This window comes from Paenibacillus sp. Z3-2 (genome assembly GCF_054161325.1).
The window spans coordinates 2,997,869-3,055,539 of sequence record NZ_CP096397.1 but is presented as its reverse complement, the minus strand read 5'-3'; the positions used below and the strand labels follow the sequence as shown (position 1 = coordinate 3,055,539).

Sequence of the window (57,671 nt, the reverse complement as noted above, 5' to 3'; positions counted from 1 at the left end):
GAATATTCGTCTGCTTGGCCAGATCGCTTAACAACGTTGTATAGTTCTGTGCCAATAACCGCTCTGAAGAGTAGTACGAATTGATTGTCATTACAAATACCGGAAGGATAATCACCGTCATACAGATCACCATAATTTTGTGTTTGATTTGGAAGGGCTGGACAAGCTTCATATGCTGCACCTCTATTCACCGATTACACTCATGCCTGCTGTAGTTCTCGATATTCCTCCGGAGTGACGCCTACCGATTTTTTGAAAATCTTACTGAAGTACGTGTAATTATGGTAGCCCACCTTTTCTGCAATTTCATACACTCTCAGTCCTTTGCTCAATAGATAAGACTTCGCATGTTCAATCCGAACACGAGTCAAGTACGTGATAAAGTTCTCTCCTTTTTCCTGCTTAAACAATCGGCTGAGATAAGAAGGGTTGACATTGATTTGGCTAGCGATACTTTGCAGTGAGATATCTTCCGCATAATACTTGTCGATCAACTCGATGGCGAGGTCGGCGTAGGTACTTTCCTGGTTCATTTCGGAATCGGTTTGGAAGTAATGCGCAATATGAGCAAGCATATCCTGATGGATGTCATCCCAATACTCTCCCTTCAGAACGGTTTCATAGGGCGATTTCTTTGTAAAAGAAGGCGTACCTCTTTCCGCAGCTCGTGACAGATGGGAGTGTATCGTTTCCATTACCATGATATATTGCTTACGAATGCTATTCTCATCCGCCCGCTTGGCTTCCAGATCCGAGCGAATTCCTTCAAGGAACTCCTCCGCCTTTTGGTTGTCTTTGCTTACCCACAACTTCATAAAATCTCGTTCTTGTTGTGGACTCAGAACGCCCTTAACTTCATTTCGATCTGGGGATTGAATCATGTCCTCGTAATACAATACCTGGTTGCTGCCTTTGAAAAAACCTTGTTGCAGAGCCATTTCTGCCTCTTGGCAAGCCTTTCTAATGTAAGAGAAATTGGGAACGATTGTACTCACACCAGCCGTGAGCGATAGATTCATAAAATCCTTGATGGAAGAGAGCAATTTGTTACACAGTTTGTTCAAGTCGGCGTGTACAGATTGGCTCTCAGGAAGTACATTGACGATAACCCAGTATTCAGAAGAACTTTCAACAAAGATCTCTTTCTCCCATTTCGAAGGAATAATCTCTTCCATAATATTAAGAATCGAAAATCGGAGCAGCTTTTCCCCCTTCTCTACATATTTCCGCTTCGCATCCTCGTAATAGTTCACGATGAACTTGATGACGACCAACTGGTCTGATCGTATACGGAAATGCAGTTCCTCCGCTTTGGCAACGATATCCTTCTCACCAATGAATCCGCTTACAATATCTTGGAAGAAGCTATCCTTTAGATGTCTTAGGGTCTTGGAATAATCCTGTGCCATAGAGGGTGTGTTGGTCGGGCGAATATGTTCGCTTTGCAGTTTCTGTCCCACGGTGCTCAGGAGCTCGATAAGGGCGGTTTCTGTAATCTCGCTTTTAATCAAGTAGTCTGAAGCGCCAAGTTTCAGTGCCTCTTTCACATAATGAAATTCGTCAAAATTACTCAGGATGACATACTTACAGGTGTTCAGTACGCACGAGGCCTCCTGTATCAGTTGTAGCCCATTCATAATTGGCATCTTGATATCCGTAATAATTAGATCAGGCATCACTTCAAGCGCAAGACTCAATGCCTCTTTTCCATTTCCCGCTTCACCAACAACATAGAAATTGTACTCTTCCCAATTCAGCATCGAACGAATTCCAACCCGCATGAGTAATTCATCATCTACGATCATCAGTTTATACATGCGCATCCCCCAACATGAACCATTTTAGATATTTTACCATTAAACGAACCATTGCAAAGATGTCTAGCGAACCTTCTTGAATTGCAGGTCTCATAAATATCACTTTTATAGAACGTATGTTCCTGTTATAATCAGATTTGATCGGACACTCAGGAAAAAGCCGCTTGCCAAGAAAAATAAAGCGTCTGAATCAATAGTGATCGCTTAGACTCAATTCCAATCACATTATGATTAATGAGATGTTCCCTTTTTATGGTACCTTCACAAGTATAAAAGATTAAAATTTTCATCAGACAGGCTAACTGGGTAGCGTACATTTCAGTTTGCATCTTTACCGTTCTACCAAACAGTTTAGCGACTCTCTATACTCTTATCCTTCAATACAAAAGATAAAAGCTTGCTCCACATAGGAACAAGCTTTTATCCATGTCAGTTGTAATTTATTGCAAGAAAGATTTTAATCACCGTTTAGTATCTCTCTGATTCCTTAAATATCATATAACGATGGACGCCTCTGACGGCACGCATTGCTTCTTGAGCTTGCTGAATCGCAATTTCGCGGTGACCCGATTTTAGTTCGATCGCTGCAAGAAGCATGGATCTCATCCAAAGCTTACTAATGGATTTCAGGTGCTCCCTCGCCTGATCACTTCTTCCTTCTTCCATAAGCAAATACGTTTCATAATATGTACGATAATCCGATCTACGCATATTCTGCACCGCAGTACGAACCCGCTACCAAGTCATTGCGATAGATGCCGTAAGCTGCATTGTAGACTGCTTGTGTCCTTTTATTCGTGTCTTCTTTTCTGATGCGCTCTATTGTGCGTTCCAATTCATCATCAAGTCTGTTTGCGAGAACGTAATAGATATAAAGCCTTGGATTATTTTCCTGTCTGCGTAAAAAAGCCTCGACGCGGTCCATGCGTGTTTCCCAACCCAGAGGATAGAAAATACGAATGGTAAACATAATCAGAGTAGCGGAGAGGACGACCCCAAGTATCAAAAACAGAGATTGGTCATTCATCTTCATGTACACAACAAACAAAAATACGGCCAAATAAAAAACAATATCCCACTTATATTTTCCCATCATCCATCTCCTTTATAGACATAAAAATACTATTATATCAAAAACAAACCCCAAGGAGCATATGTAGCGCATCCTTTGGGGTTTATGAGATTAGATTGACAGGGTTTTGATTCAGTAAGCTAGATTCTCACACCCCGACGTCTCCAATCATTTGTCGTTCTATTTGCTTCATTTCATAAAAATAACCTTTTTGCTCCATTAACTCGGAGAAGGAACCCGATTCTATGATCTTGCCTTGGTCCATGACAACAATCCGATCCATCTCTTCCAATCCGGTCAGCCGGTGACAGATCAGGAGAACTGTATCTTCGGCCGCTTGTGCAAGAAGATGCTGGAGCACATGTTTCTCTGTGACGTAATCCAGTGAAGAAGTCGGTTCGTCCAGAAGCCATAACCGTCCTTTGCGCAGCATGGCCCGTGCGAGAGCCAGCCGCTGCTTCTCGCCATCCGACAGGTTCTCCCCTTTTTCATATACCATATCAGTCAATGATTTATTGGGCAGTTGTACTTTATCCAGCACAGCCGACAATTGTTCCTCCGAATGATCTTCTCCGTTCAGCAGCAGATTATCTCGGATGGTTCCCCGGAAGAAATGACTTTGTTGTAACACCACATTCGCGTTTTGCCAAATACTCTCTTCATGTAGTTCCTTCACCGGAACATCGTTTAAGCGTATATCGCCAGACGTTGGTACACACAACTTGAGTAGCAAATCGATTATCGTTGACTTGCCTGAACCGCTTGGCCCGACTATTGCTGTTTTGGTGCCTGCTGCAAGTTGCAGGGATAATTCCCTCAGCGCGGGTCTCCATTCCCCTTCATATTGAAAGCTAACACCGGATAGTTCAATCGAAACCGCCTGGTCGGCAGACATTTCACCACTTGGCTGCACAGATTGTACATCGGAGGCGGGCACCGTTTCCGTCAGTCGCTTGGCTGCATGTTCGCTATCCTGTTTATAAAAGGGTAACGTAGCCATTGCCGCAGCTTCTTCGAACACGGTCTGCGTTGCCAGGATCAGCATGGCGAGGAATACACCGGCAAACGCTCCATTCACAATTAAGAAGGCGCTCAGTGCCAGCACACCCCATGTAACGAGATACGTTACAAAAACGTGCATGGATTGCCCGCGCAGCAAGTGCGAAGCGGCTTGCTTCTGTTCCGTTGCCAATGCAGCTGAAGCCTGCTGAAGCTGCTGCTCGCGCTGTTCCAATTGACCGTATACTTTCAAATCCCTGAAACCATACAACACTTCAGTTACTTCCGTGGACAGCATGGCCCGTTGCTGACGAACACGTCCATGTATTTTTCGCTGGCCGAGCAAGACAATTCCAGGTACACCAAATGCCGTAATGAGCATCCCTAATACTAGCAAGCCCGCAATCCAGATTGAAAAGGCCGACGTGAACAGCATGGTAGCCAAAAACACCATCACGACAATGATCGGTGGGTATGCGACGCGCAAAAAGTAATTTTGTAAGCTTTCCACATCACCCACGATCCGCGCAAGCAGATCCCCGCTTCGGTTTTTGTTCAAGATACCCGGCGTTACCGGAATCAGTTTGGCAAAAAAGGATGTCCGCAAACGGCTCAACATGGAGAACGTTGCCCTGTGGGAATACAAACGTTCTCCGTAGCGGCTCGCCGCTCGAAGGAAACCCAGCAGTTTGACCATGGAAGTGAGTACAATTAAGGTGTACAGCGGTGGTGCAAATACCGTTTGCGATATCATGTAGCCACTCGCGGAAAAGAGAGCTACACCTGCTATGCCGGCGATAAATCCGCCCAATATCGAAAGCAAAATATCTTTGCGCTCTTGAATCATCGCCTTTGACAGAATCGTCAGCTCATTCATGCTATTCCTCCTTTCCGCTCTACATCCACCATCTCCGCATACTGAGGCAGGCGCGCCAGAAGCGCTTCATGATCTCCCGACTCCACCAATACCCCATCCTCCATGAACAAAATGTTGTCCGCATGTTGAATCGTGTATAATCGGTGAGCTACCGTAATCATCGTCGCCGTTTTGCCCAACGCTGCAATGGATCGTTGCAGTACCCGCTCGGTGTGCAGATCCAGCCCAACCGTGGGTTCGTCGAACAGAATGACGGCCGGTCGCTTCAGAAAAGCACGTGCCAAAGCAAGCCTTTGCTTTTCCCCACCAGATAGCCCTCTGCCACCTTCACCAACAAACGTGTCTAATCCCTGCTGCAATTGAGCGACAACGCCAGCAAGACCTGCTTCCTCTGCCGCCTGTTCAATTTCAACTCTGGAGACGTTTCGACCCGCGCCTATCGCAATATTTTCAGCAAATGTACCTGCAAAAATATACGGATGCTGTGTAATGTAGCTAACACGCTCGAACCATGCAGCCTCATCGTATGACGAAAGCTGGCTTCCGTTAACCAAAACCGCTCCCGAATCAGGTTTCAGCAAACCGGCAATGAGATGAAGCAGCGTTGTTTTACCTGAACCACTTTTGCCTACAATAGCGATCTGTTCTCCCGGTCCAAGCGAGATCTGGCCTGTCTCAAGTCCAAAGGAATCAGGTGCATACTGGAACCGGACATGATCCAGTTCAATGGTTGGTGGCATTGGAATCAACTCCGTACGAGGGGCATGTACCCCAGTCTGCTGCACCATTAGATCATTAGTATCACGGGTATGTGTAGCCTTCTCAGCGTTCTCATGTTCAGTTGGCATACTTGTGACACTTGTGTCCGCAAGCATCTGTTCCACCTTGCGAATCGCTCCCATACTGGTACGACCGCTGTGAAAAGCCGTTCCCGTATTCTTTAACAGACTGTAGAACTCGGGGACAAGCAACAACACGAGAAAGGCCGTGTGGAAGGTCATCGATTTGAAAACAAGTAACTGGATGGCAAGTTCGAGCGCAACAATACCGATACTTAACATCACGATCGATTCCAGCATAAACGTATTTGTAAATGCAATCTTCAAAATGCCCATCGTGGCATCACGATAACCCAGACTACTGCGTTCAATCTCCTGTTGCTGACGTTTAGCCCGTCCGAATATTTTTAACGTAACCAGCCCTTGAAGTGAATCCAAGAATGTACCGGAAAACTCGGCCAGCTGCGCGTATTTCTCTTCTGATTTGTTCTTCGTCTGGAGTCCCACCAAAATCATGAACAGTGGGATAAACGGTGCCGTAAACAGCATAATGTATCCTGTGTTGGCGTGCTGCGTAAACGTAACAACCAGTATCAGTATCGGGATCATCGCGGCTTCCATCATTCGAGGCATATATTGACTGAAATAACTGTCAGCCTCATCTACAGCATCGAGAGCAATGCTGACCTTTCCTCCCGTCTGTCCACTCAGGGTTGAAGGCATGGAAGCGCGGGTTAGGTTCTGCAACACAGATGCTCGCATATTCGTCTTGGCCCGGGCGGCCATATGCAAGCCCACTTTCCCGTTACCATACGACAACAGTACACGTACAGCCATGACAGCCAGCAATAGGCCCAGTAAGAGAAACACGGATGAAAAGGAAGCTTTCTCTACAAAGATTCGCTGGACTGCTTCAGCCACCAATGTGGCCTGGCTTACAATAGCTACACCAAGGGCCAGCGAAATCATCGCAAGGAAAAGCCTGTTTTTTCGTTGTAAAGACATTTGCTGAGAGATCAGATTGGATTTAGCTTTCCTTTTCACAGAACGCTCCTCCTTTATTTTTTCCCTTTCACATAATCCGCATCAAACAGGAACAGTTTGAAGACCAGAATAAGAGAAGGAATTAACAGGCACAGACCACCGATAAACACAACGACGAGTGCGAAGCCCATTGCAGGTGATGTGGCGCTACTCTGAATGGTGATGTATGGATCAAGAATGTAAGGATATTGCCCAATCCCGTAAGCGAAAAAGGCTGTGAAAAATTGCAGCATGATGCATATAAAAGCTAAACCGTAACGGCGTCCGTTATATAACAGCCACATGGCAACCATGAAAAATGCGACAGAGAGCGCCAGCAGCCACCATAAATCCATCATGTTTTGAAAATGACGCTCATTGTGTTGACCCAAATATATAAATGCAGTAAGCGCGAGAATAATGGTCGGTGTGCTCCAGAACAAAGCATAGTTCCGCATCAGCTTCAATGCCGAATGATCCTCTGCCCGAGAAGCGTAAAATGTTAGAAATGACCCGCTAATGAACAATACGGATACGATGGCCAGTCCAACGATGCTCCATGATAACGGGTTGGTAAATAACGCCCAGTAATCCAGGGAAACGGTATCTCCCTGCTTCAAAATAAAGCCACCTTCAGACAATGTCAGTGCCACAGACAACGACGCTGGAATAAGCAACCCGGTAGCACCGTATAAAAACAGATATACGATGTTATTTTTGGAACCATAGTTCTCAAAGGCGTAGAATGAACCACGAATGGCAAGTAAAATGACAGCAATACTTCCCGGAACCAGCAGCGCGGAGCCATAATAATAAGCGGTATCCGGGAAAAACCCGACGATGCCAATATAGAAAAAGACAAAAAATACATTGGTGATCTCCCAGACTGGTGATAAATAACGGGAGATCAGACGATTAATCAGGTGATCCTGCTTCGTCAGGCGTGCATAAAAGGCGAAGAAACCTGCTCCAAAATCAATGGAAGCTACAATAAGATAGCCGTACAAGAACAGCCAGAGTACCGATATACCAATCAATTCATAACTCATCAGGCCTGATCCCCTTTCTTGGCTGATTGATCATGCTTCTCTTTCAACCATTTCTCCATCTCAAGGTCAGCAGGATTGTTATTGAACAAACGTCTCAATACGAGAACACAGATGACGCCGAGCACGATGTATAGAAGCAAGAAGACGAAAAATAAAATTCTTACACTCGGTGAAGAAGTAGCGGCCTCTTCTACTCGCATATAACCTCGGATGATCCATGGCTGCCGCCCGATCTCTGCATAGAACCAGCCCATCTCAACGGCCAGAAAAGCAAGCGGTGCACTCAGTGCAATGATACGCAGCATCCACTTGTTCAGTTGGTTGCGCTTCTTCCAGAACACAAAGAGGAAATACAGGGATGAGATCGCGAGCAGAGCGAAACCAATTCCAGCCATTAGATCGAACAAATAATGCACAAGTAAGGGTGGATGCTCATCTGGTGGAAATTCGTTCAGTCCGGTTACCTCGGCGTTAAAATCTCCAAAGGCGAGGAAGCTAAGCACCTTCGGCAAATGTAGTGCGCCTATAATTTCATGTTCAGCATTCAGCCATCCCAATAAAATCAAATCCGCGCCGCTTTCCGTCTCGAAATGCCACTCGGCAGCTGCGAGTTTCTCTGGCTGGTGCTCAGCCAAAAACTTGGCAGATACATCTCCAGCTAAGGAATTTAATAAACTGAATACCAGCACAACGGCCATCATGAGGTTCAGGCCTTTCTTGTGATAGGCCGACACCCCTTTTCTCAGCATCGCAAAGGCTGCTACTCCTGCTAACAGAGCAGCTCCTGTCAGATAAGCCGAGCTTAAGACATGGAATACTTTGGAGAATGTCGCCGTATTCAACATCGCTTGCACGGGGTTCACTGCCATGAATTGGCCTGCTTCCATGACAAAGCCCTCAGGCTGGTTCATGAATCCGTTCACTGTAGTAATAAAAACAGCAGACATACCTGCCCCGGCGACAATCGGAATGGTCAGCAACCAGTGGATATAAGGATTTTTGAACCGATCCCACGTATACAGGTAAATGCCCAGGAAGATGGCTTCAAAAAAGAACGCGAATACTTCCATAAATAGTGGCAGTGCAATGACATTCCCGGCCAGCTTCATAAAATTCGGCCATACCAGGGCCAATTGCAGCGATATCGCTGTGCCTGTCACGACACCAACCGCGACAGAAATAACAAACCCTCGTGACCACCTCTTCGCCATAAGTATGTAATGGTGATCTTTCTTCCGAATACCGATGAACTCTGCAATAGCGATCATCAAGGGTACACCGACACCCAGCGTTGCAAAAATAACGTGGAACCCGAGCGTCAAACCGGTCACCAGCCTGCTCCATAACACCGTATCAATAGCCATTTCGTTATACTGCCTCCCTTCAAACTCTGTTCAAATTTTGTAACATTCAATATCAGCTTCGTCCAATCTCAATGCAAAGTTGCGAAAAATTTCACAAAGTTAGGTATGACGATATCTTGCCACACCTTTAATGCGTTTACTCCTGTTGGTCTCCCGATTATAGCAAGAGTTGGATGCCTATTAAAATCTGATATTGATGCACTCAAAGTACTAATCAAGCCTATTAATCAAAATTATTATATCTTTATTTTTTGCTAATTCAATCCATGACACGTGTTCTACCCTAAACGTTCAAGAAAGGATCAACTCTTTCTGACAACTTGGTGAAAAACAAAAAATACACCCAATGGAGCTATTGATTCATTGGGTGTAAACGTGCTATTGCACTTCACTTTTCCCCTTCGCAATTACAGCAGTTTTCTGTATATTTTTATGTCTACTCCAGACTCCGTTGGATAACCTTCTCCAACAAGTGTCTCACGGTTCAAAAAGGATAAGGCTTTGCTGTCCGTAATCATTTTGGGGGACGTGCGAAATAAGGCCGTTTTGAGATTTTTATCAATATTTCCGTTATTTTCGATATAGATTTTGCAGGAATGCCCTGTGTTGTCGGTTCCTTGGAGCATATATCTTGCCGATAGCGTATGCGGTTCCCCATTCTTCCCAATGATCTGAGTATCCACTCCTCCACCCAGCACGATTCCTTCAAAGTACTTTCCGGTTACGCTGCCTGAAAAAGTAATCATCACCACCGAATGTTCTTCGCTATTCTGTAATTCAAATGTGTTCTCGATATCTACATGTACCGTGAACAATTCTTCTAAATTCACCCTTTCCCACCTCCATATGAAGTCAATTATAACTCCATTCATTAGACTGCTTCACTAAAAAAACATTTACAGATCTCCTTCGAACCCATTAAAATGGGTTACATATTGTAAAGGTTAACATGATGTAAATGAAGGGGATTATGACGTACTATGAGTACATTACCAAAATCAGTTCGCTTTCCACTGTTCATTCTGATGTTAAATCTGTTTATCGCTTTATTGGGGCAAGGGATGCTCATCCCCATATTACCGGAATATTTGAAGCTTTTTCATGCGGGAGGCACAGTAGCAGGATTTTTAGTTGCAGCCTTCGGTGCCGCTCAATTCTTCTTTTCACCTCTGGGGGGACAATTGTCTGATCGATTTGGACGCAAAAAGTTGATCATGGCCGGAATGTTTCTGTCTGTCATTTCAGATATCATATTTGCGCTGTCGACGTCATTGCCGTTCCTCTATGTCGCACGGTTTATCGGTGGAATCAGTCTCGGTTTAATGGTTCCTGCCAACCTCGCATATGTCGCGGATATTACAACGCCAGAGACACGTGCGAAAGGCATGGGCTATTTCGGCGCAGCTATGAACTTGGGGATGGTTCTCGGACCTGGTCTGGGCGGTCTCATTGCCGAGATGGGCATTCGCATGCCCTATTTCTTCGCAGCGGGTCTGGGATTGATTGCGGCACTAATGACGCTGCTATTGCCTGAGACACTTCCCCCCGAGAAAAGAACTGTCTCCATCCGTCTTCAAAAAGGAGATCACTTGGGCAAGAAGATCTGGAGTTCTTTTAAAGTCCCCTATTTCAAATACTTGATTGTGTTGCTCGTCATGACCTTTGGCCTCATGAGTTATGAGACGGTATTCGCTCTTTTTGCAGAGCAAAAATACGGATTCAACGCTGCGACGATCTCCATCATTATTACCTTGGGTGCGATTATCGGTATCGTTGTGCAAATCTGGCTTTTGGATTGGTTCGTACAGAGAATCGGTGAAGTTAAGCTGATCCGTCTCTCCTTAATAATCACACCTATAGCTTTATTGTTAATGTTAATTAAGGTCAACCTTGTGTTTCTGTTGTTCGCTTCTGCGTTATTCTTTGCCTTTAATTCGTTTTTGCGGCCTTCGGTCAGCACGTTAATATCCAAGAATGCAGGAGATCGGCAAGGTTATGCATCGGGTCTGAACACCACATTCTCCAGTCTCGGAACGGTAATTGGTCCGCTGATCGCAGGGCTATTGTTTGACAAAAACATAAACTTCCCGTATATTTTTGGTGCAATTATGCTGCTCGCTTCTCTCGGACTGACCTTGAACGCATTTCGTTCGAAGAAAGGACAACGGTATACAAGTGAATGAAAACTGGCATCAACAATTGAGAAATAAACATCGTGATGATTTGATTGAAGCAGGTAAGGAACTTTTTTTGAAATATGGATTGCTCCAGGTGAAGATTAAGGATGTGTGCACTAAAGCTGAACTTAGCAGAGTGACCTTCTACAAACATTTTCAGTCTATGGATGAGCTTCTTCTAGCCATTCAGATGCAACTGATTGAACATTTAACAGATGAGGTTAGTCGTATATCAACGAAGGACATGAACGGGCGAGAACAACTCACGGTCATGTTGAATGCATGGGTTGTGTTTGCCCAGGATCATCCAGACTACATCCGATTTATTCAATTATTTGATATCAACTATGAGATGTATGATTTTAGTCCTGAATTAAGAGAACAGTACGAACGATTCAACCAGCAAGGGAAAGAAGACCATTTTCTCTTGCATGCTTTAACTACAGGCGTTGCTGACGGCAGTATCAAGAATCCGTCCCCTCCACTCGAGCTTGCTCAATTCATCTTCACAACAATGATGGGTATGCTACAGAGGATCGTTAAGATCGATCCGTCGAAATCCAATGCAATGGATACGCGGATCAGGGAGCAGTTTGTGAAGATGCTGCTTCATTTTGTCTGTAGCGAGGAAATATCCGAGTGAGGTTAGCATCTATGTACATGGATCAGTGAAATCAATAATTGAAATAAAAAACGGATCCCGTATATGGAATCCGTTTTTTTCTTCATTTATTTATCATTTAATCCGTTTGTACGGGTAACTTTCCTTCAGGCTTCAGTTGGCCAAGCAATACTTTGATCCCGGCAGACGTATTCGGCTCCTGCTTTCCATACACAGCAATCCCAGAGCGCACGTCCTTCAAATAGATCGTTTCGTAAGGGTTACCGAGTGACAACAGCGTGTATCGCTGATTACTCTTGTTCATCATATTAATCAAGGTTTGATAATCGCTCCATCCAAACTGGCTGGCCACATTACGGAATTGGTAAGAAGCTAGAATGACGTAATTGGCTTTGCTAATTGCCTGAAGCATTTCATTCGTTTTGCCTTGTCCAACAAGTGATATTTCCGTCTTTAACGACAGGTTATTAGCGGCTTGCAACAGTTGCTTCTCAAGCTGTTTTGCCTGTTCCTGCTCGGCTGCGACAATAACAACCCGGTCGCCTTGCTTAATTGGATCAGGAAGCACACCTTCGCGGCTATTGAGTACAGTGACTGCTCGCTCAGCGATTGTCCGTTCCACTGCTCGATGCTCCTTCGATCCGATGATACCATTAAGCTGAGCTAGCTTGTGTGAAAGCGACTCGCTGCGTTCAAACAAACCATATTTCGATTTCATCTCCAATATTCTCTTCACGGATGCATGTATGGTTTCATCCGCGATAATTCCATTGTTCACCGCGTTCACCAGCGATTGATGAGCGGTTGCTGAATCTTTCGGCATAAGGATGATATCAACTCCTGCGGAAACGGCGCGTTCTACCGATTTATTCTCCCCAAAATGCTCCGCAATTGCATTCATGGTAAAAGCATCCGAAATGATAAGACCTTCATATCCCAGCTCTCCGCGAAGCAGTCCGGTCAGTACCTTTTTCGATAAGGTAGCCGGGATCGGCACAGGTTCTCCGTCTTTGAGCGAAGTGACATGCTCGTTATCTATGGCAGGGAAAGCAATATGCGCGGTCATAATCATCTCTACCCCATTTTCAATCGCAGCCCGAAACGGTTTCAATTCTACCGCATCAAGCCGCTCGCGATTATGAGTTAGTACCGGCATTCCGAGATGGGAGTCTACCTTCGTATCTCCGTGCCCCGGAAAATGCTTAACTGCCGCCATCACCCCGGATTGCTGTAAGCCCTGTATTGTTGCGAGACCAAGTCCGGACACCAAATCTGCATTTGAGCCAAATGATCGGATGCCAATGATGGGATTGTCTGGATTGCTGTTGATGTCAAGCACCGGAGCAAAGTTGATCTGCAGCCCCAGTGCCTTCAGTTCCTCCCCTGTCAGCTGACCGGCCGCTTCGGCCAGTGCTGTGTCTCCGGTTGCACCAAGTGCCATTTGACCCGGCAGATTCGTCCCACCTGGAATGCGCTTAATCACGCCTCCTTCTTGGTCGATGCTAAGAAATAGAGGAATGTCGCCGGCTTCCCTTTGCAGATGGTGTGTAAAGGTTGTAAGCTGTTTCACGTCTACAATATTTTTATCGAAAAGAATGAGTCCGCCCAAGTCTTGATCATGGATAGTGCGTTTCAATCCATCATTAACGGTCGTCGTCGCTTTACCGTTCCATTGCCTAATATCAGGCATAAGCATCTGGCCGACTTGCTCGCTTACCGTCATATAGGATATCAGTTTGTCCCAATCTTGTGTACGAATGGCGCCTTCACGTTCGAAACGAATCACTCGCGCCATAAATACGGCATATTCAGCTCGCGTGACAGATTGATTTGGACGAAAAGTAGCATCCGAATAACCGCCGACCAAACCATTGGAACTCATGATAAGAATGGGTGCTGCTGCCCAATGCATATCCGTATCTGTCCATCTTGCGGGTTCATTACCTTCCGCTAGTGAATATGCGCGTGTAAGGAACGCCGCAGTCTCTGCGCGGCTAAGCGGCGCATCCGGCCGGAAGGTCCCGTTAGGGAAACCACTCGCAAGTCCATTTTTAGCTGCTATTGCGATCTCTCGATGGAAGGGGTGTGTAGTTGGGACATCCGCATATATCGTGCCTTCTACTTCTTTTTGAAGCTGATCTGGATATAGCTCCCGAACCATAAAAGTGACGGCTTGTGCCCTCGTCACCTGTGCCTCAGGCTTGAATATTCTGTTGCCATATCCCGCTACTGTTCCACGCTTCGCCATGTACTCAATGCCATCCTCAGCCCATTTGGAGTGCTGCAGATCGACAAAACGTTCTTCCGCAGCTGCACTCGCCGCCCCTATAAGCATGGAGCCGAGAACACCACCTATAATCGTCATCCATTTTACATGCATTTGTTTCACTCCTGTTGTATTCTATGGATGAATAGACGCTGCTACGATATCGTTTGTTGCGCTTTTTTTGAGTATTAATATAACTATGAAAAGTATAGCTTGCTGGATTAGGTAACTTTTTATGCCCTACTCCAGTCGTATCCTTTCAATTCAATTATTGAATTGGGGCCAGGAAAGGTCAATTCTATCTTTTGGTTCTGATAGGATACGGTTACTCTTGATTCTGCAATAGAGCGAATTCTGGTATTTAACAGACGACCATTTTCCCATTCCAGATCTATTTCAAATCCGCCACGAGCCCGAATACCATGAATATATCCTTTTGGCCATGCTGCCGGCAAAGCAGGTAACAATCTGACTACTCCGTTATGGCTCTGGAGAAGCATCTCTGCTATGCCTGCAGTACCTCCAAAGTTCCCGTCAATTTGAAATGGAGGATGGTCACAGAACAGATTGGGTAACGTGGAGGAACGTAGAAGTTCCACGATGTTATCGTGTGCAAGTTCCGATTCCTCTAATCGTGCCCACATGTTGAGAATCCACGCCCTGCTCCATCCTGTGTGTCCACCACCGTGTTCCAATCTTCTGTCGAGTGTTACGTGAGCTGCCTTAGCCAGTTCAGGCGTAGATTGCAACGTAATTTGCGTTCCAGGATGCAAAGCGAATAAATGGGAAATATGTCTGTGACCAGGTTCCGATTCATCATAATCGTTACTCCACTCTTGGATCTGACCATGTTTTCCAATGCAGGTCTCCGGTATTTTGGTCAAAGCACTACGGAGTACTTCTCCGAATTCATCATCTTCTTGCAAGATCCGGGTACTTTCAATGCAACGTGTGAAGAGTTCTCTAATAATCTGATTGTCCATTGAAGCCCCAAAACATAAAGCCCCCGACTCTCCATTTTCTAATATATAGCGATTTTCCGGTGAGGACGAAGGACATATCACCCAATTGCCGGAAGGATCCTCTATTAGATAATCCAGAATAAACATAGCCGCATCCTTCATCGTGGAGTAAACTTTTTTGAGAAACTCAACATCCTTATTGTATTCGTAGTGGTCCCACAGATGTAATGAGAGCCATGCTCCTCCCATGGTCCAAAACGTCGATGTCATGCATACATCCTGCGGAGCAGCGTCTGCCCAGATATCCGAATTGTGATGAGCAACGAACCCCTTGCATCCATACATCATGCTAGCGGTTTCCTTTCCTCGGACTTGCAGTCGATCTATAAAATCAAACAATGGAACGTGACATTCAGACAGATTGCAGCTTTCTGCAGGCCAGTAGTTCATCTGTGTATTAATATTAATTGTATATTTGCTATCCCATATAGGGAGCATGTCTTTATTCCATATCCCTTGAAGATTTGCCGGTAAAGAACCTGGTCGGCTGCTTGAGATAAGCAGATAGCGACCAAATTGAAAGTATAGACTCATCAGTTCCGGATCATGCTTACCAGCTCTAAGCCGTTCAAGGCGCTGATCGATTGGAAGTTCGGAACATATAACATCTTTATTTTCATCTTCGAGATGTATATCCATCTTTTTGAATAAGGACTGATAGTCCGAGACATGACCCGCCAGCAGTTCGCTATATGGCTTCGCTGAAGCAGCCTCAATTCTGCGGAGGCACTCCGCTTCAAGTTGTCCCTTGGGTACTCGGAAATCCGTGCAAGCCGAGATTAGAATTGTTGCTGAATTACCATTCTTCAGAGAAAGCTGACCGCTTGAATAGTGAACCTGTCCTCCTTCAGATATAAGGCGAATCGCGCAAAAAAATCGAATTCCTTCTTCTCCCCCACTTCTTCCTCGGATAATCAAATTATTCGTTCCATACTTCTCGATTCGGTCCAGATAGGATTGGAAACCAACAGGATGCTTAAGAATATCGGAATATCGTGTTGATTCCAGGACAGTTCCCCTGCCAAAAATAGTGGAGAAAGATAACTGTCCAGGCACGCTAGAGTTGAGATGAACAACGAGTACTTGATCCGGGTAGCTGGCAAAATAATCACGGCTGTATATGGATTGATCTGCCATATAATTCACGTTTACCTTGCCTTGTTCCAGATCGAGATGTCTTTGATATTCATTCGGTTCTTGTTCACTATGATCCATAGCGATGTACAAATCCCCTAATGGCTCATAATGTCTTTGCCCGTCAGGAACACCTACCAGAGTAACTGCTGCGAGTTCTTCTGCTTCACTAATCTTGCCGTCAAAAATCAGGCTTCTGATCTGAGATAAAGATTCAAGTGCTTGAGGATTATTCCGCTGCATCGGACCACCATACCACAGACTATCTTCATTAAGCTGAATTCTTTCGAGCTGTGTTTTCCCAAAAATCATGCCTCCAAGAGTTCCATTTCCGATAGGTAATGCCTCTTCCCATGTTCCAGCAGGTTGATTAAACCAGATGTTTTTGGTCTTCACGTTAAACCCTCCAACGAATTATAATTCCTCAAATTTTTGGTGTGTAGTATGTTCCGTTTGTATGTTGTTTCAGTGTACTGTAATCTCATGAACATCTAAATGAACAAAATTAACTTGAATTATCACAATCCTATCCCAGCATTAGAGGTATTTAATCGTAAATTCCGAAACTGCCAGTACAAGTTCTTGTTCTGTTTAAGGAAGTAAAGGTATTGGCAAATAAAAAAAGCCGCTATAATAGCGACTCTGTCTCGTTCATTTCATTTAGTTATCTTGAAACTTGGCTCAAGTTAAAGGATATTTCGTTCCATTTGTTGCATTAATTGCCTCAATATCAGCCGATCTTCCGAAGAAATGGATTGAAGTAATTTCTCTTGCTGCTCTCTCCATTTATGCTCAACCGGTTTTTCTAATTCTTTGCCCTTATCGGTTAGAAAGATACGCATGATTCTTGCATCTTGTACATCACGTTTACGATATATAAATCCGTTCTGCTCCAGTGATTTGACCATGTTCGTAACCGTTGGTGGTTCGCATTTCATATGTTCACTTAATTGCATCTGTGTTACCCCATCACCCAACCACAACCGATACAACAAATTATCTTGTCCTACATAGAGATTAAGTTCCCGAAGAGATTCACTATAATTTCGACGCATTTGGGAGGAAATTCGATCTAAGGACTGTCGAATATCACAATCTACTGCATCTGTCATGAACGATCCCTCCCTAGCATCCGAATTATTTAGCAGACTAAATGTATCATGGAGAGATATAGGTGTCAATTCACCTTAGTGTCGTCCTTAAGAGTTATTTTTTGGCAAAACCTTGCTTGTTCAAATAGGGCATCATTTGCGGCTGAATACTTCTCTCGAGGTGATCCTGGATATGGTCACTCCATCCTTTTACTTTTTTTACGGTGAAAGGAGCTCTCGTCGGACGATTTTCATAATACTTCAGCATGGTCTCATCATAGATTGTTAATTTCTCTTGATCCATTGGTTGGTATTGATTATCAAGCAATACCATGGATTGAGGGAGCCGTGGTTTCAGTTCCGGCTTATCTCCAGCTGGATTACCGATACATAAACCCACCAGAGGGATAACATATTTAGGTAAATTCAATACGTCAGATAGTTCGCTAATATTGGCTCTGACCCCACCAATGAACACCCCGCCAAGTCCCATCGATTCGGCCGCGGTTAACGCATTTTGTGCCATCAGGCCGGCATCGAATGAACCAATCAACAGAAATTCAATATATTCAATATCCACATCCGGAGCGATTTCATGATTTCGGTTGAAATCTGCACAGAAGATCCAGAATTCTGCCGCTTCTTCAATATAGGGTTGATCGACACACAGATGTCTGACTTTTTTTCGAAGAACTGGATCTGTGATGCGAATAATGGATACAGCCTGCAGAAGACTGAACGATGAAGTTTGATTCGCTGCCTGAAAGATTGCATCTCGTTGTTCCGCAGTCAGAGGTTGAGATGTGTAAGAACGATACGATGTATGGTTATGAAGCAATTCGAGTGTGTTATTCATAAAAGCCCTCTCCTCTATCTATTGGTTATTTCATTTTCCCGCATTCCATATTCATAAGGAACACCCATATTCTCGCGTAGTGTTTTCCCTTCATACTCTCTATGAAACAGACCGCGTTCCTGCAAAATGGGGACAACCATGGTGACAAAATCGGCAACTCCGTCAAAAGATATATCCGGTACCACTGAGAATCCATCACATGCACCTGCCAAAAACCATTCTTCCAAGAAATCAGCAACTTGTACGGGGGTACCCGCAACCACTGGGTGATAGTTAATAACGCCATGGGCCAGAACCTCGCGAATCGTTAATCCTTCTAAAAGTAACTTCAAAGCCCTTGCGGAACGGGGGTCCATTGGGTTGGCATATGCATTTTTCAACAAGTTTGGTGCTAATGGTTTATCAATATCTACCGAGTTTACCGAGAGCGGTATACCGATCATGGAACCAAGGTAACTTACCCGATTGGGTATCTCCTCAGGATTAAAACTCATGAGCTGTTTTCGACGTTCCAACGCTTCTTCTTCCGTAGCAGCCAGAGAAAACATAAAACCTGCAAACATTTTAATATCATCCGGGTTTCGACCGAAACGAATAGCACTTTGTTGAATGGCTTGTCTGTGCTCACGAGCGGACTCTATGTCATATGGATTAGCATACACACCTGAAGCGTATTTCCCCGCCAACTCAAGTCCCTCACTTCCTCCTCCAGCTTGGAAAATAACCGGCTGTCCTTGCTCGGATGGAGGAATCGGCAGAGGACCACGAGATGCGTAATATTGACCTTGAAGGTTAATAGGTCGGATTTTGTTCATATCCGCAAATTCCCCTCCCTCCACATCTAACGTCCAAGCATCTGATTCCCAACTTCCCCATAAGGACTGAACAATCTGAATGTTTTCATGTGCTCTGTCGTAGCGTTCCTGGCGACTTGCTACCCGTGCCCCAAAGTTTGCCGCTGCTACAGGATCGGATGTGGTAACCGCATTCCATCCCACACGTCCATGACTGATTACATCCAGTGCTTTGAACTGACGTGCAATGTTGTAGGGATAATTAAATGTCGTAGATAGCGTAGCAACTAGTCCAATGTGCGTGGTCTCTCTAGCTACTGCCATCAGTGCCAGCATCGGATCCATAGGGAACATAGGTGTCTGAGGACCTAAGTTAACGGTTAGTGCTGGTGTATCAGCGATGAAAATCATATGAAATTTCCCTTTTTCGGCCAATTTGGCTCGTTCCACATAACTATCCGTGTTCGTATAAGCACCGGGATCTGTCCCCGGCATTCTCCACGCACTGAATTCTGCTCCATATCCCGAAACCATCTGTAGTGCCAGTTGCATCTCACTTCTTTTACTCATAACGTTTTTCTCCTTGAAGATTATAGATATTGACGTTCACCGCTCTGTGCTGATTTTTCGACAGCATCAAGTAACTGATGAAGTTTTACCGCATCCGCGAAATTAGGTGTCAAGGATGTCCCCTCTTGGATATCTTGGGCGAACTTACGATAAGCTTGAGCTATATTTAGAACAAATCCGGAGTCGGTTTTAAGTGAATCAGGAACATCGTAATAGGAATCGGGAATACTTAGTTCACGAAGTTCGTTGTCCATTGTTCCTGCACCGCGTAATTGGTGTGATCCGAATTGAATGGATGCAGGTGCACTCAGCACGATCGTTCCTTTGTCTCCGAAAATTTCTAGCGTTAGTCCAGTCTGATGTTTAACTCCACCTTGAATATGAACGCTGGCTGCTGCCCCATTAGTCAATTTTCCTGTAATCATGATTTGATCATCCGTCGTCTTCTTGATGACTTTCTGAATATCTACCAATTTAACTTCTGGAAACTGTTGAGCTGTGGTGGCAGACAATTCTGTAAAGTCCCCAAGCATGTAAGTGAAGGCATCCAGATTATGTCCCCCTACAATGGTCAGCAAATTCCCTCCAACTTTCCGATCAAACAAGTACGCAGTCGACTTGTCACCAACGCCACCCATGCCATCTATAGAGATCTTCAGGTTGGCAGACAACACATTCCCAACATAGCCCTCTGCCAACAAATCTTTCACATACTGAATTGCTGGTGCTTGTCTGGCCTGAAGTCCAATCGCATTTGGCAATTGAGCAGAGGATACCCATTCCTGCATTTCAAGCGCTTCCTCTGTATTAGAACCCAGGGGCCATTCACAATAGATTGGTTTGCCAGCGGGAGCGATGGCTTTGACTGCATTATAATGCTCCCTAACGTTAATGCTAACAACCACCATATCAACATCGGTATGATGAGCCAACTCCTCGATGTTATCAAATCCGTGATCTGCGCGGAAAGCTTCTGCGCTCTCCTTTGCACTTGCCATATTACTTGTTCCCACTGCGGTAAGCTCATACTCATCCAGGTGCTCAATTGCTGGAATATGTGTGCCACTTGCCCATCCGTTATTAATTGAAGCTCCTATGATTCCTGTACGAATTTTTTTACTCATTATTAAACATCTCCCTTGTTATAATTTGCGGTATGATCAAATATCAGTTTGTCTTCAACCATGTATATCTAAACAACGCATCCCTATTTCCTTCTACTTGCTGTATGCCCTTATCAGTCACTCCTTTCTATGATATATTTATTTAGCTTGCTAACTATAGAATCAAGATATTATTATTATTCTTTCACATTCTAGGTAAACTAAAATTGTTTTGGTGTTGACACCATCATAGGTGTATTCGTTTTGTTTGCAAAGAGGGCAATTTAAATGAACATAGTACATCTTTTTGTACCTTTGGATCAGGAGTGATATCAATGAGAGTATGCAACGAAGGATTTGATCAAGAGTTTATAGATGGAAAAAGTGACATGTACGCCATAGCTTTTACTCAGAATGTCCTTTCCGGGCGTTGGAAATATTTTATTTTATGGTATCTAAAAGACGAAACACGTCGATATACGGATATCAAAAAGTTCCTTGGAGATCTGTCTCAAGGCTCTCTCACGAAGCAGCTTAAAGAGTTGGAGAATGATGGCGTTATTCAACGTGATGTATATCCGGAAGTTCCTCCACGGGTCGAGTATTCATTAACAGTCAAGGGAATGAAGTTACTTCCGATCCTTGAAAAGATGGCGGATTTCGGTAACGAATACGGTGAGACAACGGAAGCTTAGAATAAAACGTCAACATCCGCCGTATTCAATAATATTGGTTTTAATTCTTTTGGCGCATTGATCACATCCATGGTTAGCTGCAATTTATTGAATAAAATCCAAAAAAGCCGCTAATATAGCGGCTCTCGGCGCTTCGTATATCCTACCTCTATTGAATGGAGTTCATAAATAGCTGACTAACTTGACTATCAATATCCTTCCAATTGGATTTTATTTCCATGAAAAAAACGGTCTCCATAGTGACCGTTTTTGATCGGTTAACTGCAACTGCATCTAAGTTTACTCTTTTACCCCACCAAGCTGCAAGCCATGAACAAAATACTTCTGCAAGAATGGATAGACGACCAGGATCGGCAATGCCGCTACAATCGTAATGGCTGCCCGGATAGATACCGGAGTGACCATGTTACGTGCAGCACCAAGATCTGCACCATTGGCAACCGCAGCGCTGCTGTTAGAGTTCATGGAAGAAGACAGCAGTTTCATCAACTCATATTGCAGGGTACTCAGGTTTTGCTTGGAAGAGGCGTACAGAAACGTATCGAACCAGGAATTCCATTGACCGACTGCAATGAACAGAGCAACGGTAGCCAGAACCGGTTGGCACAGCGGTAGAATGATCGATATGAATGTTCTGAAATCTCCAGCACCATCGATTTTGGCCGATTCGATCAATCCTTCGGGGAGTGTCTGGATATAAGTTCGAATAACAATCATATTGAAGGCACTGATTAGTCCAGGAATAATATACACCAGGAAATTATTTAACAAGTGTAGATCTTTCATCAGGAAGTAGGTTGGAATAAGTCCTGCACTGAAATACATCGTAAGTACAACAAAAATGGTGATTGGTTTACGTAATATATAATCTTTTCGACTTAATGTGTACGCTAACATGGAGGTCAGAAACAGACTTAAGACTGTTCCCAAAACCGTTCTCGCCACCGAGATACCAAAGGCGCTGAAGATAGTCCCTCCTGCAAATACAGCCCTGTAGTTTTGATCTGTCCATACCCGAGGCCACAGATAAATCCCGCCCCGGATGGTATCATTACCGGCATTGAACGATACGGCGAGTGTATTCACAAACGGATACAGGGTAACAATCGCGATCGCGATCATCAGCACACCGTTTAACGTATGGAAGACAATCGGCTCAAGCCGAAATTTATTGATTCCCATCTCTAGTCCCCCTTATATTAATCGGTCTTCCCCGAGTCGTTTGGATATAGAATTCGCCGCAAAGATCAGCGTAATACTAACTATCGTCTTGAAGATACCTGCTGCGGTAGCCAAAGAGTAGTTCCCGATCTGTAGTCCGTATTTCAGGACAAATATATCTATCGTCTGTGACCAGTCCACAACCACACCGTTACCCAACAAATACTGAACTTCGAATCCAGCTTCCAAGATCCAGCCCATATTCATGATCAGCAAAATGATAACAATGGATTTGATGCCCGGTAAGGTCACATACAGCATTTTCTTATATCGGTTTGCACCATCGATCTCTGCCGCTTCATAGAGCGAAGGATCGATAGAAGTGATGGCCGCCAAATAGATAATGGCATTCCAGCCTACTTCTTTCCACACATGAGATGCACCTACAATGCCCCAGAAGTATTCGGGAACACTGAGCCACATGATAGGTTCTTGAATGATATTCAACTTCATGAGTACCACATTGACGATCCCGCCGTCCACAGACAGTGAACTTGCCACGATGCCTGTCACGATGATCCATGAGAGAAAGTGAGGCAAATACGATATGGTTTGGATGGTTCGCTTATATAACTTATGTTTGATCTCGTTAAGTAAAATGGCAAATATAATCGCTGTCGCAAATCCGAGCACCATATTGATTACGCTCATCGCAATGGTATTACGAAGCACATTTAGAAATGCATCGTCTGTCAGCAAAAACTTGAAGTGCTTGAGCCCGACCCATTCCTGCTGGGAGAAACTCTTGGCAGGACTATAATTCTGAAAAGCCATAACCCAACCCCAAATGGGGTAATACGAGAATACGAGAATGTACGCAACGATGGGCAATGACATGAACATCAGTTGTCTTTGTCCGCGTAACCGTTTTAATATGGGTGTTTTGGCAACGGCTGTGCGGGTAGATTGCTCCGGTATGGCTCCAGGCGTGTTCGCCATGTTTCACTCCTCCTATTGGCTTGCAGCGACATTATGCATGATTGTCCCGGAAGGCACTCTCGGAGTAATCCTCTGATTGGTACCTTCCGAGGGAATCATTGCCGCATTTTTTTATTTAACAGACCAGTTTTCAATTCTCCATTTCAGTTGTTCATTAATCCGGTCTTCATAGGATTTAACATTGATTTTCTTGTAAGCGTCTACATATTCGTTCCAAATGTTATCAAACTCATCCGGTTTCGACATGATCGCCTTAGGCAAGAATTTCAATGAAGTGTCTGTCATTTGCTTGTTCGCTACCGCAGCATCAGAGCCTTCTTTCAGATCGACCTGCCATGCTGGATAGTACACTGGATTCTCTGGTGCAGGGGAGAAGAAGTCACTCCACGTTTTGAAGCCATAAGCATCCAGAAGTTCTTTATCTTCCGGTTTGAGGTTGTCATAGAATTCCTCAGGTTGGTTGATCGCTCCAATCGCATTGCCATCTTCAAATGTTCCTTCGAGCTTTGGTGCCGCAGCGTAGAAACCTTCTGCTTTGTTGACCAATCTCCATGCCGGATCATCCTGCTCTTTCCGTTGCTCTGGCGTACGGTAGAATCTTCCCTCTTCATTCACCTGATAGTCTACACCCTCTTCACCCCATGAAAGGAGCTTCTGGTACTTCTCATCCATAAGCTTATCGAGGAATTTGATGAGTGCGACAGGATCTTCGGCATCTTTACTGATCCCAAAACCATTGTTCAAGTTGATGACCGGACGATCCAGGTAATGATCTTTAATACTTGTATCATAGACTAGCGGGAAGCCTACGTAGGTCTGGCCAATCTTGCCCTGTGCTACGAGTGGGTCTTCTCCGGCTTGGAAATTCCAGTGCTGGTCGAACATGCCAAGCACTCGACCCGAAGAAATTTTGGCCAAATATTGATCGTAGTTCTGAACAAAGGCTTCTTTATCAAGCAATCCATCATTGTACATTTTGTTCAGTTCCTTATAATACCGTTTGGAGATGTCTTTGTCGGCAAAAACACTTGCTACGCCGTTCTCATCTACAACCACACCACCATCATTGGGATGACCCGTAAGATGCTCTGGTGGATTAAGCAATGGGAACGTCCGCCAGTCAGAAGCCAGTGTAGTAAAGCCAATGGTCGGTTGACCATCAATAGTCGGATTCTTGGCTGCGTAATTACGGATCAACTGAGTGAATTCATCCAGCGTTTTAGGAGTCGGGTACCCGGCATCCTTCAGTATGGATTTTTGAATCCAGAAGGCAGGGCCAGAGTAATAGTTACTAATGAACTCCCCTGTATACACACCATAGTTGGGTAACCAATAGATATGTCCGTCACTGGAGTCTTTCATTCGATTCCAGTCTTTACCGAAATGCTTCTTCAGATTGGGTGCATGCTCCTCGATTAGGTCTTCCAGCGGAATAACCGCGCCGGCTGAGACCAATTTGGTATCAGCTGTGATCAGGTCAGGGAAATCGCCACCGGCAATCATAACGCCCAACTTCTGTTGAAGATCACCTACCAGAAATTCCATCTCAAGATTGACGCCAAGTTCATCCTGGATTTTCTTGTAGATTCGGTTATCTTTAGCTGGCGCCTGATTTGGCGTTCCGATAAAGGCCGAGATGTTCAGTACCTCTTTACCATCCGGTGTAGTCGCTTTCTCATTGTCACCGCTGCATCCTGCCAGTGCCAAACTTAAAGCCAGAACGAGTGATACGGAACCCCAAAGCTTCTTTTTCTTAAGTCCCCCCATGTACTTTCCCTCCTTGGAAGTGGTATGTCTTACTATTTTTAGTATGAATAAATGTATGCGGTTACAAAATACACGAATTTAAGGTCCACCCCCCTGTAATTTTAGGTATTGTTCAGAAGGGTTCTTTCCTTAAATGCCTCAATTCGTATACTTCAGCCGGTATTCTACAGGTTTCATGGCTGTTCTTTTTTCGAAATGTCTAAGAAAATGCTGGTAACTGCGATACCCTACCTGTTCTGCAATCGCACTTGATGTCTGGTTCGTCTCCCGGAGCATGCGCTTCGCTTCGTCCATTCGCAGATCATGTACCACCTCTATTACACCCTTGCCGTACTTGCGCAAGAATGATTGACCCAGATGAACCGGGTTCATATAGAATCGTTCTGCGAGCTCCTGGATCGTAAATGTCTCCTTATAGTGATTCTGCACGTATTCAGCTACTGAGGCCTGAGTTCCTCCCACTTGTCTCTCCCGGAGAATAGCCAGTTCTGATTTGCATTGCAAACAGAAATGTTCCAGATTGCAAGCAACCTCTTCTATATTTCGTTGACTCTTCTCCAAAATAACGCTCGCTGACTCGCTCATCAGAGCATTAGGAATCCCCCCCAATTCTTTACATAAGGACAGTCCCCGAAACATAATGTGTGTAGAGAAAATATGTATAATCTCTGGCGCGGCCTTCATCTGTATAAACATATCAAAGGCATTCTTGATGGAACACGAAAGTTCATCGATAGAACCGTTCTCTAGCAAATCGGTAATGCGGTCAACGTCGGACAGCGTTTCCGGATCAAACTGCCATTTCTCCAGATCGAGATCATCAGCAAACAATAGACGGTCCCGATTAAAAAACAAATAACGTCCAACCTCCAAAGCGGAGCGGTATGAATCAGACAACTTCTCTAGATTGCTGACCGTTGAACCGACTGCGATTCTTATCTCATCACAGCCGTTATTTTGCAGTTTATTCATTAAGAGTTGGGCGAAAACTTTAATTCCTGCCAACGACTCCGTGTTGCTTGACGCATCCTCGCCCCATACAAGTCCGAATGAGTCTCTTGTTCTTTCTATTACATAACAACAAGTTGTTTCATTCGCCATCTGTTTGACGCCTGAACAGGCCTGCTGAACATCTCCCTGAAAAGTAATTCGAAGGTATGCCCAATGAGACTTATCCAAACGAGAGCAGAGCTCTAAGAGCTCTTGCCCTAAGGAATCCTGTTTACCCTCGACCAGTGCCAATAGCAAAGCTTTGCTCCTCTGCTCGTTGGCAAGTTCCCGAACACGCTCCTGCTTTTCACGTTCCTGCAAATGTAAACTAAGGCGTTCCAACATCTCCTCCGCTTCGGCACTGTCCACCGGCTTGGTTAAATAATTGGAGACACCTAATCGGATCGCTTGTCTGGCATAATTAAAGTCACTGTATCCACTGGTAATGACAAACAGCATGGATTCATGCTGCAAACGTCGTGCTTCTTCAACGAGTTCCAGACCATTCATGACTGGCATGCGGATGTCAGTAACCACGAGATCTGGCTGATCTTGTTGCATCATCCGAATGGCTTCTTCCCCGTTGGAACAGACGCCTTGGATCTCAAAGCCGTGCTTTTCCCAGTTAATCAGAAGTTGTAGACCTTCAATGGCATAAGGTTCATCATCCACTAACAGTACTTTATACATGAGAGACTACCTCCTATTTCTCTGTTCAAGCCTGGAAAGGGGTATGCGGTATCCCGCTGTGGTCTCCTTGCCCGGTACACTGCTAAGACTGAAGATCGCATTCCCTTCATAGAAGAGCTCCAATCTTCGATATACATTGCGGAGTCCTACGTGCTCCCCGTTCCTTGGTCTTTCAGAACGAATATCGATCAGAAGTCGGGCAAGTCTACCTGCATCCATACCAATTCCATTATCGATTACCTGAATATCCAGCTCACCAGCGCTTTGTTTCGCGATCACTTTGATCTGTCTTCCATCTTTCCGAGCCTGCAACCCGTGTTTGCATGCATTCTCGACGAGCGGCTGAATACTCATGCGAGGTATGAGTAACGACGCTGCATCAGGGTCAACATCGAAGGTGTAATCAAAAAGTTCTCCAAAGCGAAACTTCTCAATCTGGAGGTAAAGGTTCGTGAATTGAAGCTCTTCTTGCAACGGAATCAGATTGTCAGAATGACTGAGCAACTGTCTCATCAGCAAGGAAAGACTTTTAATAATCTCAATCACTTCCGTATATCCATTCTTCGTACTAACGACCAGCAGGGCATTCAATGTGTTAAACAAGAAATGAGGATTCATCTGACTTTGAAGCATGGATAACTCGGTCCTCACCTGATCCAGTTCCAAATCCTTTTGTCGTATCTCCAGTTTATACACGTCATTAATCAGGGTATGAATTTTACCGATCATGATGTTAAATGTACGAATAAGCCCACCAATCTCGTCTCGGCCTTCCTGAATCTCAATCAGGTCGAATCGCTCATTGCGAACCTTCTCCATATGTCTGGAGAGCTTGCGGATCCGGTAGTGATAGGATCGTAAAATAATGGTGATCAACACAGATGGGACGATAATACTTATTGCGAGTAGCCCCAGAATTGAATTACGGGCTTCTTGCAGCAATAGGTCAAGATGACGAGTATCGGCAACGCCAATCAATTTCCAGCCCTTCAGGTAGGCAAGATTGCCCAACGACTTTTCTAGAGTGTAAGCAGAATTATTGATTTCCTTGGATCCCCCGTCGTCAACAAGTTGTGACAAATCGTTTTCGCCGAATTCTCTGCTTGAAACGACTGTTCGATTGTTGCTGTCCACCAGACGCAACTGAAGACTGTCCGATTCACGATTTAAGATGCTATACACCCTGCTCACTTCCAGATCAATCTTGGAATACTTTTCGTAATTGGCATAGGAGGTGTAGGTATCCATTTTGCCAATCACACTGATCCTTCTTCCTGCGTTAAATCCGGATGGTTCAACATAATCCACCACTAGAATACCGCCGCTAGTCGATTTCAGCTGTTTCAATCCAGGAAGTACATTCTTGTCTTTCATGACGATATAATGACTGCCCGTCTGAATGGTCTCGTTTTCGGTATAGATCCGCACTTCCAGAATATTGGCCGACATATAACGTGTTAATTTATCTCGCAGAAAAGCATGATACTCGTTGTAATAATCTACGGGTGAACGATAGGTCCGATCCAGTGCCTCATAGAGTGAATCGTCTGCTGCAATAATACGACTTAGAGCAACGCTCTCATCAATCATACCCAGCAGTTCCCCCGCCGCCCTGTCGATGGATTTGCGCAGATTTTCCTGTTCTCGAATCTTGATATCGGCGGAGGTTCGCTGATAAAAGAAGATGTTAATGGTTATTACGGGAAGGAGTATGCTAAGTACATAAATGAGCAGAAATTTGGATCGGAGAGGAATATCATTAACCTTACGGAACATCCATAATTTATGCCGCATATGATCACCCTTGGTTTTTGTTTTTATAGACGGATGGTAACTCCCCTGTATGCGCTCTGAATTTTTGGGTGAAATATTCAGCATCATGATAGCCCAGCTTGAATGCAATATCAGTGATCTTCATGTTGGTACGTCTCAGTAGTTTACGGGCCTCTTCAACCCGCAGCTGATGCACGTAGTCACTGAAACTGACTCCCATCTCCCGCTTGAATTGCTGGCCCAGATAGGCAGAATTAACGTGAATACGATTAGCCACATCTTGCAATTTAACTTTAGTTCGGTAGTTTTGTTTCAGTTCATGAACTGCTTCCTCTACAATACCCCCTGCACCCAATTTCTTCAGATCTGACTGGGATAATTGTTCGGACATCCGAACACACAGTTCTTGTAATGTGCCGGAAGACCAACTCGCAGTCTCGTGCCATTCTTTCTCACATAGTATTTCTCTGCAATCCTCCCTTTTGCCATACTTTCGGAGTAACTCGCCATGGATGTATCGAATGACATGGTGTATCCATTCCAACGAAACCTCTTTTTTCTTAGTCATCTGAAGTAATTCACTCACTGCGGTATCCATACCACAAGTGTCTCCTGCTTCAATCATTGCCAGGATGTTTTTTGAGACCTTCATCAATTGCTCCAAGTCGTAAGCTTCGGTTATTCGTTGATCACGAAGAGGCTCTTTATACGCTTCATCTGTGAACAAAGCGCTATCCCGCTGTTTTAGCTCATCTCTGCGTTTATCCAGAGGGTCAATCATTTCCATCAGGATTTGATGGATTTCCTCGGGAACAAGAGGTTTAAGCACATACTGATCGACCTGATACCGAATGGCTTGCTTGGCGTAATTAAAATCGGAGTATCCTGTAACGATAACAATTTTCGATGTATAGGCGAGATCCTCTCGCAAGGTATGAATCAACCCCAGACCATCCATGACGGGCATTTGAATATCAGTGACGACAAGATCCGGTTCAACAGAATTGAATAAAGCAAGTGCTTCCTCTCCATCTGTTGCTGTTCCACAGAGTTCATATCCACAAGCTCGCCAGTCTATCATCGTTCTCCATCCTTCTAGCATAAACGGCTCATCATCCGCGACAATAACCTTGTACATTAGCTCACCTGCCATTCCTTCGTGATCAGCTATATGAAACTTGTCACTTGTCTACATCTACTTGTAGATTCCAGTTGTTCTCGAACACGCTAAACAGCAGAACAACAATCGGATCGTTGTCTGCCTTCACCATCCAAGTGTAACGCTTACAAATGAGTACAACAACCTGACAGATTATAAGTTTTCACATGACAAAGTATAGGTCGAACTGTAGGAGGGTCTCTTTTCGAAAAAAAACGCTATTCTCCTCGTACGATTCGAAACCCTTGATCAGGACCAAAACCATTCGCATCAAATTTGCCACGGAATGAAATTTCATTGTTATTGACGCCGCCGATCCAGCCACCGCCTTTTACTACTCGCCAGGATTGTATGGTACTCTCCGAATCATTGTACCAGTCCCAGCACCACTCCCTCACGTTCCCAGACATATCATAGATTCCTAACTCATTAGGTTTCTGGGTACCAATCTTTTGGGTTTGATTACGATTACTCTCAATTGCGGGCCAGCTCCAGTCACCAGTCAGTATAGTGTCACCAGCATTTCTCCAGTACCAAGCAACTTCATCTGGATTATTACTTCCACTGTATGTGTAATCTAAGCTCTTTTGACCTCCGCTTGCAGCATATTCCCATTCTGCTTCTGTCGGTAAACGGTAGCCGTTAGCTTTTTCATTTATCGTTACATTCCATTTTATATTGTCGTTCTCATTGTGATTATTCGTGTCATGGTTGTCTTTGTCTATATTGTAATAAGGTTTCAGGTTCTCTTTTATGCTCTTATGATTACAGTATTCCACTGCATCATACCAGCTCACCATTTCAACGGGCAGGTCATCTCCCTTGAAGCCAGACGGGTTTTCCCCCATGACCTCCATCCATTCTTGTTGAGTCACTTCGTATTTGCCAATATAGAACGAGTCCAGCGTTTCATTTCTCTCCAAATGACTAGATTTACTGCTATTGAAGGTGCCTCCCTCGACGAATACCAAATCATCGTCTAATCCAGACTTTCCCCCGGAACAAGCACTTAGACTAACAACTATGGCGATTAAAGTGAACCATACCAGCTTTCTCATTCAACGATTCTCCTTTGCTAAGCTTGAATCCGGCAACGTCGAGGACCGTCAGTCTGGTGAACAGCGGTCCTCAACGCTTCCGGAAGAATCTAATTCCAAATACAGGTACAGATGTTTAACTTACATTACAACACCTTACCAAACGGTCACGTTGGCGCTTCCACTGCTTTGATACCCCTCTGTTGCCATCACCTGGTAGGACCAGTTGTTACCTAAGTACATCCCTTTGCTCGCCCAAGCATTCACATGATTGCTGAACGTGATAGTAGAATTGACGCCAGTCTGTCTCTTGGTCTGTCTAACACTCCAATACTGAGGGAAGGTCTGCGTACCATCAATGGAAGGCGCGTTGTATCTCATCGTTGTATAGATGTCGTATGTGCCACCATCACTAGTCATTGAGCCTTTGTACGTTCCGGTCGGACGATATGTGCCCCAGCTATCCACCACGTAGTATTCAATGAGAGCGCCTCTTGTCCAACCATAGAAGGTCAGATATCCGTTACCTGAAGGAGAAAATACACCTGCATTGTAATTGACCACTCGATTAGGCGTGCCGTATGTCCACCCTTTCCCCACAACAAAGTTCCCGGTATTCTGCCAATTCACGCTGTAATTTCCGCCAGATCCATTCACGGCGTTAACCGTTCCTCCGCCATCTGTCCAATTCTGCCAATAGTCCGTTGCGGCACTGGAAGTTGCTGCGAAGACACCAAAACTCATGGAAGCTGCAAGAACAACGGTCAACCATTTTTTGCCGAATTTAAACATAATAGAATACCTCCTGATATTGTAATAGATTTACTTGAAAAGCCGTTGCGAGAATAGATTCAGATCATTTTTCCACACGGGCCAGTCATGTCCTCCACTTTCCTCATACCAAATGTGAGGCACATCATGTTGCGTCAGATATTGGTGAACTCCGAGGCTGATGTTTATGAGATTGTCCTGATTCCCGCAAGAGAGCCATAACAGTGAGAGCCGTGATGACACTTCCGATGGATCGGGAACAAGCAGCTCAGGACTTCTGGTATTTGGAGCTGAGGAGAAAGCACCGATCCAGGCGAAGTGATCTACATTGGCTAATCCGATATTCAAGGACTGACCTCCGCCCATGGACAAACCGGCAATTGCCCTTCGATCCCGACTTGTGTGAGCAGGATAGTTGGACTCGATGTAAGGTATCAAATCATGAAGCAGATCGGATTCGAATCTTTCAAATGCTTGGATTTTCTCAGGATCAAACAGGTCTCCCTCAGCCCGGTCATTCGTCATGGCGCGACCGTTAGGGAAGACAACGATCATCCGCTCAAGCAAGTTATCGTTGTACAGATTATCAAGAATAATTTGCGGAGAACCATGAGTATGCCATTCGGTTTCGTCTCCACCGATACCATGCAATAGATATAGGACAGGATACGCATGGGCCGAAGAAAATTCTGGCGGTGTATACACCATCGCTTTACGCGAATTGCCAACCGTTGTGGAGGGATAGTTCACCGTCTGGATTACTCCGCGCGGTATGTTCTCCCGATATTGATCATATCCGGCTGTTGCTGATGAGATCATCGACAGTCCCCTTTCAGTTAATCCACATAACCAAAACCCAAAATTGTGAAGCGTTTATGTTCATGCCCTTCTTTTGTAAGCGCAAACATAAATTTAAACGACTCATACGACCGATAAGCGTAACTTTGAAGATGAATCGGTGCTGCGCCTGCCTCATGGGTAATCGAGCCACCAATGTAAGCCTTCAGAAGAGATCGGCTAATCATGTCGCGATATCCATATGATCCAAAGTCAATATCAGGCTCGTTTGCCGACTCTGTTACTCCCACTGGATCGCGCGGTGCAGTGAGTCCCTTGTTTCCACCGGCATCTCCTGAATCGTGGAGCATACTACACTATCACCTCCTCCCTGCTAGATTCAGATAACCCTCGAACAACTTTTGAAGGATCACGGCTCTCATGTTCATTACTTCAAGTGCGAGCCTTCTCTCAAAGTGTATATCTTACATAATTTTACAACAACCTGACAAAGTATAGGATTTCATTTACTATATCATTTCAATTTGGGTGAAATGTCACTTCTAATGGAACACCTATAATTTTTCATGTAAACGCTTTAATTTGTATAGTATGACGAATGATATAATGTATTGAACCGATTAACGAAGGAGGAGACCCATGAATATCACAGGTCGGGGCGCATCGGACACGGGTACATATACGAATCTGTTTCTGAAGCTAGGTTATGGTGAGAATGAGATTACGACTAGATTGGAAGAGACATGGAACGAGCTGTTTTATGGCGATAAAGATACGCGGATATATTACCCTATGGGTGAGGACAAAGGATATTTGCTGGACACCGGTAATCTGGATGTTCGCTCTGAAGGTATGTCTTATGGCATGATGATGGCTGTTCAAATGGATAAAAAAGAGGAATTTGATCGACTCTGGAACTTCTCCAAAACATACATGCAGCATACCACGGGCCGATATAAGGATTACTTCGCATGGCATTGCAAGCCTGATGGAACTCGCTTGTCACAAGGACCTGCACCGGATGGTGAGGAGTTCTTTGCCATGGCTCTTATCTTTGCCTCCAATCGTTGGGGTGATGGAGCAGAGCCATATAATTATGCTGCACAAGCAAGAGCCATCCTTCATGCCTGTGTGCATCAAGGAGAACATGGCGAGGGTGATCCGATGTGGGACCCGGACACGAAGCTGATCAAGTTTATACCGGAAACACCGTTCAGCGATCCATCCTACCATCTCCCCCATTTTTATGAATTGTTTGCCAAATACGCTGATGAGAGTGACCAGCAGTTCTGGACAGAGGCTGCGGCAGCAAGCCGGGCTTATCTGCATACAGCATGTCATCCGGTAACCGGACTTTCACCCGAATATGCCAATTTTGATGGGACTCCTGCACCCATTCAACCTCATGGCGATTTCAGACATTTCTATAGTGATGCATACCGAACCGCGGCAAATATTGCTCTGGACTGGGAGTGGTTCCGCAAGGATCGCTGGCAAGTGGAGCAGTCTAACCGCATTCAGGCTTTCTTCAGTGACATTGAAGTATCGGATTATCGACGATATACGATCGAGGGTGAGCCCTTCGATGAGCCATCCCTGCACCCTGTAGGTTTGCTCGCTACCAATGCGATGGCTTCACTCGCCGCGGACGGTCCTTATGCGAACCAGTATGTGCACCAGTTCTGGAACACACCTTTGCGACAAGGCGAACGCCGCTATTATGACAATTGTCTCTATTTCTTCAGTCTGTTAGCACTGAGTGGGCGCTACCGTATCTTTTGACATAAATGATATCCATATATAAAGGCGGACCCGACTCGCAGAATATGCGAAACGGGTCCGTTTTCTTTCGAGCAGATATAGACTTAACTTAGTTGTTGACCGCAATGAATTTCCATTGCTGATTCGTTGCATTCGTAAAAGCGTTCTGCTGCAATTTTGCACCATCTGCTGTAGATGAAGCTGCAACCTCAATAGCCTTGTTGCTGCTCACGTTGATAATGCTCCAATACCCATTGCCCAGATCGTTAACATTGAAGTGTTGTGCAGTGGTATTGAGATTACTCATCAACTGAACCACTTCACCGTTGTTATTCGTACCATTACGAATGTCGATGACTTTGTCTGGTGAGTTCACACTGGTTAACGTGTAATTCCCACCAGCCAGCTGATTCAACACCCACTTTTGAGGATTGCCCCCCAAATCACTCCACTGCTGAAGCTGTAAATTGTTCTCATTTTGACCTCCAGGAACATCAATAACCTTGCCTGAATGTCTGGCTACGATCTTGTAGGTTGTTCCCGAGATCAATCCGTTTGTTGGTGCGCCACCGTTCGGATAAGACTGTGCACGTTCATGGTACCAGTTGAAGAGGAACCGTCCCATCGCGCTCCGTGAAGCATCCCCGTCCCACTTCAGGCCTGCCGTAGGATCAGCAAAGGAGCTTCGTGGTCCTTCACCCAGAATAAAACCGTTCATATGTGCTGCAATGCTGACATTGCCTGATGCATTAAAAATGGTTTTGGTATTGTTACCAAAGCCTTCATTGCTACCGTTGAAGAGATTCCAGTATTCGGAATCGCCAGCTTTCTTTTTGAACCACGTTACTTCGGTAATATTGATTGGATATTTATCGGCCGCAGCCTTTACATTCGTATTCCACTGATCCTGAAGGATCGAGAAGTTGTCATACGCACCGTACCCTGGATACCAGTGAACAGCATAACCGTAATTGTTCAATGGGTCTGTCAGTGGATGGCTTGCAGTCAGGCTGTAGAATTGGTTGTATCCAAGACCCGCAGCCCAGATGACATTATCTGCGCCTTGGCTCCGGATCGTTGAGATGATGGAATTCTGGAAATTGCGCAGGTCGTTCCAGTGATCAACGAAGTCATTCTCGCCGTTATAGCCGCCCCAATGCCCGTTGGCATATGATTTCACCGGCTCATTGATCAGCTCGAAGTGTACGTTATCCGCGCTTTTAATTTCCGGCCTTGCAGCGAGGTAACCCCAGATTTGATTGAATTTCTGCAGGTTGGCTGGCGTCGTAGCCTGGTCGTCCTTCAATGTAAAGTCAAGTCCAAGTGTCACATATACACCTTTGGTTTTGGCATATTGAATATAAGGAATGATCACGTTCTGCGTTACGGCTTGTACCCCGGCAAAATTGTAAGTTCCTGCCGCGACATCACCCATGTCCTCACGGTCAATGAACAGACGAATCTGATTCATATTCCAGCCATGGCTGCTTCCGTATTTTGGGCTGGTGCTTGTAAACGTATCGGTAATATCTTTCAGATAAGCCAGTGTAGCTGCATGACGATTGTTTCCGTGAAGATTGAGGTAATAGTTGCTGTTCTGGTATGTCCAGTACGCACCAGAAGGCTGATGCCAGCCGTTCAGAAGCACGGGCTGATTACTGCTGTTCACCAAGTGTTTACCATTGACATGAAGCTTGCCCATTGGCATACCTACCCATGCTTCAGCACGACCGCCTCCCCATGGAACTATGGTAATCAGTAATGCAAGAATCAGCATCATTTTGCATGACATTATGATCTTCTTCAATATTATTCCTCCTGATATTGAATTGACTTACAATCAACCTGTGAGTAGTGAACCGCAGACTCAACAGCTGTGGGTGCACGTTTCCGTAAGCCGTTCCAAACCAAGAACTGCATTCTCTCTTGCATGATGCCTCTCTCCTTTCCATAGAAATCAGGTCTTTACACCCGGTTGTATTATCCGACTATACCTGTGCGTTCTACGCTCTCCACGAAGTAACGCTGTACAAACAGATAAATGATGATCAGTGGCAGAATGGCAAGTAATATACCTGTGTCCTGAATCATGCTCAAGTAAAATGGATCAGCCTTGGAAGCTCCATCGCTGACTTGTTGGGCCAGATTATATGGGAGTGAAGACAACTGTGTGGACATTACTTTGCTCGATGTCAGATAGGTTGTCGTATAGAAACTGTCGTTCCACTGCCATACGAAGGAAAATAGCATTACGGTCACCATCGATGGAATGGCATTCGGCAACATAATTCGGGCAAAGGTTCGGCTAATCCCTGCACCATCAACATAAGCCGCCTCTTCCACTTCCTTGGGTATACCCCTGAAGAACTGGCGGAAGATGAAAATATATAATCCCGCCTTTAACGAATTGGCTGTAATCGCGGTCAGAATGAATGGCCAGTAGGTGTTCAGCAGATTCACCGGTTTGCCTGCAATCAGTGTTATGAGCCCCATGAGATCAAAACTTTTGAGGTTCAGGTATACCGGTATGAGAATGGTAGTTGGGGGAACCAAAATGGTTAGGATAACACCTGCGAACAACCAGTTGCTCCCCTTGAACTTCAGCCTGGCGAACCCGTATCCCGCTAGGGCACAAGAGATTGTGGTCAGAAGCGTCGTCGTTGCAGACAGCGCAAAGGTATTAAACAGCGTTGTCCAGTAATCCATAACATGAATGGCCTGCTTGAAATTGTCGATCGAGAAGTTCTGAGGAATCCATACCACTACCGCAGAATACAGGTCACCCTTATCCTTAATGGATGTCGAAACTTTCTGGAATATCGGAAACAGGATAACAAAGGAAAGGCCCGTTATCAGTATGAATCGCATGATGGACCACAACCAGCCTTTCCAGTGTTCCAACGATAATAATCGTGATATCGTCACGCTGGACACCCTCCTTTCTAATCTTGGTAGAAGACACGTTTGGAGAAAATAATGGATACAAGCACCAGAATGATGGCGATAGCCAAAAAGTAGACCCAGGCCATGGCGGAACTCAAACCGAAATCAAATTTGACAAATCCGGTATCCCGGATCAGTTCGGTCATGGCATTATTCGCAAAAGAATCGATGACCGTATAGATCATGTTGACGAAAATAAGCGGGCTGACCATCGGGAACGTAATTTTCCAGAAAGACTCGTACCCTGTCGCACCTTCCATCTTGGAAGCTTCGTACAATTGAGGTGAGATGGTCTGAATGCCTGCCAGGAAGATTAAGATCTGTACCCCGGATTGACTGACAACCTGATAGATCCGATCAACAGCACTGCTTAAGTACGTTACAATCCACTCGCTGACCCCGGCATCGATCATCAGATTTTCCAGTTCAAATGTGCCGAGTGCACTTCCACCGGTGCTGTTCTGATTCACAGCATCAATTAGGCTGGTGCTTTCCAGTGACATGATAACCCCGGATGCCAGAATGACTGGCAGGAAAAAGATGGATCTCGCCACCGCACGGCCTCTAAACTGCTGGTTCAGAATAACGGCAAGGAACAGGCTGAATATGACGATCAGAGGCACGTTCACGATGACATTTGTAATAGATTCGATCAATGCCCTGTTGAAACTTGTGTTCACAGTAAGCGCCTGAATATAGTTGGCTACACCTGTGAATTGAATTGATATTCCTTCTGCATTGGCCTGAATCGAACTCAGACTGTATCGCAGTGAAGCCAGCAGTGGAACAAAGAAGAACAGCACGAACCCGACAAGCCAGGGAAGCACGTAGATGATACCCCACATGGCTTTCTGCTGAGCGTACGTACGACTTCCCCATTTCAATTTCAGGAGCGTTTTCAGAGCTGCTCACCACCTGTCACATAACTTTGGGCTTCCACGGTATGATTCTCAACTTGTGCGGGAGTGTCGTTGTAGTTAACGAGAACGAATCCGCCATTAGCATACGTTGTCCGAAATACACCTTCCGCCACTTGATCATGCGATATCATGGGGTGCCCGGCGAACGACTGGTTTACCTGATTGACCTCGGTATACATCTCCGCAGCAAGGTCAATCCACTGCTCGTAGTTCGCAGCGTAAAGGTTATCATAATCCGTTTCTTTCACGACATGATTCGGTGCGTTAAACCAGGTAAAGTAAGGGCTCGCTCCGTATTCAATCAGTTTCAAGACATATTGTCTTGCATTCGTATAAGTCGTGAGATTGTAGGGTGAACCGGTGTAACTGATACTACCGTGTACAACTAACTGGAAGAATGGAATCTCTTCATCCTCCAGCTTGAACCGGCTGCTAGTCATGGGTGCATCCGTCAAGGATGTCACATAGGGGAGTGCATAAGCATTGCCTCCCTCAGCGACAACGGATGTTGCCTGATGCTTGATAAGTTCAAGCGTACTGGTTATGTGCTGCACTGCCTCCGTCCGATCCATAAGCTTCTTCGGATTCATATCGCTGTTCAGCTGTTCTGCCAGATCCCGGAGAGACAGTCCATCTGTCTGGAATGGCTTGAGTTCCTTCAACATCTCTTCCGTGACCTCATCCAGTACGTTAGGAGACAGAACGTATGATGGTAATCGATCCCGGTCACGTCGTTGTCTTGCAGGGTCCATGGGATACAAAGCCGCCGGTTCCTGAGTTAGCGTCCGTGAAGCCTCTTTGGATGGTTTGAATCCTTTGCTCGAATGTACGTTCAGCACAGCGACATCCGGATAGAAAGCGATCCCTGCTTCACGAGCATAATCACTGAATTTCCCCATGCCTTTCTTCCCACCCAATGCCCCATCCACTTTAATGGAATCCGGGAGTCGATGTTTCAGTCCCCCGTTGAACCAACCCGCATAGAGGACCTGAATATTTGCTACCTGCTTCTCCTTGAGCGTAGACAGAATTTGCTGCGCTTCCTCAAAGGAAGTCAATGCCTGAGTGGAATCGTAAGGTATACCGAGCATATGTTTTTGGGTTGTCATTCCGCCGACCAGTTTGAGGTAAAAAGGAATATCTGCTTTCCCCTCACTCGCTTGCATTTCGGAAAGACCTCCCGTGCTGAGCAGATAATTCCGGTATAGACCAGCCAAGCCAGAGTAAGAAGCCTCTTCTGCGCCGACAAATGCGTAACGAACCACAAAATCAGATGAGGTCGGCTTCTTCTGGAATTTCGGAAGTGTTCGAACCATATCACTCGCCTGGAGAGTTACATCACTCTTGTTCATGACATAAAAGCTTGGATATACGTTGTTATAGCTGTTCAGTTTGCCACTAATATCCGCATTCACAACAGCCGCTGCAGCGCCTTCCTCGATGATCCCCAAGAAAGCACCGCCCTCCCGAATCAGGCCAAATACCGGAAGCCTTGCTTTTGCTTCATTCGAGGTTGCCTCTCGCAGCTTCATCGTCATATCGGGTCCATAAATATCTTGCTGATAACCGGGGTACTGGAGCTTACCATTGTTAAAATGAATCAATGCTCCTGAACCATCAGGCACAAGCATGGATCCCTCGTCGCTCGCACTTCCTGCCCCGAAGTAATCCAGTACGGATATCGTGTTGATTGGGTATTGTTCCGGGAAATGAATGCCGGATGCGGGGACACGTACTAGCAAGTCCTCTCCTTCCAGCTCATATTCCATCGTGATCATGAACAGCCTTGGACCACTTCTCTCTTGTTCAATCCCATGCTCTGCATGGTCCTGTGCAAGATCTTCCGAGGTGTAACCGGCTGTTTCAAAAGCTTTCAAAGCTCTGGATAACTGCAGACCCTGCATGGCTTTGTCGATTCTGACGTAGACACCTTCGTCCTTGTCCTCTGCATAACCAACCTTCAACGCTCGTTGTCCTGCTTTGTCGAGCTGGGACAAAAGCTTTTGTTCAAACCGTTCTTTACTTATTTTCACCGGCAGGTCTTCAATGGAACTCTCATTGTTCCCGAACTGATAATTCACTCGAACACCGTTTGGAAGAGTTTCATAACTCACCTGCTTATGCCCTACACTATCGGTGTACGAATTCACTGTACTGCTCTGCCCCAGATTGTTGAAGAAGCTGAGCTTGGTTTGCGATGACAGGAGGTCTTTATTAATCCCGGCAGCGATCCCATCCTGCTCGCGATTCTCCGGATTACTGCGCCATATCTGGCCACTATCCCTGTGTAGTACTGCAATCTCGGCCGTACCTTCATGGATGAACAACTGCAACGCTTCGTTTCGGGCGATCCCGATCATATCTGGAAGACGCTCATCTCTAAAGGAAGCTGTCAGTTTTTCTCCGGGAGGCAGGGTGGGAACTCCGGTCTGCTCCACAGCAGTAGCAGATACTTCGGTCGCTGGTGTGGAGGAGAACTGACAACCACTAATGAGCAGGCCGCTAATAAGCAACATTCCGGTTATTTTTTTAGCTACGGCATATTTCATTGCACATTCCTCCTTCCTTAGCCCCGAAGCACTAATTCCTGATAGATGGTAACTCCAAAGGACACGATCTGTTGCACCAGGCTGAAGAACAGCAGGCATAGAAATGCCATAAATGCCATGGCAACAAGTGTCAGCAGCATCGTGAGCACCGTTTTACCTGGTGAATACTGATGTACCGTCATATTTCCTACAAATAACAGATACAATGTCCAGCCAATGGCAAGAGTATTAAAAAAATAATAAAAGGCGGTTTCCTGCACAGAAATGACGAGACTCAGCCAGATCCATGGAAACTGAATAAGAAATAGCGGGACCAGCGCAAAGCATGTGGACATAAAAATTTCCGAGAACTTTCCTTCGCCGTCCATAAGCGTAGTTAACGACCAATTGGCTACACACCAGAACAACACGGGAATAATGACATACATGACTTCCAGCAGGCTGTTCAGATGATTCGGATTGTTGAAATTAATCAGAAAACTGCTGTATTGGGCGTGAAGAATTTTGGTGACAACGAGCAGCCCCAGAATCATGCATGCAATGAACAGCGTGGTTCTCTGGTTCCGCTCATATTTCAGTTCCCAATACCCGTCAAACGGATGAAAAATGAGATGCAGTGGATATTGGTACAGTTGTTTACTTGACGCCTGCATTCGTTGTCCTCCTTTTCTGCCTGCGAACGATGATGACGGTTACAATTGTGGCTGCAATCAGAAAAATACCGGACATCATCCACGAGAAATGCTCACGCAGCAGGTCTTTGCGGAACAAGAGAAATGCCTTGGAGTATCCTTCACGCTCCATGCTTCGCTTGAAGTATTGGGCAGATTCTGCGTATTCCTTCTGACGAAGCAACGCTTTGCCGATCCCCGCATAGGCATACTCCAGATTCGCATTCATGTCAGCAGCTTTGGAGAAAAGTACCGAGGCTTTATCTTCATTCCCATTGAAGTAACTATGAACTGCCTCATGCAGCGTTCGACCATAATCTGTCGTCTGAAATACAGTGATCTCTCCAAGCGCTTTGTCCAGTACAAGCATTCGGTCCCCCACGCGCTCCAGCGCAACTGGCGTATTAAATTGACCGAGTCGATTTCCGATCCCGCCAAAGATATGGAGTAAATAACCATCACCGTTATACGTAAAAATCCGGCCCATCTTGGAGTCCAGGACGGAATACATATCGCTTTCTCCTACATCCACATCAATCAGACGAGAAGGCCCAAGCTCATTGCTGTACTTTAGATCCCCTTGGGGTGGTTGATACCCCTCTCTTCGAAGGATGTCTGTTCCTTGGGCATTCAGTTTCTTGATAGGCTCCTTGCCTCGGTCCCCACTGGTTGCATAGATAAATCCCTCTTCATCCATGTCCAAATTAGTAAACTCTGTCGGGGTAAACATGACCATCTGACTGCGTTGCTGCCGGGTTGCAAATCGTTTCCAAAGGTACTCCACCGGGTCTACCTGAACCCTGTTTGCTCCTATGAATGAAGAGAATGTACCATCCGCATTGAATTCCATGAATCCATCAAAAACGCCTTCTGCCATGACGTAGATTCGTTCTCCTTTATCCATGACAACTCGCAGCGGTTTGAACTGAAAATCCGGTTTTAACAGATCTGATTGCGGTTGTTCCACAACCTTGACCAATTGACCTTGTTCATCCAGATGCACCACCCGGTGATTATCCGAATCAGCTATAAGCATATGTCCGTTATTCGTAACATACAGTCCCTGAGGATTTTTGAAATGATCCTTCTTGCCATCCCGCCCAAATGAATCAATCTCTCGAATCAGCTTCAGGTCACGATCCATCTCCACAATACGGCCATTGCCCGAATCCAGGACGAACACATGCTCATCGGCTGTCACATGCAGATCACTGGGCTCTTTGAATGCCCCGATCTTTAGCTTGGTGCCTGTAATCATTCCCGTCGCTTCGTATGCCGCTGGAGAGGGAACGGTTTCTCCCCAATAGGAGTAATGATACGCGTCTGCTGAACCATTCGCGTTCGCGGGTGCTGCGTCTGTACCTGAGAACAGGAGGCAGACGATGCCCATGGTGATCCATCCGCATTTTTTCCATGTGCTTTTTCGCACTTTGCTGCCTCCCTTCTACTCTTTCATGCCTGAAGTAGCCATTGTCTGTATGACACTGCTCTGAGAGATAATGAACAGGGTAATCGGTACAATCATGAGTAGTAAAGCTACCGCAGCACCAACCCCTGCCCGAGCAATCCCCCCTTGAATAATCTGGCTGAGTGCGTAATGCAAGGTCTTGAGATTTTCGCTATAAATGAAACTTCCGCCATCTGTTCCCCAAAGAGCGGGAAACTGCAATATCATGAGCGTAAGCCAGGCTGGTTTAACATTGGGCATCACGATGCTCCAAAATATTCGGTATTCGTTAGCCCCATCGATCTTTGCAGCCTCCAGCAATGCATCTGGAATCTGTTCCATGAACTGTTTCATCAAGAACAGTCCCAGTGAAAATGCAAGCGATGGCACAATAATGGAAGCATGTGTGTTGATCCATCCCAGCCAGGACATGACCATATAGTTGGGAATCGCGGTCACATGCGGTGAGAACATAAGTGATAGTATTACGATGGTGAACAACACTTTTGAACCGGGAAAGCGATACTTTGCCAGTGGATACGCTGCTGCAGAAGCAAGAAGGATATGCCCCGCCGTGCCCACAAGCGTGATAAGCAATGTATTTGCTATATATCGAGATAACGGCACCCATGAGTTGCCCATAAGGTTAATCAGATCCGAGAAGTTTTCCGTGGTCGGATTGTTCACCCAGAAGCGCGGTGGGAATATGAACAACTCATCCAGCGGTTTGAATGCATTGTTCACGGCGTAGATAAGAGGCAACACCATGAATGATCCGAACAGGGCCAGCAGTGCAAATAGCATCAGACTGACGGTAAAGGACCGATTGAGTTTTCTCGACATGCCAAAGACGGCCCGTACCTTGCTGGTCATTGTCATTCACCTATCTTTCTCAGCATTTTTTGCGTCAAAACGTTCGTTCCGAGCATGAGCGCAAACAAGACGGTTGCAATCGCCGAGGCATATCCCATCTCGAATCGAATCGTGCCAAAGTCCATTAGATGGGTTACAACCGTATGCGCTGCATAGTTAACACTTGGGAACCCCGCCAATGCGATCGAGATTTCGGCAACGGCAAACGATGCTGTAATCTGCATTACCGCACCAAACATCAGCTGTGGTCTCATGGAAGGCAGTGTAATATACCAGAGCTCCTGCCATCTATTTTTGATTCCATCCACGGTACCCGCTTCGACCAAAGAACGGTCAATGGTCTGTAGACCCGCAATGAAAGCAAGAAAGCTCGTGCCCAGACTAAGCCAAAGTTGAACAAGGATCACAATGGCCAGTACATATTTCTCGTTAGCCAACCATTGAATAGGCTCCAAAATGACACCGAGACGCATCAGAAAACCGTTCATATATCCATAGCTGTCACCCGAGAAAATGATAAGCCAGATAAAGAAAACGTTGCCTGATATGGATGGAGCGTAGAATACAAGCGTCATGATCGCCCGGATTTTGGGAGACAGCTCATTGATGATCCAGGCAAACAAAAAGCAGGCAACATAACTGAGAGGTCCCGTGATCACGGCAAAGAGCAATGTGTTTTTTAATGCAATCAGAAATACGTCGTCGTTCAGAAAAAGCCGTGAATAATTCTGCCAACCAATAAAACGTGGCAATTCCAGCATATTGAAATGGAAAAAGCTTAATCCCAGTGAGATGGCGACCGGTACTACAGTGAACATGAAGAAGATCAGCATAAACGGTGCCATTAATACGTAATAGTGCCTGCTCAGGTATAGATCCCTTTTCAAAAGGGACCACCAGCTGACCTGCCGCGCATGGATGGCAGGAGCGGCGGATGTCTTGGCTGTTTTGGGCTGCAACCGTTACCCTCCCTTTCCTCTATTTCAGATTAAATTCTTTGCGTTTTAATTCAATTTCATCATCAATGTACAACACATAGTCTGACAGGGCTTCACGCGGATTTTCGTTTGCGTTAACCACTTTACGGAAGGCATTGTCGAGATGACGACCTGTAAAGTATCCTCCAGGGATCTGTGGAATGCCTTGCACCCACTGCCATTGTTTCTCCAGATTCTGATAATCCTTCACTGGCCAAGGCAATTGCTCCAATGCCTTCATATTGGCTGTAGGATATCGAGCGGCAGCTCCCATGAGCCCTTCCATCTCTCTTCCGAATTCAACCTGGGTCTGCTTGCTGGTCCACCATTTCATGAATTGCCATGAAGCCTCTTTGTTCTTGGCATTTTCCAGCATCATGACCGCGCTCGTCGCGCTTGCAACTTCATGTCTCACGGAGCCGTCCGGAAGCTCGGTTCCCGGAACAATCGTAAAGTCCCACAGGTTGCGAATTTCAGGTGCCATAACCGTCAACATGTTATATGTCGTGTAATCGGCAATGCCAATGGGCATTTCTCCTGTACGGAATCGGTTTGGAAAATCGGCTTTGAGTGGAAATTTGTAATTGGTGTAAAATTGAGTCCACCGTTTGAATGCTTCCATTGAAATTTCCGAATCCAGCGAGCTTTTTTGCTGGTCATCCGAATAGAATTTCCCATCATTCTGGTACAGCAGCATTGCGTATGTTGCATTCGGAACCATATTGGCATTGTTCAGCGTATCTTCAATCGGCAGATAGAACTCCATATTGTGCTTTTGCAGCACTGCTATGGCATTATAGACGTCCTGCCACGTTTTGGGTGGCTCCAGACCAAGCTCACTCAAGATGTCTTTCCGATAAAACATCATGGGAAAATGCTGCTGCTCTGGCAATGCATAGACTCCATCGTTGTAGCGATATGGCGTCAATCCGCTTTCACGGAATCTGCCCGAAATTTCTTCAAAATCCGGGAACTTGCTCAGATCAGCTGCGGCATTCCTCATCGCGTAATTGACCGGTATATCTTCACCCATCTGCATGGCAACGTCCGGCCCTTCCCCTGCCAGCGTAGCAGGCAACAAAATATTCGGTGGAACGAGACGCAACTGTACCGAAACATTTGTATCCGGGGTAAAGGATTCATCAATCAGTCCTTTTAGAACCTGCGCTTGATCTCGCCCGGTCGTAATCCATACCGTAATGGAATCCTTCAGCTTTTCGGTGTTACCAATGCTGTCATAATCTTCGGTATAGGAAGCAACATATGCACCTAACTCATGCTTAACTTGCTGTAGCATCGTGGCTTCAGCTTTTGGCAGATGCTGATCAGGTGAGGAGACCAGCAGATAATCTACTGCAATGGGCTGTTCACGAACAGATAGAATCCAGGTTCCCAGACCACCTACGTTAATTTTGAACGTATCCAGTCGTTTAGGTACGGTCTCTGGTCGTGCTGCCATATCCTCAAGTTGCACGACCATCGCATGAAGTACGGCTACCTTATCACTTTGCTCACCTGTAGCCTTTTCCAGATAATCTGCTACGGAGCGAAGAATATCCGCTTGTTCTTCAAACATTTCCGTCATCTCGGGAATACGACGTTCCAGTTGATAATCCCTTAGCGGATCTGGCTTGTTAGAGGTAATCATCAAAATTTTGCGGTACATCTCATTCAGATCCAGCACGCTGGATTCCACGGTTCTGAGCAATGGTGCGATATCCCCAAGGGTCACCGTCATTCGTATACGATGAGTTCCTTTTTTCAAATGGAACAGGTAGGGCTCATCTCCTCCCAATACCCGTGTCTGCCAATCCGGGCTATAGTTAAAGCGGATGCGCTTCATTTCTTTGAATGGAGCTTTGCCATCAATCGTTAAGCTACGGGTGGCGTAGACTCCGCGAAGTTGATCCTGTTTGGCTTTTAGTGCAATTTGGTACAATCCATCCTCCGGGGCATCGACTTCCCATTCAATCCATTCACCAGGCAGCTTCCAATTAAGGCCTCCAATGGCATTCATACGAATTTTGGATACATCGTAGGGTTCGAGTGAAGGGCTGGACCGATCTGAGATCGGTGCAAGTGTAGGGGAGGATTTGCTTACGGCATGTTCTCCCTGAATCTTCAAGATGGTTGAGGGAGCAGCATTCAAACCAAGCGATTCATAAGTCGTCTCCAATTCTGCGTAGGACGGAATGTTCTCTTCCTTGTACAACTCGATATAGTCGATCGCCATGCTTTCTCTCAGAGAGGTGAGTGATAACTTCTGGTTGCCTTTCTCGAAAAAAAACTGAAACGGCTCCTCGAAGTAACCCGCGCTATCCTTAAAGGAAGCTAGCTGCCAATCGGGCTGTTCCACTTGTCTTGGTCTCAGATCGTTGCCACGATCGTCCCTGCGAACGTTATCTTCACGATTGCCCCATACCCTGTCTAATAAAAGAACGTCAGCTCCCCTAAAGGGAACCTCTCCGTTGATTTCCAACTTTCGCTCAATACCAGAGCTTTTGCCTGCTACGGGATAATAGTGAATGCGAACCTGATACAGTCCACTGACTTGAACTGGAACATCCCAACCGATCATTCCAGCTTCTGGCGTAATGACCGCACTTCCGTCTAATCCGGCGTATCCATCAATCACTTCGAAACCTTCACCATCCGTTTGGACAAAAGACTCTCCCTCAATGCGCACGATTAGATCCGGCTTGGCTGTATTGGTGTGAGTAGAGATGTAGTGTTCATAGCTGCGTGAATCACCCGTATTCGCTACAGCTTCAAAATCCTCAAGTGCGTGTACCATTGACGGACCACGATCTCTTGATGGATATATGGTCCAAATGGAGAGAACTAAGGCCAAGATGAGCACCAGGATAAGCCCCTTTTTCTTCCGTGACCGCATGTTCGAATGTATCCCCTTTCCGTTTAAGCATTGAGACAACTGCGTTTATGCGTATAACTAACCCGGACAGACCGCATATGGTGGATGCGTTCTGCCCGTGATTCTTATATTTCTGTTTATTTGTAGACCTCGTCAATCGCTGCTTGGAAAGGTGCCTTGTATTTCTCGATCAGCGTTGAGACCGAAACTCCTTCTTTAAGTTCAGCGTCAAAATCCCAGAATGGCAAAGAAGGGAATGTATTGTGATCAAGAACCAGCATGCCCTCAGCAACGGTTCGAGCATTGTTGATGTCAGCTTCCTCGGTCAGATGTGTCTCCAGTGTAGATTGTTCAGGGTAATCATAGATCGAATCGATCTCGTTGATTTTCTCCCAGATATACATCAGTTGTTCCGGATTCTCTACAGCTTTCGGGATCGTTATAGCCTGGTAACGCGATTCCCCGGAATGATAGGCCGAAGCACTCGGTCCTTTCGGGAATGGCACGAAGCCGATGTCGTAATCCTTCATATCCGTCTTGATCCCTTCAATCTCATACATGGCGCCGGAATACATCAAAGTATTGCCTTGACGGAAAAAGGTTGCTGGCTCCGTCCAGTCTCCCCCTTCTGAAGCTCTGCCCACTTTTTCCGTAGCCAATTTGGAGAGGAAATTCAGTGCCTCTTTGGTTTTCGGATCTTCCAGGTTCTGCTTATCTTCTTTCGTTAGAGATGCCTCATTGGAGTACAGAATGGGTTCGAGAAGTCCCGTCTGAGCCAATCCCCATGTATCCAGTTTGCCATCATTGTTGCGGTCCTTATTGGCCTGTTTGGCAACTGTGAGGAACGTATCCCAGTTCCACTCATCTGCATCGACATAATCTTGAAGTGGCTTCAAGCCCAGTTCTTGCATCAGTGTACGATTGTAAAAAATGCCGTTAATGAAAGAGGATTTATCCTCGGTAAAACCATAGCCTTTTCCTTCATATTGCATATATTCTTTCGTGGTTTTCTGATTGAACACTTGGTCGTTCTTCGTATATTCATCGACTGGCCATAACAGATCTTGCTTGGTCAGTGCCGGAATGGCATAGTTTTTACCCAGTCGTACGAAGTCACCCAGCGGTTCGCCCGCCATCAGGGATGCCACGACTTTTTCTTGATATTCGCCAAAATCGATCGAAACATATTCGATTTCGAAGTTATGCTTTTTCTTCAGCGCTTCCAGATTCTCGATGCGTTGAATGTTGTCCGGATTGTTATCTGTTATTTCCATATCCCACCAAGCGACTACTTTGATTGTTCTGCCTCCCATATCAAAGTCCATCTCCGGTGTGGATGTTTCGTTCTTCGGTTCGGTTTCATTAGTCGTCTGTTCCTCTTGTGGCACCTTGGTCTCCGGTTCGGGCTGAGCTGTCGGTGCTGAATTGCAAGCGGTGATGAACAACATTACGGATAAAACCAAACTGAGTAGCATGAACGTTTTTTTTCTCATCGTCTTCCCCCCTGATTGTCGTTTGCTCTCAAAGTGTAGCTTCCAAATGAAAGCGCCATCAACCCGCCGGAATACAGGTGTTTACCCTGACTAATTATAGATTTTTGCGTAATTTAACAAGCTGGGTACATTCTAGGTTCCAATTGGTAAAGAAATGGACTCTCTGCAAAAATATGCACATTGTATGCGCTTTCTTTTATTACCATAATGAAACTAAGCCATATTTCGGTTGATCTATTGGATTACAATTCAGGAGAAGGTGAGGTATTGCTTCATGTATGATATTTTACTTGTGGATTTCAGCCGTCGTTTGTGCGGAGAGTTGCAACAATTGTTGCTACGTAGCAAAGCTCAATATACTATCGCTAATTGTGTGTTCTCATCGTCCGAAGCTTTGACCGCATTGTCTGAACGAGACTTTTCCCTTGTTATGGTACATACAGAGAGGTTCGATACCGCGGGTCTATGGTTATGCAACGATATTCGGAAAAAAAGTCAGATTCCCATCCTCTTGATGGGCGGAAGAGATCACTTCAGGCTCGTGCGTAAAGCTTTGACTTATCAAGTGAATGATTATCTTCCGCATCCTGTAAGCGCCTCTTCGTTACTTAACAGTCTGCATAGCCTTCGATCCCAGCTTGAAACGGACCCGGCACACAAAACGTCGTTTTTTTTCAAAACACCCGTTCAAATGAATGGTAAGCCTCTGCATTCCAGTCATGTTATTCGCATCGTCAAGGCCTATGTACGGGATCATCTGAGTGATGAAATTACGCTGAAGAAAATCTCAGACATGCTCCACTTTAATTGTGCGTACCTTGGTCAGAAGTTCAAACTGGAAGAGAAAATGTCTTTTAACGATTACATGCTTCAACAACGTATGGAGAAGGCTCAGCAACTGCTGTCTTCCACGAATCTGCGCATATATGAGGTTGCTATTGAGGTAGGTTATAAGGATATTGACTGGTTCTATAAAAAATTCAAAGCTTATGCCGGCTCCAGTCCGAATGCATATCGAAGACAAAAAATGAACAGCGCCTAGGGACGGATCATCTTCTACTATCGTTGTCATGTAAGGCTAACAGACAAAACCGCAGGTCTAATACCCTGCGGTTTTCGCGATGCCAGTCGTACCTCTCGCTTTCACAATGCTTCCTATTTAGCGCACCAGAAGAGATTCCCGGTACTCCTGAGGCGTCATGCCCGTTATTTTCTTGAACAGTCGGGTAAACGAATGCGCTGCCTCATACCCCACTTGAAGTGCAATCTCGCGCACCATGAGATCTTTATTCTGAAGCAATTCTTTGGCTCTCCTGATCCGGCAGTCGTCAATAAACTCAGACAAGTTTATGCCCATTTCCTGTTTGAAGAATCGCGAAAGATAAGACGGATTAAAATGATGGAGTTCAGCCAATCTCACCAATGATAGATCTTTCTCAAGGTTATCCTTGACGTAATTGCATAAAGAGTGAATGACAACGTTAGCACGTTCTTGTTCATTTGATCGCTTGAATCGGACTAACTCATCGGCAGCACGGTATAGATATTGCACGGCATCCTTCATACAGGTATACTCCCCCAAATGAAGCAAGCTTCGATGTTCCGGGATTTTCTGTTGAAGACTCCAACGATTAATGGTCGAATGCAGTAACAATGCGAGGTTGTAGTATGTCTCCATTGCACGTTCCATCGTTATATCCTGTTGCAACAGTTCACCTGCAAGCTCCTCAAATATGTCGTAGAATGGCTGAATTCTTCCTGTCTCCAAGTAACCTGACATGATCTCGATCCGACTGGAAATCCGCATGGATTCTTTGGGTGCACCTGCCGAAAGATCATCCTTATGATCCGTGAGTACCATGGATACCCCATCTCCGACTTTCATCCATTGAAGCAATCTCAACCGTTCATATTGTTTTGTTATCCCGGACCAATGACAGCTCAGCCCACTTAATGTAAACGCGATGGATACGTCAAGTGAAACCATGCAAGCTTCCTGCACAAGTTCCAATGTACCCTCAAGAAATCGTACGATCTTGTCGTTCTCCATCTCCTCCTGCTTGGGCTGAAGCAGCCAGACCACATCTCCGTAATGATCTGTTACACTAGCGCACCCCATTCGCTCATGCATCAAAGATGAGCCAATAATACGTACAGATTCCTGGGCTTGTGTGGGCTCCGAACCTGCTCCTGACGAATTATTGAACCGACCCAATACGAGATAAACGGGTGTGTCGAAACGCAAGTTTATCTTTCGTTTGGACAATTCATCTTGCATTTCGACTGGGCCAGATATGGTTGCTGTACAATCCTGAAGTAATTTCCGCAAATACGACTCTTGCTGAATCACTGCAAGCTGAGAGTTGAATTCACGCGATTGTTCCAATATTTCAAGCATGCTGTGACTCTGTCGGATCTCTTCCATCACATCTTCGACAACTGCCATCACTTTGTCATAACCTTCCGTTTTGAGCAGGTAACGCACATTGCGCATTTGAAAAGCCCGGTAGGCATAATCAAAATCACTATGTCCAGTCAAAAATATGATCCGACAATTCGGCCAACTGCTCTGAATCCGCTCTGTCAGCTCCAGACCACTCATACCCGGCATACGAATGTCCGTTAGAACGATGTCGATTCTTGATCGTTGCATCCAAGATAAGGCTTCTGTCGCGGAATAAGCCATACATACGTCAAGCCGGTCAGGCATATGCCTGGCGAACGTTTCATAGAGACTGTCCGTAATGATCTCCTCGTCATCCACAATTAAAAGTCGATACATTCGCGTTCCCCTTCCTTCCACTGGATTCGAATTGTGACTTTTAATCCTTGCAGTTCACTTCTGGATAGGAAAAGCCCGCTTCCTTCTCCATATGTCAGAACCAGACGTCGGTGAATGTTCATCAATCCAGTCATTTCATCCGTGCCTCCGTCCATATGTAAACGTTGCTGAAGAACATGGATGTGGCTTTCTTCCAAATCATTTCCATTGTCCTCTACTGTAATCTCTACATATGGAGCTTCCATATGAAACCCGATAATTAGAAGGCCAGAAGACGTATTCTTTTCAAGACTGTGCTCATAGGCATTCTCAATAATCGGCTGAATGATGAGTCTGGGCACCTCAATATGTTCCATTTGCACTGGAAGTGGCCCGAAATCGACTTTGATTCGTCTGGAGAATCGCAACTGCTGGATCTCCGTATAGATTCGTGAATGCTCAATTTCCTCTTTTAACTTGACGTGATCTGTTTCATTTCGGGTAATGAACCTGAAATATTCACCAAGCATATTAGTGAACTGTTCAATACGTTCTGTCTCCCCTGTTCTGGCGAGCGAATTCAAAATAAAAAAGCTATTGTACAGGAAATGAGGGTTGATTTGAGATTGGAGCTGTTTCAATTCGGCTCGCTGCATCATCATTGTTTTTTTGAAATCTCGGTCGATCAGGGATTGAAGATTTTCAATCATTTGATTGAAACGGGTGTATAGGAAGCCAAACTCATCCTTTCGATTGTGCGCGATGGGCACATCAAGCACGCCGCCCTCCATTTTTTTGAATCTTTTCACTAACAATAGTAATGGAATGTGAATCAGCTTGTAGCTTGAATACAGATATGCCGTGATGGCCACAAATGAAGTAATTGCAAAAAGCCAAGCCCAGTGATAGAACTTGCTAAGTGGCCTGGTTACTATTTCCTCGGGCAAATATGTAGCTACGGTCAATCCCAGCGAGTCCATATGTAACTGACTAACGTGATACAACGTGCCCTCCACCTTCATCCGAAAACCATCAAGTGTACCTTGTGCACTATGCTCACGGTAATTCGCGAGAATAATACTACTTTCTTGCTTATCTGTGATGGCATGGCCCGTTTGGTCCTCAATCAGAAAAGTAGAACTCTCCGGGTACAGATTAAGCCGAGTGAGTTCATTCTGAAAGTGCTCTGTATTGAGCTCCACTTGAATGACAAATAGCGGCGCTTCCCCTCTCGTACCTGTCAGCCGGACGGCACTCATGTTCATGGTGTTCTCTTTCACAGTAAAATGTGTACCTTTTCCTTGCATGCCTGAACTAAAGTATACATATGAACTCTCATCGAAATCATCGATGCCTTGGGTCGCGGAAATACTTTTGCCGACGGTAGGGATATGTACATGGACGTTTCTGATGTAAGCCGTGCTGTTCTTAAATGACGCGAGCCGTTCAGTCAGATAATTCAACGTATCCCGTCGCTCAACCTGATCCATCATGTTCCATAGAATCGCCAAACGATTCAGTTTACGATCCTCGACGATATCAAACTGCTGTAGCTCCATCCATTCCATTTCCCTATTCAGTTCCACTACATATTGGTTCAAACGTCTCTCCGTTGACAAGGATATTTCCTGGCTTGCATTGTCATAACTCCAATGATACAGATACACGCCAAGAAGAATAAGGGGAAGCACGAAGACCAGATAGGTGAATATCAATCGCACAAATATACTGTTAAACCATGATTTAGCGGGAATCTTGATCAATGCTTCCACCTCCAATACCAAAGGCTGGATTAGTTCCTTGTATGCGTACAGTAGTAAGTGTGAACATTATTGCTCCTTTGGCTTGTTGGTTCGGAACCACGCGTTAACTTCCGATGTGATCTGATCTCCGCCCAGCTTGCGCCAGTTCTCTACAAATCGATCAAACTCATCTATTGGCCTACCCAGAATAATGTTCATATAGGCTTCAAGCTGGAGATCCCGCAGAATAATCTGCCGGTCCACCATGGTGTCCGTAATTCCGCCCGTGAACTGGTCATAGAGAAGTTGACCGTTCTTCTCGTATGAATCTGCAATGCTAAAAGCACCCGAAGGTCCGTAGGTTTGCTTCCATCCCCAGCCACTCTTCACACCATCCCTATCGTAGGCAACAATTCGTTTGTGAATCGCAAGGGCTTCATTCTGCAGAGCCGAGTAATCTCCTGAACTCCTGGCATCACGAATTTCCTTGTAGGCATCTATATTTTTGTTACCGGGAAAAGGAGTAACGGGTGAGAGCATCCACACCGCTCGGGAATCGTCATTGTAATATGTTTCGTACTGTGCCTGATCCCCCCAATTGGTTTCCAGATGCAGATTCATGAGCTTCACGACAACCTCCGGATTAGAAAACCCTTTTTTTACAGCAAAGTATTGCCCTGTGTTCGAACGGAGAGGTACAAATAGATCCCTGCCTGAATTCGCAACAATAGGATATGCCTGCCATTCTATATCTGTATCTGTATCCCGGGTGGTCTGAAGCATAAAGGATGTCCACTGCTCGCCGTAGAGCATTCCTATTTTTCCATCCTGAACCAGACGAAACGCCTTACTCCCACTTTTGTAACCAAAATCCGGATCCAATTGCCCGTCAAGATACATGGTTTGCAGTACTTGCAGAGCCTCGCGAACTTCAGGTTGTATCCCCCCATAAGTAAGATTGCCTTCTGCATCTTTGACCCATATATTGGGGAATGCGCCGTATCCGGACATCAAGCCTGCAGCTCCCATGGCGGGATCCCATAGATGGTTCGTTAGCGCCAGTCCGTATGTATCCTGTTCTCCGTTCCCGTCAGGATCTCTTTCTGTAAACGCTTTCGATATTAGCAGAACGTCTTCCAGTGTTTTGGGTGATTGCAGCCCCAGATGCTCCAGCCAATCGGTTCTAATCCACAGATACTGCGCTGTCTCAATGGAGGAAGATGATTCGGGAATCGCCATAAGTTTGCCGTCAATGGTCGCTGCGTCGAATGCGCCTCTTCCCTCCGCCTCCAATATTCTCTTCGTAAGTGGAGAAGCATGCTCTTGGTATACATCCGTTAAATCTTCAATCACTCCAGCATTGCTCAGTTGTCTAAGTTGGTATGGATTCACTTTGACCACGTCCGGGAAACGTCCTGCAGCAAGAGATACGCCCAGCTTCTGACTGTACACATCTCCGTTCGCAATCCAATCATAGTGAATATGAATACCCAGCTCGGTCTCGTACAAACGAGTCCAGCGATTATCCAGTATTGTCTCGCCTGGCAACTGACCAATCATTCGCTCAAGGTCATCTCCGGTTTCCCTGACAAAAGAGACCTCTATGGGCGGAGAGTATCTCCCAAACGTAGAGGGAGGTTGCATCTGCTCGCCATCCAGTTGCGAATGATGTTGATCAGAATTCCCTTCGGTGTGGCCTGCTGGTATGCACACGGCAAGGAACAGAATGAACGTCCATCTTGATATGTCCAACCATCTCTTATACATGACGACATGCCCCCAATTCGGTGTGAACAACTCTCTTCTCTCTGTCAGCTTGAATCCATATCATTGTACAACAACTTGTACCCACTGAATACGAAAAGCCGCCGTTGGGCGGACTTTAAGGATTTTCATTGATCTCATCAGGGTTGATTACGTGATAGTCAAAACTGGAAAAGTCAGCTGTTCCTCCAACCATTTGGGTCGAATATACAAATAAACCAACCCGGCATCCCATAAAATGATCCAGTTTGTATATCATTTTATGGTGAATCCCTAGATCTCTCCACTTCATCCCATCAAAATAGGCAAAAGAGCACTCATCCAGATTGTTTTCAAAATTTCCGAATGCTTTCAACTTAACGATTGGATCGGAGACTGGAATACGTGCATGTTCAGTCGCTGGCTGCTGATCGATCAGGTTGCCAAATATCGTTGGATCCTCACTATCTCTGGCATGCATGACCAGGAAAAACGAGCCTTGCTCTCTCGTAAGAGCGATCATGCCATACGAACCGATTAGAAAGCACAACCCTGCATAATCTCCATCTTTTAGGGAAGTGCCATCGAGTGTGACCGTCGCTTCACAAGCAGGCCCCATTGAACGCTGGGTTAGTGTGTTTACGGCAAACGTCAGATTTGGACTGATCTGTCCAGTTCGAACACGATAAACCCCCGGTTTTTCTGTAACGGACCAGAGTTCATGATGAGGTGTATGATTCCATTGCCAGAAATCACGAAGGCGTATTCGTCCATCTTCTTCGACTTCATAATCGAAACGGTCGCTCCCGACCAATGGATTATAACGGTACTTTGGTCTGGTACTCGGGATGTTAATCTGTTTCGGAGCTTTGCTTGCAAACACCGGGATATCTTGATCAAAATGTAGCGGAACCAGTACAGGGATACGGCCAACGGCCCCATGATCCTGAAACAGCATCGCGTACCAGTCACCATCCGGCGTATCCACAATGCCGCCCTGAGCAACGCCTGAATTGAAATAATTCATGTCGTCATTGAATACTTCTCCACCAGCGAAAACACCTTCCAGAGAGTCAGCCATATAATACGCCTGTGTTCTACGTCCGGAAGCTTTCGTGATGTGAATCAGGAAAACGATATATTTCCCGTTGATCTTGTAGAAATGTGCTCCTTCATAACCAAGGTGATAAGGCTGCTGTTCTTTTACAATCAAGCGATGTACTCCACCAGGTTTGGGCCCGGACAGGTCAGAGCTTAATTCGGTCAGATAGATCTCGGCATTACCGTGCACGAGATATACCCGTTCATCATCGTCGAAGAATAAGGAGCAATCATGGTAGAACCCTTCCACTAGCTGCTTCTTCCACACTCCTGAGATGGATGTGGACGTGTACAAGTATGTTTTACGGGTATCATTCGCGACAAAGATTACATAGAACACTCCTTGATGATAACGAAGAGAGGCGGCCCACATGCCTTTGCTATAAATATGCTGACCATCCACTAGCCGTTGGGCTGGAGTATCGTCCAATGTGTCGTACACATAGGTAGCTACTTCCCACTGAGTCAGGTCATATGAACGCAGGATGACACATCCTGGCATCATGTGCATGGTTGTGCTGACCATATAATACGTGTCCTCTACACGAATAACGTCAAGATCCGGGAAGTCGGCCCAAATAATTGGATTTGGATACATGCTTCATTTACACCTCATCTTTTCTGTTAAACTTCCATTCTCTTAAAAGGATGTTTGAGCTGTCTGTTGAGCCTTTAAGCATAATATACAAGGTATGAACACCTTGCGCACCCGTAATTTCGGTTGTTCGTTCCATCCAGTGAAGTGATCCAGTCGTGGACGAAACAATCATTTCTCCAATTAACGGTCCGTCTTTACGATCAAGCCGAAGTTCCAACATACCTTCTGTACCTTGATTCGCAAGGATGGCTTTGAAGATTGCAGGTCCTTCACGATCAAAATCGACGTTCGATATTGCAATCCAGCTGTCGCTCTTCAGCTTGGCTGAAATCACATTCGAATCTGATGCTGACACCTCAGCAGCGTCGTGATATTGTTCTGTTGATACGCCACTACTCCATCCAATCGTTGAACCATTTACCCGTTGATAGGGATCAAAGCACTTGATCTGATCTACGCCCTGATAATCTGCATGTACCTTCTTGATCCGACCAGAGGCCTCATCATGTTCGATTCGATTCAGATGCGTGGAACGGTATCCTTCGGGAATACTCATGGCTTGGCATAACGTCTGGGCGTGATAAACAATGTACCACTGATCCGCCAGTTGGAATATAGCATGATGGTTGTTGCCGCCAATACCAAAAAAGTGTCCGGGATTCTGAAGAATCGTTCCTTGATATGTCCATGGACCCATTGGTTGAATGCTGGTCATATAAGCAATTTCTCCAGCCGGTGGACTGCCTTCTGGCCGATCACCCTCGT

At 45.5% G+C, this 57,671-nt stretch carries 45 protein-coding genes (2 of these 45 running past the window's edge); 5 read left to right on the top strand and 40 right to left on the bottom strand.

The window, feature by feature from the left end; all coding sequences use genetic code 11:
• The 9 genes from M1D71_RS13720 to M1D71_RS13680 form a co-directional block, all read right to left on the bottom strand.
• Nucleotides 1-172, bottom strand: partial view of a cache domain-containing sensor histidine kinase gene (locus M1D71_RS13720; RefSeq protein WP_458126915.1) — the 5' portion only. 1,574 nt of this gene lie to the left of the window's left edge; 172 of the gene's 1,746 nt are visible here — the first part of the coding sequence; the start codon lies at nt 170-172; its stop codon lies beyond the left edge, outside the window.
• 28 nt (nt 173-200) lie between these two features.
• Nucleotides 201-1,817, bottom strand: a complete 1,617-nt coding sequence (locus M1D71_RS13715) for a helix-turn-helix domain-containing protein (RefSeq protein WP_458126914.1) — start codon at nt 1,815-1,817, stop codon at nt 201-203.
• 468 nt (nt 1,818-2,285) lie between these two features.
• Nucleotides 2,286-2,537, bottom strand: coding sequence for a hypothetical protein (locus tag M1D71_RS13710; RefSeq protein ID WP_458126913.1), 252 nt, complete (start codon nt 2,535-2,537; stop codon nt 2,286-2,288).
• Nucleotides 2,521-2,910, bottom strand: coding sequence for a hypothetical protein (locus M1D71_RS13705; RefSeq protein WP_458126912.1), 390 nt, complete (start codon nt 2,908-2,910; stop codon nt 2,521-2,523). The genes M1D71_RS13710 and M1D71_RS13705 overlap by 17 nt, the downstream gene beginning before the upstream one ends.
• 127 nt (nt 2,911-3,037) lie before the next feature.
• The gene (gene cydC / locus M1D71_RS13700) at nt 3,038-4,765 is read right to left on the bottom strand and encodes a thiol reductant ABC exporter subunit CydC (protein ID WP_458126911.1); all 1,728 of its coding nucleotides are present in this window, start codon (nt 4,763-4,765) and stop codon (nt 3,038-3,040) included.
• A complete protein-coding gene (gene cydD, locus M1D71_RS13695; protein WP_458127239.1) occupies nt 4,762-6,549 on the bottom strand; it encodes a thiol reductant ABC exporter subunit CydD in 1,788 nt (595 codons plus the stop codon). The genes cydC and cydD overlap by 4 nt, the downstream gene beginning before the upstream one ends.
• A 53-nt stretch (nt 6,550-6,602) precedes the next feature.
• Complete coding sequence (locus M1D71_RS13690; protein WP_458126910.1) at nt 6,603-7,616, bottom strand: cytochrome d ubiquinol oxidase subunit II; 1,014 nt, start codon at nt 7,614-7,616, stop codon at nt 6,603-6,605.
• Nucleotides 7,616-8,980 carry a cytochrome ubiquinol oxidase subunit I gene (locus M1D71_RS13685; RefSeq protein WP_458126909.1) on the bottom strand — a complete coding sequence of 455 codons (1,365 nt, stop codon included), beginning with the start codon at nt 8,978-8,980 and terminating at the stop codon, nt 7,616-7,618. The genes M1D71_RS13690 and M1D71_RS13685 overlap by 1 nt, the downstream gene beginning before the upstream one ends.
• Nucleotides 8,981-9,387: 407 nt before the next feature.
• Nucleotides 9,388-9,810 carry a DUF3237 domain-containing protein gene (locus tag M1D71_RS13680; protein WP_458126908.1) on the bottom strand — a complete coding sequence of 141 codons (423 nt, stop codon included), beginning with the start codon at nt 9,808-9,810 and terminating at the stop codon, nt 9,388-9,390.
• Between the two features lie 150 nt (nt 9,811-9,960).
• Here M1D71_RS13680 and M1D71_RS13675 point away from each other — a divergent pair, with 150 nt between their 5' ends.
• Together M1D71_RS13675 and M1D71_RS13670 are read left to right on the top strand one after the other, a co-directional pair.
• Nucleotides 9,961-11,163 (top strand): MFS transporter, encoded by a 1,203-nt coding sequence (locus tag M1D71_RS13675; protein ID WP_458126907.1) that lies wholly within the window; start codon nt 9,961-9,963, stop codon nt 11,161-11,163.
• Nucleotides 11,156-11,800 (top strand): TetR/AcrR family transcriptional regulator, encoded by a 645-nt coding sequence (locus M1D71_RS13670; RefSeq protein ID WP_458126906.1) that lies wholly within the window; start codon nt 11,156-11,158, stop codon nt 11,798-11,800. The genes M1D71_RS13675 and M1D71_RS13670 overlap by 8 nt, the downstream gene beginning before the upstream one ends.
• 97 nt (nt 11,801-11,897) lie before the next feature.
• On the opposite strand, the gene M1D71_RS13665 is transcribed toward M1D71_RS13670, so the two are convergent.
• The 6 genes from M1D71_RS13665 to M1D71_RS13640 all read right to left on the bottom strand — a co-directional run bounded on the left by M1D71_RS13665 (nt 11,898) and on the right by M1D71_RS13640 (nt 20,636).
• On the bottom strand, nt 11,898-14,159 hold the full coding sequence (locus M1D71_RS13665; RefSeq protein ID WP_458126905.1) for a glycoside hydrolase family 3 N-terminal domain-containing protein: 2,262 nt from the start codon (nt 14,157-14,159) through the stop codon (nt 11,898-11,900).
• Nucleotides 14,160-14,278: 119 nt separating this feature from the next.
• On the bottom strand, nt 14,279-16,597 hold the full coding sequence (locus M1D71_RS13660; protein WP_458126904.1) for a glycoside hydrolase family 95 protein: 2,319 nt from the start codon (nt 16,595-16,597) through the stop codon (nt 14,279-14,281).
• 290 nt (nt 16,598-16,887) lie between these two features.
• Nucleotides 16,888-17,313, bottom strand: a complete 426-nt coding sequence (locus tag M1D71_RS13655; RefSeq protein WP_458126903.1) for a MarR family winged helix-turn-helix transcriptional regulator — start codon at nt 17,311-17,313, stop codon at nt 16,888-16,890.
• 94 nt (nt 17,314-17,407) lie between these two features.
• Nucleotides 17,408-18,148 carry an oxygen-insensitive NADPH nitroreductase gene (nfsA, locus tag M1D71_RS13650; protein WP_458126902.1) on the bottom strand — a complete coding sequence of 247 codons (741 nt, stop codon included), beginning with the start codon at nt 18,146-18,148 and terminating at the stop codon, nt 17,408-17,410.
• A gap of 14 nt (nt 18,149-18,162) precedes the next feature.
• A complete protein-coding gene (locus M1D71_RS13645) occupies nt 18,163-19,512 on the bottom strand; it encodes an NtaA/DmoA family FMN-dependent monooxygenase (protein WP_458126901.1) in 1,350 nt (449 codons plus the stop codon).
• Between the two features lie 20 nt (nt 19,513-19,532).
• The gene (locus M1D71_RS13640) at nt 19,533-20,636 is read right to left on the bottom strand and encodes a Gfo/Idh/MocA family protein (protein WP_458126900.1); all 1,104 of its coding nucleotides are present in this window, start codon (nt 20,634-20,636) and stop codon (nt 19,533-19,535) included.
• Between the two features lie 314 nt (nt 20,637-20,950).
• Here M1D71_RS13640 and M1D71_RS13635 point away from each other — a divergent pair, with 314 nt between their 5' ends.
• Nucleotides 20,951-21,310, top strand: coding sequence for a winged helix-turn-helix transcriptional regulator (locus tag M1D71_RS13635; protein WP_458126899.1), 360 nt, complete (start codon nt 20,951-20,953; stop codon nt 21,308-21,310).
• Between the two features lie 279 nt (nt 21,311-21,589).
• On the opposite strand, the gene M1D71_RS13630 is transcribed toward M1D71_RS13635, so the two are convergent.
• From M1D71_RS13630 to M1D71_RS13585, 10 genes are all read right to left on the bottom strand, one after another.
• Entirely contained in the window at nt 21,590-22,492 is a 903-nt protein-coding gene (locus M1D71_RS13630) for a carbohydrate ABC transporter permease (protein ID WP_458126898.1), read from the bottom strand.
• A 12-nt stretch (nt 22,493-22,504) separates the two neighbouring features.
• Entirely contained in the window at nt 22,505-23,470 is a 966-nt protein-coding gene (locus tag M1D71_RS13625; protein ID WP_458126897.1) for an ABC transporter permease, read from the bottom strand.
• A gap of 111 nt (nt 23,471-23,581) precedes the next feature.
• Nucleotides 23,582-25,237 carry an ABC transporter substrate-binding protein gene (locus M1D71_RS13620; RefSeq protein ID WP_458126896.1) on the bottom strand — a complete coding sequence of 552 codons (1,656 nt, stop codon included), beginning with the start codon at nt 25,235-25,237 and terminating at the stop codon, nt 23,582-23,584.
• A 138-nt stretch (nt 25,238-25,375) separates the two neighbouring features.
• Complete coding sequence (locus tag M1D71_RS13615) at nt 25,376-26,917, bottom strand: response regulator (protein ID WP_458126895.1); 1,542 nt, start codon at nt 26,915-26,917, stop codon at nt 25,376-25,378.
• Nucleotides 26,918-26,923: 6 nt separating this feature from the next.
• Nucleotides 26,924-28,711, bottom strand: coding sequence for a sensor histidine kinase (locus M1D71_RS13610; RefSeq protein WP_458126894.1), 1,788 nt, complete (start codon nt 28,709-28,711; stop codon nt 26,924-26,926).
• A 4-nt stretch (nt 28,712-28,715) separates the two neighbouring features.
• On the bottom strand, nt 28,716-29,828 hold the full coding sequence (locus M1D71_RS13605; RefSeq protein ID WP_458126893.1) for a response regulator transcription factor: 1,113 nt from the start codon (nt 29,826-29,828) through the stop codon (nt 28,716-28,718).
• 239 nt (nt 29,829-30,067) lie between these two features.
• Nucleotides 30,068-30,907, bottom strand: a complete 840-nt coding sequence (locus M1D71_RS13600) for a formylglycine-generating enzyme family protein (RefSeq protein ID WP_458126892.1) — start codon at nt 30,905-30,907, stop codon at nt 30,068-30,070.
• Between the two features lie 135 nt (nt 30,908-31,042).
• Nucleotides 31,043-31,678 carry a glycoside hydrolase family 11 protein gene (locus tag M1D71_RS13595; protein ID WP_458126891.1) on the bottom strand — a complete coding sequence of 212 codons (636 nt, stop codon included), beginning with the start codon at nt 31,676-31,678 and terminating at the stop codon, nt 31,043-31,045.
• 30 nt (nt 31,679-31,708) lie between these two features.
• Nucleotides 31,709-32,476: an alpha/beta hydrolase gene (locus tag M1D71_RS13590; protein ID WP_458126890.1), complete on the bottom strand. Its 768-nt coding sequence runs from the start codon at nt 32,474-32,476 to the stop codon at nt 31,709-31,711.
• 17 nt (nt 32,477-32,493) lie between these two features.
• Nucleotides 32,494-32,805 (bottom strand): hypothetical protein, encoded by a 312-nt coding sequence (locus M1D71_RS13585; RefSeq protein WP_458126889.1) that lies wholly within the window; start codon nt 32,803-32,805, stop codon nt 32,494-32,496.
• Between the two features lie 289 nt (nt 32,806-33,094).
• On the opposite strand from M1D71_RS13585, the gene M1D71_RS13580 reads away from it, so the two are divergent.
• Nucleotides 33,095-34,237 (top strand): glycosyl hydrolase family 8, encoded by a 1,143-nt coding sequence (locus M1D71_RS13580; RefSeq protein ID WP_458126888.1) that lies wholly within the window; start codon nt 33,095-33,097, stop codon nt 34,235-34,237.
• 88 nt (nt 34,238-34,325) lie between these two features.
• Here the strand turns inward: M1D71_RS13580 and M1D71_RS13575 are convergent, their stop codons facing one another.
• From M1D71_RS13575 to M1D71_RS13530, 10 genes are all read right to left on the bottom strand, one after another.
• Nucleotides 34,326-36,023, bottom strand: coding sequence for an RICIN domain-containing protein (locus tag M1D71_RS13575; protein WP_458126887.1), 1,698 nt, complete (start codon nt 36,021-36,023; stop codon nt 34,326-34,328).
• 173 nt (nt 36,024-36,196) lie between these two features.
• Nucleotides 36,197-37,141 (bottom strand): carbohydrate ABC transporter permease, encoded by a 945-nt coding sequence (locus tag M1D71_RS13570; RefSeq protein ID WP_458126886.1) that lies wholly within the window; start codon nt 37,139-37,141, stop codon nt 36,197-36,199.
• Nucleotides 37,142-37,158: 17 nt separating this feature from the next.
• Nucleotides 37,159-38,004: a carbohydrate ABC transporter permease gene (locus M1D71_RS13565; protein ID WP_458126885.1), complete on the bottom strand. Its 846-nt coding sequence runs from the start codon at nt 38,002-38,004 to the stop codon at nt 37,159-37,161.
• 53 nt (nt 38,005-38,057) lie between these two features.
• The gene (locus M1D71_RS13560) at nt 38,058-40,628 is read right to left on the bottom strand and encodes a DUF5696 domain-containing protein (RefSeq protein ID WP_458126884.1); all 2,571 of its coding nucleotides are present in this window, start codon (nt 40,626-40,628) and stop codon (nt 38,058-38,060) included.
• 17 nt (nt 40,629-40,645) lie between these two features.
• Entirely contained in the window at nt 40,646-41,281 is a 636-nt protein-coding gene (locus M1D71_RS13555) for a Yip1 family protein (RefSeq protein WP_458126883.1), read from the bottom strand.
• Nucleotides 41,265-42,728 (bottom strand): hypothetical protein, encoded by a 1,464-nt coding sequence (locus tag M1D71_RS13550; protein WP_458126882.1) that lies wholly within the window; start codon nt 42,726-42,728, stop codon nt 41,265-41,267. Before M1D71_RS13550 ends, M1D71_RS13555 begins: the two co-directional genes overlap by 17 nt.
• A gap of 15 nt (nt 42,729-42,743) precedes the next feature.
• Nucleotides 42,744-43,619, bottom strand: coding sequence for a carbohydrate ABC transporter permease (locus tag M1D71_RS13545; protein WP_105409724.1), 876 nt, complete (start codon nt 43,617-43,619; stop codon nt 42,744-42,746).
• 2 nt (nt 43,620-43,621) lie between these two features.
• Nucleotides 43,622-44,539 (bottom strand): carbohydrate ABC transporter permease, encoded by a 918-nt coding sequence (locus tag M1D71_RS13540; protein ID WP_458127238.1) that lies wholly within the window; start codon nt 44,537-44,539, stop codon nt 43,622-43,624.
• Nucleotides 44,540-44,597: 58 nt separating this feature from the next.
• Nucleotides 44,598-47,489 (bottom strand): extracellular solute-binding protein, encoded by a 2,892-nt coding sequence (locus M1D71_RS13535; RefSeq protein ID WP_458126881.1) that lies wholly within the window; start codon nt 47,487-47,489, stop codon nt 44,598-44,600.
• 116 nt (nt 47,490-47,605) lie between these two features.
• Nucleotides 47,606-48,961: an extracellular solute-binding protein gene (locus M1D71_RS13530; protein WP_458126880.1), complete on the bottom strand. Its 1,356-nt coding sequence runs from the start codon at nt 48,959-48,961 to the stop codon at nt 47,606-47,608.
• A 274-nt stretch (nt 48,962-49,235) separates the two neighbouring features.
• Here M1D71_RS13530 and M1D71_RS13525 point away from each other — a divergent pair, with 274 nt between their 5' ends.
• Nucleotides 49,236-50,003 (top strand): response regulator transcription factor, encoded by a 768-nt coding sequence (locus tag M1D71_RS13525; protein WP_458126879.1) that lies wholly within the window; start codon nt 49,236-49,238, stop codon nt 50,001-50,003.
• Between the two features lie 117 nt (nt 50,004-50,120).
• Here M1D71_RS13525 and M1D71_RS13520 read toward each other — a convergent pair whose 3' ends face one another.
• The 5 genes from M1D71_RS13520 to M1D71_RS13500 form a co-directional block, all read right to left on the bottom strand.
• Entirely contained in the window at nt 50,121-51,743 is a 1,623-nt protein-coding gene (locus tag M1D71_RS13520) for a response regulator transcription factor (RefSeq protein WP_458126878.1), read from the bottom strand.
• A complete protein-coding gene (locus M1D71_RS13515) occupies nt 51,728-53,494 on the bottom strand; it encodes a sensor histidine kinase (protein WP_458127237.1) in 1,767 nt (588 codons plus the stop codon). The genes M1D71_RS13520 and M1D71_RS13515 overlap by 16 nt, the downstream gene beginning before the upstream one ends.
• Before the next feature lie 57 nt (nt 53,495-53,551).
• Nucleotides 53,552-55,231: an extracellular solute-binding protein gene (locus M1D71_RS13510; RefSeq protein WP_458126877.1), complete on the bottom strand. Its 1,680-nt coding sequence runs from the start codon at nt 55,229-55,231 to the stop codon at nt 53,552-53,554.
• Nucleotides 55,232-55,346: 115 nt separating this feature from the next.
• Nucleotides 55,347-56,906, bottom strand: coding sequence for a glycoside hydrolase family 43 protein (locus M1D71_RS13505; RefSeq protein WP_458126876.1), 1,560 nt, complete (start codon nt 56,904-56,906; stop codon nt 55,347-55,349).
• 7 nt (nt 56,907-56,913) lie between these two features.
• A protein-coding gene (locus tag M1D71_RS13500) for a glycoside hydrolase family 43 protein (RefSeq protein ID WP_458126875.1) crosses the window boundary here: on the bottom strand, nt 56,914-57,671 show its end. 760 nt of this gene lie beyond the right edge of the window; 758 of the gene's 1,518 nt are visible here — the last part of the coding sequence; its start codon lies off the right edge, out of view; it ends in the stop codon at nt 56,914-56,916.

Excerpts from the sequence above, each read along its gene's own strand:
- M1D71_RS13715 (WP_458126914.1), bottom strand. The coding sequence starts at position 1,817 with ATGTATAAACTGATGATCGTAGATGATGAATTACTCATGCGGGTTGGA.
- M1D71_RS13705 (WP_458126912.1), bottom strand. The coding sequence starts at position 2,910 with ATGGGAAAATATAAGTGGGATATTGTTTTTTATTTGGCCGTATTTTTG.
- cydC (WP_458126911.1), bottom strand. The coding sequence starts at position 4,765 with ATGAATGAGCTGACGATTCTGTCAAAGGCGATGATTCAAGAGCGCAAA.
- cydD (WP_458127239.1), bottom strand. The coding sequence starts at position 6,549 with ATGTCTTTACAACGAAAAAACAGGCTTTTCCTTGCGATGATTTCGCTG.
- M1D71_RS13690 (WP_458126910.1), bottom strand. The coding sequence starts at position 7,616 with ATGAGTTATGAATTGATTGGTATATCGGTACTCTGGCTGTTCTTGTAC.
- M1D71_RS13685 (WP_458126909.1), bottom strand. The coding sequence starts at position 8,980 with ATGGCTATTGATACGGTGTTATGGAGCAGGCTGGTGACCGGTTTGACG.
- M1D71_RS13675 (WP_458126907.1), top strand. The coding sequence starts at position 9,961 with ATGAGTACATTACCAAAATCAGTTCGCTTTCCACTGTTCATTCTGATG.
- M1D71_RS13665 (WP_458126905.1), bottom strand. The coding sequence starts at position 14,159 with ATGCATGTAAAATGGATGACGATTATAGGTGGTGTTCTCGGCTCCATG.
- M1D71_RS13655 (WP_458126903.1), bottom strand. The coding sequence starts at position 17,313 with ATGACAGATGCAGTAGATTGTGATATTCGACAGTCCTTAGATCGAATT.
- nfsA (WP_458126902.1), bottom strand. The coding sequence starts at position 18,148 with ATGAATAACACACTCGAATTGCTTCATAACCATACATCGTATCGTTCT.
- M1D71_RS13645 (WP_458126901.1), bottom strand. The coding sequence starts at position 19,512 with ATGAGTAAAAGAAGTGAGATGCAACTGGCACTACAGATGGTTTCGGGA.
- M1D71_RS13640 (WP_458126900.1), bottom strand. The coding sequence starts at position 20,636 with ATGAGTAAAAAAATTCGTACAGGAATCATAGGAGCTTCAATTAATAAC.
- M1D71_RS13635 (WP_458126899.1), top strand. The coding sequence starts at position 20,951 with ATGAGAGTATGCAACGAAGGATTTGATCAAGAGTTTATAGATGGAAAA.
- M1D71_RS13630 (WP_458126898.1), bottom strand. The coding sequence starts at position 22,492 with ATGGGAATCAATAAATTTCGGCTTGAGCCGATTGTCTTCCATACGTTA.
- M1D71_RS13625 (WP_458126897.1), bottom strand. The coding sequence starts at position 23,470 with ATGGCGAACACGCCTGGAGCCATACCGGAGCAATCTACCCGCACAGCC.
- M1D71_RS13620 (WP_458126896.1), bottom strand. The coding sequence starts at position 25,237 with ATGGGGGGACTTAAGAAAAAGAAGCTTTGGGGTTCCGTATCACTCGTT.
- M1D71_RS13615 (WP_458126895.1), bottom strand. The coding sequence starts at position 26,917 with ATGTATAAAGTACTGTTAGTGGATGATGAACCTTATGCCATTGAAGGT.
- M1D71_RS13610 (WP_458126894.1), bottom strand. The coding sequence starts at position 28,711 with ATGCGGCATAAATTATGGATGTTCCGTAAGGTTAATGATATTCCTCTC.
- M1D71_RS13605 (WP_458126893.1), bottom strand. The coding sequence starts at position 29,828 with ATGTACAAGGTTATTGTCGCGGATGATGAGCCGTTTATGCTAGAAGGA.
- M1D71_RS13600 (WP_458126892.1), bottom strand. The coding sequence starts at position 30,907 with ATGAGAAAGCTGGTATGGTTCACTTTAATCGCCATAGTTGTTAGTCTA.
- M1D71_RS13595 (WP_458126891.1), bottom strand. The coding sequence starts at position 31,678 with ATGTTTAAATTCGGCAAAAAATGGTTGACCGTTGTTCTTGCAGCTTCC.
- M1D71_RS13590 (WP_458126890.1), bottom strand. The coding sequence starts at position 32,476 with ATGATCTCATCAGCAACAGCCGGATATGATCAATATCGGGAGAACATA.
- M1D71_RS13585 (WP_458126889.1), bottom strand. The coding sequence starts at position 32,805 with ATGCTCCACGATTCAGGAGATGCCGGTGGAAACAAGGGACTCACTGCA.
- M1D71_RS13580 (WP_458126888.1), top strand. The coding sequence starts at position 33,095 with ATGAATATCACAGGTCGGGGCGCATCGGACACGGGTACATATACGAAT.
- M1D71_RS13565 (WP_458126885.1), bottom strand. The coding sequence starts at position 38,004 with ATGTGGGGTATCATCTACGTGCTTCCCTGGCTTGTCGGGTTCGTGCTG.
- M1D71_RS13560 (WP_458126884.1), bottom strand. The coding sequence starts at position 40,628 with ATGAAATATGCCGTAGCTAAAAAAATAACCGGAATGTTGCTTATTAGC.
- M1D71_RS13555 (WP_458126883.1), bottom strand. The coding sequence starts at position 41,281 with ATGCAGGCGTCAAGTAAACAACTGTACCAATATCCACTGCATCTCATT.
- M1D71_RS13545 (WP_105409724.1), bottom strand. The coding sequence starts at position 43,619 with ATGACCAGCAAGGTACGGGCCGTCTTTGGCATGTCGAGAAAACTCAAT.
- M1D71_RS13535 (WP_458126881.1), bottom strand. The coding sequence starts at position 47,489 with ATGCGGTCACGGAAGAAAAAGGGGCTTATCCTGGTGCTCATCTTGGCC.
- M1D71_RS13530 (WP_458126880.1), bottom strand. The coding sequence starts at position 48,961 with ATGAGAAAAAAAACGTTCATGCTACTCAGTTTGGTTTTATCCGTAATG.
- M1D71_RS13525 (WP_458126879.1), top strand. The coding sequence starts at position 49,236 with ATGTATGATATTTTACTTGTGGATTTCAGCCGTCGTTTGTGCGGAGAG.
- M1D71_RS13520 (WP_458126878.1), bottom strand. The coding sequence starts at position 51,743 with ATGTATCGACTTTTAATTGTGGATGACGAGGAGATCATTACGGACAGT.
- M1D71_RS13510 (WP_458126877.1), bottom strand. The coding sequence starts at position 55,231 with ATGTATAAGAGATGGTTGGACATATCAAGATGGACGTTCATTCTGTTC.
- M1D71_RS13505 (WP_458126876.1), bottom strand. The coding sequence starts at position 56,906 with ATGTATCCAAATCCAATTATTTGGGCCGACTTCCCGGATCTTGACGTT.